The organism is Pseudomonas sp. SYWMCR5 (genome assembly GCF_057197165.1).
Genome location: NZ_JBXUNH010000001.1, coordinates 284,809 through 334,899, shown reverse-complemented (window position 1 = coordinate 334,899; position 50,091 = coordinate 284,809). Strand labels below are relative to the sequence as shown.

General features: G+C 62.8%; 41 protein-coding genes and 2 tRNA genes (1 of these 43 only partly in view). 31 read left to right on the top strand and 12 right to left on the bottom strand.

The features are described 5' to 3' along the window. The first annotated feature begins 149 nt into the window (after window positions 1-149). Together AC2CGW_RS01465 and mgtE are read left to right on the top strand one after the other, a co-directional pair. A tRNA-Arg gene (locus AC2CGW_RS01465) sits at window positions 150-226 on the top strand. Window positions 227-590: 364 nt separating this feature from the next. Further along, window positions 591-2,033 (top strand): magnesium transporter, encoded by a 1,443-nt coding sequence (mgtE, locus tag AC2CGW_RS01460; protein WP_484573408.1) that lies wholly within the window; start codon window positions 591-593, stop codon window positions 2,031-2,033. A gap of 88 nt (window positions 2,034-2,121) precedes the next feature. Here mgtE and AC2CGW_RS01455 read toward each other — a convergent pair whose 3' ends face one another. Then, window positions 2,122-2,448, bottom strand: coding sequence for an Arc family DNA-binding protein (locus AC2CGW_RS01455; protein WP_029613963.1), 327 nt, complete (start codon window positions 2,446-2,448; stop codon window positions 2,122-2,124). A gap of 629 nt (window positions 2,449-3,077) precedes the next feature. Here AC2CGW_RS01455 and AC2CGW_RS01450 point away from each other — a divergent pair. Then, window positions 3,078-3,149, top strand: a tRNA-Arg gene (locus AC2CGW_RS01450). A 119-nt stretch (window positions 3,150-3,268) separates the two neighbouring features. Here AC2CGW_RS01450 and AC2CGW_RS01445 read toward each other — a convergent pair. From AC2CGW_RS01445 to AC2CGW_RS01425, 5 genes are all read right to left on the bottom strand, one after another. Further along, on the bottom strand, window positions 3,269-3,832 hold the full coding sequence (locus tag AC2CGW_RS01445; protein WP_238348422.1) for a hypothetical protein: 564 nt from the start codon (window positions 3,830-3,832) through the stop codon (window positions 3,269-3,271). A gap of 254 nt (window positions 3,833-4,086) precedes the next feature. Beyond that, on the bottom strand, window positions 4,087-5,466 hold the full coding sequence (lpdA, locus tag AC2CGW_RS01440; protein WP_186711687.1) for a dihydrolipoyl dehydrogenase: 1,380 nt from the start codon (window positions 5,464-5,466) through the stop codon (window positions 4,087-4,089). 2 nt (window positions 5,467-5,468) lie between these two features. Beyond that, a complete protein-coding gene (locus AC2CGW_RS01435) occupies window positions 5,469-6,743 on the bottom strand; it encodes a dihydrolipoamide acetyltransferase family protein (RefSeq protein WP_484573407.1) in 1,275 nt (424 codons plus the stop codon). After that, the gene (locus AC2CGW_RS01430; protein ID WP_186666465.1) at window positions 6,744-7,802 is read right to left on the bottom strand and encodes an alpha-ketoacid dehydrogenase subunit beta; all 1,059 of its coding nucleotides are present in this window, start codon (window positions 7,800-7,802) and stop codon (window positions 6,744-6,746) included. A 1-nt stretch (window position 7,803) separates the two neighbouring features. Further along, on the bottom strand, window positions 7,804-9,036 hold the full coding sequence (locus AC2CGW_RS01425; RefSeq protein WP_186666463.1) for a 3-methyl-2-oxobutanoate dehydrogenase (2-methylpropanoyl-transferring) subunit alpha: 1,233 nt from the start codon (window positions 9,034-9,036) through the stop codon (window positions 7,804-7,806). Window positions 9,037-9,233: 197 nt separating this feature from the next. On the opposite strand from AC2CGW_RS01425, the gene bkdR reads away from it, so the two are divergent. The 3 genes from bkdR to AC2CGW_RS01410 all read left to right on the top strand — a co-directional run bounded on the left by bkdR (window position 9,234) and on the right by AC2CGW_RS01410 (window position 12,629). Further along, on the top strand, window positions 9,234-9,719 hold the full coding sequence (gene bkdR / locus AC2CGW_RS01420; protein WP_027593063.1) for a Bkd operon transcriptional regulator BkdR: 486 nt from the start codon (window positions 9,234-9,236) through the stop codon (window positions 9,717-9,719). A 204-nt stretch (window positions 9,720-9,923) separates the two neighbouring features. After that, the gene (locus AC2CGW_RS01415) at window positions 9,924-11,165 is read left to right on the top strand and encodes a glutamine synthetase family protein (RefSeq protein ID WP_484573674.1); all 1,242 of its coding nucleotides are present in this window, start codon (window positions 9,924-9,926) and stop codon (window positions 11,163-11,165) included. A 126-nt stretch (window positions 11,166-11,291) separates the two neighbouring features. Further along, window positions 11,292-12,629, top strand: a complete 1,338-nt coding sequence (locus tag AC2CGW_RS01410) for an MFS transporter (protein WP_186666461.1) — start codon at window positions 11,292-11,294, stop codon at window positions 12,627-12,629. 56 nt (window positions 12,630-12,685) lie between these two features. Here the strand turns inward: AC2CGW_RS01410 and AC2CGW_RS01405 are convergent, their stop codons facing one another. The 5 genes from AC2CGW_RS01405 to flgA all read right to left on the bottom strand — a co-directional run bounded on the left by AC2CGW_RS01405 (window position 12,686) and on the right by flgA (window position 16,024). After that, entirely contained in the window at window positions 12,686-13,252 is a 567-nt protein-coding gene (locus AC2CGW_RS01405) for a hypothetical protein (protein WP_186666460.1), read from the bottom strand. A gap of 159 nt (window positions 13,253-13,411) precedes the next feature. Beyond that, window positions 13,412-14,155, bottom strand: a complete 744-nt coding sequence (locus AC2CGW_RS01400) for a flagellar brake protein (protein ID WP_186711870.1) — start codon at window positions 14,153-14,155, stop codon at window positions 13,412-13,414. A gap of 81 nt (window positions 14,156-14,236) precedes the next feature. Further along, on the bottom strand, window positions 14,237-14,704 hold the full coding sequence (locus AC2CGW_RS01395) for a flagella synthesis protein FlgN (RefSeq protein ID WP_054891911.1): 468 nt from the start codon (window positions 14,702-14,704) through the stop codon (window positions 14,237-14,239). Between the two features lie 46 nt (window positions 14,705-14,750). Beyond that, on the bottom strand, window positions 14,751-15,065 hold the full coding sequence (gene flgM, locus AC2CGW_RS01390) for a flagellar biosynthesis anti-sigma factor FlgM (RefSeq protein WP_186720073.1): 315 nt from the start codon (window positions 15,063-15,065) through the stop codon (window positions 14,751-14,753). Window positions 15,066-15,271: 206 nt separating this feature from the next. After that, entirely contained in the window at window positions 15,272-16,024 is a 753-nt protein-coding gene (gene flgA / locus AC2CGW_RS01385; RefSeq protein WP_186666458.1) for a flagellar basal body P-ring formation chaperone FlgA, read from the bottom strand. A gap of 67 nt (window positions 16,025-16,091) precedes the next feature. Between flgA and AC2CGW_RS01380 the strand changes: the two genes are divergently transcribed. Continuing rightward, window positions 16,092-17,021, top strand: coding sequence for a chemotaxis protein CheV (locus AC2CGW_RS01380; RefSeq protein WP_063545699.1), 930 nt, complete (start codon window positions 16,092-16,094; stop codon window positions 17,019-17,021). A gap of 49 nt (window positions 17,022-17,070) precedes the next feature. Next, the gene (cheR, locus tag AC2CGW_RS01375) at window positions 17,071-17,898 is read left to right on the top strand and encodes a protein-glutamate O-methyltransferase CheR (protein WP_186666457.1); all 828 of its coding nucleotides are present in this window, start codon (window positions 17,071-17,073) and stop codon (window positions 17,896-17,898) included. Window positions 17,899-18,007: 109 nt separating this feature from the next. Here cheR and AC2CGW_RS01370 read toward each other — a convergent pair whose 3' ends face one another. Beyond that, on the bottom strand, window positions 18,008-20,617 hold the full coding sequence (locus AC2CGW_RS01370; protein ID WP_484573406.1) for an autotransporter family protein: 2,610 nt from the start codon (window positions 20,615-20,617) through the stop codon (window positions 18,008-18,010). 341 nt (window positions 20,618-20,958) lie between these two features. Here AC2CGW_RS01370 and flgB point away from each other — a divergent pair, with 341 nt between their 5' ends. From flgB to AC2CGW_RS01255, 23 genes are all read left to right on the top strand, one after another. Further along, window positions 20,959-21,366: a flagellar basal body rod protein FlgB gene (gene flgB, locus AC2CGW_RS01365; protein WP_186666455.1), complete on the top strand. Its 408-nt coding sequence runs from the start codon at window positions 20,959-20,961 to the stop codon at window positions 21,364-21,366. 2 nt (window positions 21,367-21,368) lie between these two features. Continuing rightward, on the top strand, window positions 21,369-21,812 hold the full coding sequence (gene flgC, locus AC2CGW_RS01360; protein WP_054891905.1) for a flagellar basal body rod protein FlgC: 444 nt from the start codon (window positions 21,369-21,371) through the stop codon (window positions 21,810-21,812). A gap of 16 nt (window positions 21,813-21,828) precedes the next feature. Next, window positions 21,829-22,515, top strand: coding sequence for a flagellar hook assembly protein FlgD (gene flgD / locus AC2CGW_RS01355; RefSeq protein ID WP_186666453.1), 687 nt, complete (start codon window positions 21,829-21,831; stop codon window positions 22,513-22,515). A 30-nt stretch (window positions 22,516-22,545) separates the two neighbouring features. After that, complete coding sequence (flgE, locus tag AC2CGW_RS01350) at window positions 22,546-23,904, top strand: flagellar hook protein FlgE (protein WP_186711013.1); 1,359 nt, start codon at window positions 22,546-22,548, stop codon at window positions 23,902-23,904. A 72-nt stretch (window positions 23,905-23,976) separates the two neighbouring features. Next, complete coding sequence (locus AC2CGW_RS01345) at window positions 23,977-24,159, top strand: hypothetical protein (protein ID WP_186666449.1); 183 nt, start codon at window positions 23,977-23,979, stop codon at window positions 24,157-24,159. 209 nt (window positions 24,160-24,368) lie between these two features. Continuing rightward, window positions 24,369-25,109, top strand: a complete 741-nt coding sequence (locus AC2CGW_RS01340) for a flagellar basal body rod protein FlgF (RefSeq protein WP_054891901.1) — start codon at window positions 24,369-24,371, stop codon at window positions 25,107-25,109. Window positions 25,110-25,157: 48 nt separating this feature from the next. Continuing rightward, window positions 25,158-25,943, top strand: coding sequence for a flagellar basal-body rod protein FlgG (flgG, locus tag AC2CGW_RS01335; protein ID WP_063545695.1), 786 nt, complete (start codon window positions 25,158-25,160; stop codon window positions 25,941-25,943). 60 nt (window positions 25,944-26,003) lie between these two features. After that, window positions 26,004-26,699, top strand: a complete 696-nt coding sequence (gene flgH / locus AC2CGW_RS01330; RefSeq protein WP_054891899.1) for a flagellar basal body L-ring protein FlgH — start codon at window positions 26,004-26,006, stop codon at window positions 26,697-26,699. A 12-nt stretch (window positions 26,700-26,711) separates the two neighbouring features. Next, on the top strand, window positions 26,712-27,821 hold the full coding sequence (locus AC2CGW_RS01325; RefSeq protein ID WP_054891996.1) for a flagellar basal body P-ring protein FlgI: 1,110 nt from the start codon (window positions 26,712-26,714) through the stop codon (window positions 27,819-27,821). A gap of 11 nt (window positions 27,822-27,832) precedes the next feature. Continuing rightward, on the top strand, window positions 27,833-29,026 hold the full coding sequence (gene flgJ, locus AC2CGW_RS01320) for a flagellar assembly peptidoglycan hydrolase FlgJ (RefSeq protein WP_186666448.1): 1,194 nt from the start codon (window positions 27,833-27,835) through the stop codon (window positions 29,024-29,026). A 12-nt stretch (window positions 29,027-29,038) separates the two neighbouring features. Beyond that, the gene (gene flgK / locus AC2CGW_RS01315) at window positions 29,039-31,084 is read left to right on the top strand and encodes a flagellar hook-associated protein FlgK (RefSeq protein WP_186711015.1); all 2,046 of its coding nucleotides are present in this window, start codon (window positions 29,039-29,041) and stop codon (window positions 31,082-31,084) included. Window positions 31,085-31,097: 13 nt separating this feature from the next. Then, a complete protein-coding gene (locus AC2CGW_RS01310) occupies window positions 31,098-32,660 on the top strand; it encodes a flagellar hook-associated protein 3 (RefSeq protein ID WP_484573405.1) in 1,563 nt (520 codons plus the stop codon). A 116-nt stretch (window positions 32,661-32,776) separates the two neighbouring features. Then, window positions 32,777-36,352 carry a glycosyltransferase gene (locus tag AC2CGW_RS01305; protein WP_484573404.1) on the top strand — a complete coding sequence of 1,192 codons (3,576 nt, stop codon included), beginning with the start codon at window positions 32,777-32,779 and terminating at the stop codon, window positions 36,350-36,352. 56 nt (window positions 36,353-36,408) lie between these two features. Next, complete coding sequence (locus tag AC2CGW_RS01300) at window positions 36,409-39,129, top strand: glycosyltransferase family protein (protein WP_186711017.1); 2,721 nt, start codon at window positions 36,409-36,411, stop codon at window positions 39,127-39,129. Window positions 39,130-39,251: 122 nt separating this feature from the next. Next, a complete protein-coding gene (locus tag AC2CGW_RS01295) occupies window positions 39,252-42,782 on the top strand; it encodes a glycosyltransferase (RefSeq protein ID WP_484573403.1) in 3,531 nt (1,176 codons plus the stop codon). A 220-nt stretch (window positions 42,783-43,002) separates the two neighbouring features. Further along, window positions 43,003-43,938, top strand: a complete 936-nt coding sequence (locus AC2CGW_RS01290) for a ketoacyl-ACP synthase III (protein WP_484573402.1) — start codon at window positions 43,003-43,005, stop codon at window positions 43,936-43,938. Window positions 43,939-44,218: 280 nt separating this feature from the next. Next, window positions 44,219-45,079: a flagellin domain-containing protein gene (locus AC2CGW_RS01285; RefSeq protein WP_186666440.1), complete on the top strand. Its 861-nt coding sequence runs from the start codon at window positions 44,219-44,221 to the stop codon at window positions 45,077-45,079. A gap of 72 nt (window positions 45,080-45,151) precedes the next feature. After that, window positions 45,152-45,508 (top strand): flagellar protein FlaG, encoded by a 357-nt coding sequence (locus tag AC2CGW_RS01280; RefSeq protein ID WP_186666439.1) that lies wholly within the window; start codon window positions 45,152-45,154, stop codon window positions 45,506-45,508. Between the two features lie 79 nt (window positions 45,509-45,587). Beyond that, on the top strand, window positions 45,588-46,994 hold the full coding sequence (fliD, locus tag AC2CGW_RS01275) for a flagellar filament capping protein FliD (RefSeq protein WP_186666438.1): 1,407 nt from the start codon (window positions 45,588-45,590) through the stop codon (window positions 46,992-46,994). 132 nt (window positions 46,995-47,126) lie between these two features. After that, window positions 47,127-47,522, top strand: coding sequence for a flagellar export chaperone FliS (gene fliS, locus AC2CGW_RS01270; RefSeq protein WP_054891888.1), 396 nt, complete (start codon window positions 47,127-47,129; stop codon window positions 47,520-47,522). Window positions 47,523-47,537: 15 nt separating this feature from the next. Then, the gene (gene fliT / locus AC2CGW_RS01265; protein ID WP_186666437.1) at window positions 47,538-47,834 is read left to right on the top strand and encodes a flagellar protein FliT; all 297 of its coding nucleotides are present in this window, start codon (window positions 47,538-47,540) and stop codon (window positions 47,832-47,834) included. 168 nt (window positions 47,835-48,002) lie between these two features. Continuing rightward, window positions 48,003-49,478, top strand: coding sequence for a transcriptional regulator FleQ (gene fleQ, locus AC2CGW_RS01260; protein WP_484573401.1), 1,476 nt, complete (start codon window positions 48,003-48,005; stop codon window positions 49,476-49,478). Between the two features lie 143 nt (window positions 49,479-49,621). Further along, window positions 49,622-50,091: the 5' end (the start) of a sensor histidine kinase gene (locus tag AC2CGW_RS01255; RefSeq protein WP_186666434.1), read on the top strand. 748 nt of this gene lie beyond the right edge of the window; only the first 470 of its 1,218 coding nucleotides appear in the window; it begins with the start codon at window positions 49,622-49,624; its stop codon lies beyond the right edge, outside the window.

Sequence of the window (50,091 nt, the reverse complement as noted above, 5' to 3'; positions counted from 1 at the left end):
GACTCATAGCTCAGCTGGATAGAGTACTCGGCTACGAACCGAGCGGTCGGAGGTTCGAATCCTCCTGAGTCCGCCACTTTCTGAAGTGGTTTTGCTTGTCAAGGCAGCTTCAAAAACCAGTGGTAATCTGGTCTAAAACTACCAACCACGGACTCATAGCTCAGCTGGATAGAGTACTCGGCTACGAACCGAGCGGTCGGAGGTTCGAATCCTCCTGAGTCCGCCACACCAAAAAGCCCGCTCCTGTAGCGGGCTTTTTCTTTTCTGCCGTTTCACGGATTTGTCAATGCCACACGGCTAGACTCCGTATGAACACCACTGCACATCGATGTGCTTTTTCACTGCTGCCTGCCGTCGCACTGTTGGCTTCGAGCGTTGTCACAGCTTTATCGCGCAAACGATTGTTCCGGCCAAAAATTTAAGCGATCTGACAGCTTGAGCAGTGTATGATTGCGCCCGTCAGCCCCGCCGGGGCTTGTGGAATACCACCATGGACTTACCCAGTAGTTACCCCTTAATACGCGTTATCAAGCCAGATCTGACCGATTGATTCTCCCGGCGTGCTCCGCTGCTGGGAGTGGAGTTCGCCTATGACCGAAGTCGAAGTAAAGAAAGTCCAAGAGAGCCTGCAGGATCGCCTCGCCCAGGTGATCGAACTGCTGCAGCGCCAGCGCGTCGTTGAAGACCTGACTCATCGTCAGGAAGGTCAGCACAACGACCTGGTGGAAAACCTCGTCCACCGCCAGAACCTGGTCGAGCTGCAGCGCAAGCTCGATGATCTGCACCCCGCCGACATCGCCTACATCCTCGAAGCCTTGCCCCTGCAAGATCGCCTGACGGTCTGGCAACTGGTGCGCTCGGATCGCGACGGCGACATCCTCCTCGAAGTCTCCGACGCCGTGCGTCAGACGTTGATCGCCGACATGGACGATCACGAGCTGCTGGCTGCGGCCAAGGAAATGGACGCGGACGAACTGGCTGACCTGGCGCCTGAGCTGCCGCGTGACGTCGTCCACGAGCTGATGGAAAGCCTCGATGCCCAGCAGCGCGAACGCGTGCGTTCTGCCCTGAGCTACGACGAGGAGCAGGTCGGTGCACTGATGGACTTCGAGATGGTCACCATCCGCGAAGACGTCAGCCTGGAAGTGGTACTGCGTTACCTGCGTCGGCTCAAGGAGCTGCCGGGGCACACCGACAAGCTGTTCGTGGTCGATTACGACGGCATTCTGAAGGGTGTGCTGCCGATCAAGCGTCTGCTGGTCAACGACCCGGACAAGAAGGTGGCGGAGGTCATGGCGACCGACCCTGTCAGCTTCAAGCCCGAGGAAGATGCCTACGATGCTGCCCAGGCTTTCGAGCGTTACGACTTGGTTTCCGCACCAGTGGTCGACAAGAGCGATCGTCTCATTGGTCGTCTGACCATTGACGAGATGGTCGACCTGATTCGTGAGGAGAGCGAGAGCGAAGTGCTCAACATGGCCGGTCTGCGCGAAGAAGAAGATATCTTCGCCTCGGTCTGGCGCTCGCTGCGCAACCGTTGGGCTTGGCTGGCGATCAACCTGATCACCGCCTTCGTCGCCTCGCGGGTGATCGGCCTGTTCGAAGGTTCGATCGAGAAGCTGGTGGCGTTGGCGGCATTGATGCCCATCGTGGCCGGTATTGGTGGCAACTCGGGTAACCAGACCATCACCATGATCGTGCGCGCCATGGCGTTGGACCAGGTCTCGCCAGGCAATACGCGTCGCCTGATGCGCAAGGAGCTGGCGGTATCCTTGCTCAATGGCTTGATCTGGGGTGGGGTGATCGGGATGGTCGCGTTCCTGCTCTACGGCAGCTGGTCGTTGGGTGTTGTGATGACCGCAGCCATGACCTTGAACCTGCTGTTGGCGGCGTTGATGGGGGTGTTGATCCCCATGACCCTGGCACGCCTCGGGCGCGACCCTGCGATGGGGTCGAGCGTGATGATTACCGCCGTAACCGACAGCGGCGGCTTCTTCATCTTCCTCGGCCTGGCGACACTGTTCCTGCTCTGATGGGCAGTGTGCAGCGCCAGGAAGGGCTGATTCGGCTCAAACGAAAAAAGCCAGCTTGCGCTGGCTTTTTTCGTGGGCGTTGGAAACCTCAGGAGGCGTCGGCTGCCATTTCCACATCGTGAGCGATGAGGGCGACCAGCGCGTTCTGCTGGCGGTGGGTGAGTTGACGGAAGCGTTGCAGCAACTCGCGTTCGTGCAGGGACAGTTCAGGGCTGTCCAGGCGCATGCTCAACTCGTCGCCCAGTGCACCTTCCTGGATGAGGCTTTGCTCCAAGCGGGCGATGATTTCGGAGTTCATGCTGCGGTGATGGTTGCGCGCTACCTCGGCAATGCGCTCACGCATCCCGTCAGGCAGGCGGACGACGAATTTGTCAGCGGTGCGGCTGGAGTAGATAGCCTGTTTCATTGGGCGCATATAAATTGACCGGTTGTTCTGGTTCAGGGGAAGCGGTTCTCAAATTGGCCGCACGGTAGTCGGTACGACCGTCGCGACGACAAAATGTTCAACCGTGATGTGATTTTGGATGCTCATCTTGCCTCATGGTCGCCGTTTCCTTGGCGTCAATTCTGTGACAAATAGTGATCCGGGTAAAGGCTTTCTGCCAGTACCAATTATCAGAAATGAGTACTGGTTTGAAAAGTTTTACTCTTTCCCATCTCGACCTTCTGTCAGGCCTTTGCTGTCAAAATCTTGTAAAACTTGGCAAAGGCCTGGGGAAAATCATCAAACTCGCAAGATTTCCCTATCCTTGAGCATAGTGGCTATGCAACATGACGCAAGCGTTCCCCATCAGGCCGAAGCGCCCGACGTTCACGTTTTGACCGCGCCTACGCAAAAAATTCCCTGACGATGCCATTAATATGCAATTGAATCGCCGCGCAGCGTGGAGACGGCGAGAAAACGCAGAAATGGACTACATCGAAATGCCAGTCTCGGGCATGACAAACGGTCGAGCGCTGGTTACCATGCTCGCCGCTGACCGCCTGCGCCGTTTCGGATGGCTTCTCCAAGCCACTGAATTTGCGTAGAATGCGCGACGTGATGTCCCCTTAGTTCAACGGATAGAACAAGCCCCTCCTAAGGGCTAGATGCTGGTTCGATTCCAGCAGGGGACACATCCTTCGCAATTCCGCCTACCACTCCCTGTTGCCGTCTTTCCAGCGCTGGACGAATCGCAGAGATTCGCCACGACGCACGACGACCGGTATCGCACCGGCCACCGTGATCATGTCGTTCAGACCGACAGTGCCTTTTCCTTGTCTTCCTGCTGCTTGCTGGTCTCGCTGGCCTGGGTCATGTCGGCCGTGTTGGCGGCTGCACGTTCAGCCTGCTGCTGCAGCTTGGCCTGGGTCTTGAGTTCGACGTCTTCTTTCATGCGCTGGGCAATCTGTTCGTCGATCTTCTGTTTCTTCTCCGCAGGCAGGGCGTTGTAGTCCTCTTCGGTCATGCCAAGCTCCTGCAGGATCTTCTCCTTGATCTTTTCCTCCGGCGACTTGGACATGTAGTCGCGGAACTCCTGCAGGGCGTTGCTGGCCGGCTGCTTAGATGCACTGGCTTGCTGGCGCGCGGCGATATCGGGGTTCTGCAGGGCGACCTTGAGCTTGGCGAAGGCTTCCTGGCGGGCGTCTTCGGCGTTCTGCTGCGAGGTGTTGCCTTGGCTGTTCTGTTGGGCTGTCGTGTTGCTGGTGGCCAGGGCCTGACGCTGCGGCAGGATATCGGCCTGGACAGTGTCATGGTTGACCCGGTGCGGTTGTTGCACCGCAGTCTGCCAGCCCAGCCCATTGAGGCTGATCATCATGTGTTTCCTCCTTGGATGGTAAAACGCGCAGAGCTAGCGGCAAAACCTGTGCCAGACTACCGAAGCCAGAAGCGGCGAGGGCTGTAGCTGGATTGCGCTGAGCGCCAGGGCAGCGGATTGCCCGCAGGAGGAAGTGGCTTGCCGCTATCGGCAAACAGGCTGGTGGCAACACCCGTGCCTTGCTGCCGGCAAAAAAAGACCCACCGCACCCAAGGTGCGACGGGTCAAGTCGGCTTTCGCCGCTTCAGTGCTGTTCAGATATGCAGTGCGTGCCCCAATGCCCGCAATGCAGCCTCCTGCACGGCCTCGCCCAGGGTCGGATGGGCATGGATGGTGCCGGCCACGTCTTCCAGCCGCGCGCCCATTTCCAGGGATTGGGCAAAGGCAGTGGAGAGTTCGGAAACCGCTACCCCGACTGCTTGCCAGCCAAGGATCAGGTGGTTGTCGCGACGCGCGACGACACGCACGAAACCGCTTTTCGACTCAAGGCTCATCGCCCGGCCATTGGCGGCGAAGGGGAACTGCGCAACGATGCAGTCCAGGCCCAGCGCGGCGGCTTGGTCCGGGGTCTTGCCGGCCACCACGACTTCCGGATCGGTGAAGCAGACTGCGGCAATCGCAGTGGGCTCGAAGCGCCGAGTCTTGCCAGCGACAAGTTCGGCGACCATCTCGCCCTGGGCCATGGCCCGGTGTGCGAGCATCGGTTCGCCGGCCACGTCACCGATCGCCCAGACGTTGCGCATGCTGGTCTGGCAGCGCTCGTCGATGGCGATCGCCGCACCGTTCATCTTCAGTGCCAGGCTCTCCAGGCCGAAGCCCTGGGTGCGTGGCCGACGGCCAACGGCGACCAGTACCTGATCGGCCTCCAGGCGCAACTGTTCGCCTGCGCCGTCGCGCGCCAGCAGGCAGCCCTGTTCGTAGCCTTCCACGCTGTGTCCCAGGTGCAGTGCGATGCCGAGCTTTTTCAGCGACTCGGCCACCGGTGCGGTCAGCTCGGCGTCGTAAGTGGGCAGGATGCGATCACGCGCTTCTACCACGCTCACGCGCGCACCGAGCTTGCGGTAGGCGATGCCCAGCTCCAGGCCGATATAGCCGCCGCCGACCACCACCAGGTGTTGTGGCAGGCTTTTCGGTGCCAGGGCCTCGGTAGAGGAGATCACCGGCCCGCCCAGCGGCAGCATCGGCAGCTCGACGCTGCTCGAGCCGGTCGCCAGCAACAGGTGTTCGCACTGGATGCGCTGGCCGTCGACCTCGACGTTCTTGCCGTCGAGGATCTTCGCCCAGCCATGGAGCACCTTCACGCCATGTTTCTTCAGCAGGGCAGCCACACCGCTGGTGAGGCGGTCGACGATGCCGTCCTTCCATTCGACGCTGCGCGTGATGTCCAGGTGCGGTGCCGAGACGCTGATGCCCAGCGCCGAACCTTCGGCGTAGCGGCGGGTCTGGTGGAACTGCTCGGCCACGTGGATCAGCGCCTTGGATGGGATGCAGCCGATGTTCAGGCAGGTGCCACCCAGCGCCTGCCCTTCGACCAGCACGGTGGGAATGCCCAGTTGCCCGGCGCGGATGGCGGCCACGTAGCCGCCGGGGCCACCACCGACAATCAGCAGGGTGGTATCAAGAATCTGTTGCATGCTCACTCCACGAACAGGCAGGCGGGCTGTTCCAGCAGGCCGCGCACGGCCTGAATGAACAGGGCGGCGTCCATTCCGTCGACCACGCGATGGTCGAACGAACTGGACAGGTTCATCATCTTGCGCACCACGATCTGGCCATCGATCACCACCGGGCGCTCGACCATGCGGTTGACGCCGACGATCGCCACCTCCGGGGTGTTGACCACCGGCGTGCTGACGATACCGCCCAGGGCACCGAGGCTGGTCAGGGTGATGGTCGAGCCGGACAGCTCTTCGCGGCTGGCCTTGTTGTTGCGCGCGGCATGGGCCACGCGGGCGATCTCGCTGGCGTTGCTCCACAGGCTGCCGGCTTCGGCATGGCGCAGTACCGGCACCATCAGGCCGTTGTCACCTTGGGTGGCGATGCCCACATGTACGGCGCCGTGGCGGGTGATGACCTGGGCCTCGTCGTCGTAGGTGGCGTTGATCTGCGGGAAATCGCGCAGGGCGACGACTATGGCGCGTACCAGGAACGGCAGTAGCGTGAGCTTGCCACGGCTCTCGCCATGCTTGGCGTTGAGCTGTTGGCGCAGGGCTTCGAGCTGGGTGACGTCGATTTCCTCGACATAGCTGAAGTGCGCGACGCGGCGCTTGGCATCCTGCATGCGCTGGGCGATCTTGCGGCGCAGGCCGATCACCGGCACCTGCTCGCTGTCGGTGCGCTTGCCGTAGCCGGCTGGCGCCTGGCCGAGGGCGGTCTGCGGCTTGCTGATGAAGGCGTCGAGGTCTTCGTGCAGGATGCGCCCGGCCGGGCCGCTGCCATGCACGTAACGCAACTCGATACCGGCATCCAGCGCACGCTTGCGCACGGCGGGTGAGGCCAGTGGTTTGTCATGCGCCTCGCGCGGGACGATGGGCGCGACGGCGTGGCTTGTGGCCGGCTGCGGACGGCTTTCGGGCTGCGGCTCGCTCCTTGTCTGGGCTGGCGCAGGGGCCGGCGCGACGTGCGGCTCGGCCGGCTTGTCCTGCGGCGCGTCGACGTGGTTGCCGCTGCCTTCGACTTCGATACGGATCAGCTCGCTGCCGACCGCCATGACCTCGCCGGGCTGGCCTCCCAGGGCCAAGACCTTGCCGCTGACCGGCGAGGGAATTTCTACCGTGGCCTTGTCGGTCATGACATCGGCCACCACCTGGTCCTCTGCGATCACATCGCCGACCTTGACGAACCATTCCACCAGTTCGACCTGCGCGATGCCTTCACCGATATCCGGCATCTTGATGACGTGCGTGCCCATTCAGACCTCCATGACCCGTTTCAATGCCGCACCTACCCGCGAAGGACCTGGGAAGTAAGCCCATTCCTGTGCGTGGGGGTAGGGGGTGTCCCAGCCGGTGACGCGCTCGATCGGCGCTTCGAGGTGATGGAAGCAATGCTCCTGGACCAGCGACACCAGCTCGGCGCCGAAGCCGCACGTACGAGTGGCCTCGTGGACCACCACGCAGCGCCCGGTCTTCTTCACCGAGGCGACGATGGTTTCCAGATCCAGCGGCCAGAGGCTGCGCAGGTCGATGACCTCGGCGTCGACGCCGCTCTCCTCGGCGGCCACCTGGGCCACGTAGACCGTGGTGCCGTAGGTCAGCACGGTGACATCGTTGCCGGGGCGGGTGATCGCCGCCTTGTCCAGCGGCACCTTGTAGTAGCCGTCGGGCACGGCACTGTGCGGGTGCTTCGACCAGGGTGTTACCGGGCGGTCGTGGTGGCCGTCGAACGGGCCGTTGTACAAGCGCTTGGGCTCGAGGAAGATCACTGGGTCGTCGCATTCGATCGACGCGATCAGCAGGCCCTTGGCGTCATAGGGGTTGGATGGCATCACCGTGCGCAGGCCGCAGACCTGGGTGAACATCGCTTCGGGGCTCTGGCTGTGGGTCTGGCCGCCGTAGATACCGCCGCCGCAGGGCATGCGCAGGGTCAGCGGCGAGATGAATTCGCCGGCCGAACGATACCGCAGGCGAGCCATCTCCGAGACGATCTGGTCGGAGGCGGGGTAGAAGTAGTCGGCGAACTGGATTTCCACCACCGGGCGCAGGCCGTAGGCACCCATGCCCACGGCGGTGCCGACGATGCCGCTCTCGGAGATCGGTGCATCGAACACCCGCGACTTGCCGTACTTGGTCTGCAGGCCTTCGGTGCAGCGGAACACGCCGCCGAAGTAGCCGACGTCCTGGCCGTAGATCACCACGTCGTCGTCGCGCTCGAGCATGACATCCATGGCCGAGCGCAGGGCCTGGATCATGGTCATGGTAGTGGTGGCCATGGCGGTTTCCGGGTTGATGCTGTTGTTGTGATCGTTCATCTCAAACCCCCAGTTCCTGGCGTTGACGGCGCAGGTGATCGGGCATTTCCTTGTACACGTCCTCGAACATCGAGGCGGCGCTGGGGATATGGCCATTGGCGAGGGTGCCGAACTGTTCGGCATCCTTCTGTGCCTTGATCACCTCGGCCTCGAGCTCGGCACTGACGGCCTGGTGCTCTTCTTCGGACCAGTGGCCGGCCTTGATCAGGTGCTGCTTGAGACGAAGGATCGGGTCGCCCAGCGGGAAGTGGCTCCAGTCGTCGGCCGGGCGGTATTTGGACGGATCGTCCGAGGTGGAGTGCGGGCCGGCACGGTAGGTGACCCATTCGATCAGTGTCGGGCCCAGGCCACGGCGGGCACGTTCGGCGGCCCAGCGCGAAGCGGCGTACACGGCGACGAAGTCGTTGCCGTCGACCCGCAGCGAGGCGATGCCGCAGCCCACGCCACGGCCGGCGAAGGTGGTCGACTCACCACCGGCGATGGCCTGGAAGGTGGAAATTGCCCACTGGTTGTTGACCACGTTGAGGATCACCGGGGCGCGGTAGACGTGGGCAAAGGTCAGGGCAGTGTGGAAGTCGGATTCGGCAGTGGCACCGTCACCGATCCAGGCCGAGGCGATCTTGGTATCACCCTTGATCGCCGACGCCATGGCCCAGCCGACCGCCTGCACGAACTGGGTCGCCAGGTTGCCGCTGATGGTGAAGAAGCCCGCCTCGCGCACCGAGTACATGATCGGCAGCTGGCGGCCCTTGAGTGGGTCGCGGGTGTTGGACAGCAGCTGGCAGATCATCTCCACCAGCGACACGTCGCGGGCCATCAGGATGCTCTGCTGGCGGTAGGTGGGGAAGCACATGTCGGTGCGGTTCAGGGCCAATGCCTGACCACTGCCAATGGCTTCCTCGCCCAGGCTCTGCATGTAGAAGGACATCTTCTTCTGGCGCTGGGCGACCACCATGCGGCTGTCGAAGATGCGCGTCTTGAGCATGGCGTGCATGCCTTGGCGCAGCACCTGCGGGTCGATGCCCTCGGCCCAGGGGCCGACAGCATTGCCGTGCTCGTCGAGCACACGCACAAGGCTATAGGAGAGGTCCGCAGTGTCGGCGGGCTCTACGTCGATAGGTGGTTTACGGACTTGACCGGCGTCGTTCAGACGCAGGTAGGAGAAATCGGTCTGGCAGCCTGGCCGGCCTGTGGGCTCGGGCACATGCAAACGCAGGGGGGCGTACTCGTTCATGCTTTTTACGCTCGCTCGAATGTTGTTTTTGTGAGCTCTGAAGCGGCCGCCGCTGACTACCGGCTTGTGACTTGTAGGTCAGCGTCATTTACATCTTAGAGGCTGGGCCGGAGAATTTTTCTCTCAAGTTCATTGCCTTTATCGCGCGGCGCAGATAAACATTCTGAATAAACACAAGAATCAGGTGAATTTGCCTCATGCGTAAACTTGATCGTACGGATATCGGCATTCTCAACAGCCTCCAGGAGAACGCCCGGATCACCAACGCGGAGCTTGCGCGTTCGGTGAACCTCTCGCCGACCCCCTGTTTCAACCGGGTCAAGGCGATGGAGGAACTGGGGGTGATCCGCCAGCAAGTGACCTTGCTGTCGCCCGAAGCGCTGGGCCTGGATGTCAACGTGTTCATCCATGTCAGCCTGGAGAAGCAGGTGGAGCAGTCGTTGCATCGCTTCGAGGAGGAGATCGCCGAGCGGCCCGAGGTGATGGAGTGCTATCTGATGACAGGCGATCCGGATTACCTGCTGCGCGTGCTGTTGCCGAGCATCCAGGCGCTGGAGCGATTTCTCGATTACCTGACGCGGCTGCCGGGGGTGGCGAATATCCGCTCCAGTTTTGCGCTGAAGCAGGTGCGCTACAAGACCGCGTTGCCGTTACCGGCCAATGGCATGACCTTGCGCGAGTAGTTGTCAGTTCAGGCCCTATCGCGTCGCCACCGCCCGACAGGGTGCTTGATATTTTAAACACCCCCGGCCTATGTTGTGGCTGTCGCCCTTTGCGGCATGCCTACAACAACAAGGACCAGTGTCATGACGACCGAGCGCCTGACCGGCATCGACGAAATCGAATGCGTCACCCCTGACCTCAACGGCGTCCCACGCGGCAAGGTGATGACCGCCGAGGGCTTCCTCGAAGGCCGGCGCCTGCAGATGGCGCGTGGGGTGCTGCTGCAATGCATCATGGGCGGCTATCCGCCGGCAAGGTTCTATGGCAGTGATGACGGCGACCTGGCACTGGTCGCTGATCCTGCGCAAACTCATGTCCTGCCGTGGAGCGACAGCCCACGGGCCTTGGCGATCTGCGATGCGGTCGAGCTCGATGGCACGCCCTCGGGGCTCTCCACCCGTGGTCTGCTCAAGGCGGTGATCGCTCGTTATGCGGCGCTGGGGCTTGCGCCGGTGGTGGCCACCGAACTGGAGTTCTTCGTCTTCGCCCCGAACAGTGATCCGGGCCAACCGTTCCAGCCACCGATGGGCAGGGACGGGCGCCGCGAGCTGGGCCACTCGGCCTTCAGCGTCAGTTCCAACAATGGCCTGCGGCCTTTCTTCAGCGAGGTCTACCGGTGCATGGCAGCACTGGGCTTGCCGCGCGACACGTTCATGCACGAGATGGGCGTCAGCCAGTTCGAGATCAACCTGTTGCACGGTGATCCGCTGCTGCTGGCCGACCAGACCTTCCTGTTCAAGCATCTGCTCAAGGAAGTTGCACTCAAACACGGCTTGACCGTGGTGTGCATGGCCAAGCCGCTGGCGCATACCCCCGGCAGCTCGATGCACATCCACCAGAGCCTGGTGGAGATCGGCACCGGTCGTAACGTGTTCAGTGACGAGCAGGGCAGGGCAACCGACACCTTCCATCACTTCATCGGCGGCTTGCAGGCGTGCATGGCCGACTTCACCGCGCTGTTCGCGCCCAACGTCAACTCCTACCAGCGTCTGTGCCACCCTTACGCCTCGCCGAACAATGCTTGCTGGTCAGAGGACAATCGCGCGGCTGGCCTGCGCATCCCGGCCAGTTCACCGGTAGCGCGGCGTGTGGAAAATCGTCTGCCGGGCGCCGACACCAACCCCTACCTGGCGATTGCCGCAAGCCTTGCGGCCGGGCTGCATGGCATCGAGCGCAAGCTGCAGCCCACTGCGGCGATCCAGGGCGAGTTCGTGGTGCCCGAGCACCTGAGCCTGCCGTGCACGCTGCACGCGGGCATCGAGCGCCTGCGTCGCAGCACGTTGGCGCGGGAACTGTTTGGCGAGGAGTTCATCGAAGGATACGTCGCCACCAAGACCCTGGAATTGACGGATTTCTTCGATGAGATCACGCCGTGGGAGCGTAGGGTGCTGGCCGCGCAGGCCTGATCGCGACAGAAGCTTTGCCCGGCGCGCCGCTCCTGGCTTTTTTTCATTGCCAGGGGCCCGCGTCCGGGAAATTGCCCTTATGCTTGCCAGCAGCACCACACCTGCCCAAGGAGCCCGCGGGGACGCATGCGCCAGATCTGGAAGTCATTTCGCTCGTTGTACTTCGCCGCCCTGATGATGCTGATCGGCTCAGGCCTGTTGAGTACCTACCTGGCGTTGCGCCTGGCTGCCGACCATGTCGACAGCCTGTGGGTCGGTGCGCTGATGGCAGCCAACTATTTCGGTCTGGCCGTGGGCGGCAAGGTCGGTCACCGATTGATCGCTCGGGTCGGGCACATTCGTGCGTATGCCACCTGCGCCGGTATCGTCGGTGCGGCGGTGCTGGGGCATGGGCTGACCGATTACGTACCGGCCTGGATCGGCCTGCGCATGATCGTCGGCCTGGGCATGATGTGCCAGTACATGGTCATCGAGAGCTGGCTCAACGAGCAGGCCGACGCCAAGCAGCGCGGTGCGGTATTCAGCGGCTACATGATCGCGTCCTATCTTGGGTTGGTGCTGGGTCAGTTGATCCTGGTGGTGCATCCGGCACTGGGGCCTGAGCTGCTGATGCTGGTCGCCATGTGCTTTGCCCTGTGCCTGGTGCCGGTGGCGATGACTCGGCGCATTCACCCGGCACCGCTGCGGCCGGCGCCGATGGAGCCGAAATTCTTCATCAAGCGGGTGCCGCAGTCGCTGAGTACCGTGCTTGGCGCGGGACTGATCGTCGGTTCCTTCTATGGTCTGGCCCCCCTGTATGCGGCGCGCCAGGGGCTGAGCACCGAGCAGGTCGGTCTGTTCATGGGCTGTTGTATTTTCGCCGGGCTGTTAGTGCAGTGGCCCCTGGGCTGGCTGTCGGATCGCTATGATCGAGCGGTGCTGATCCGCAGCGTGTCGATCGGCCTGGCGGTGGTGTCGCTGCCGTTGGCGCTGCTGCCCAGTGTGCCGCTGGAGTTGCTGTTCGCGGCTGGCTTCATCGTTTCGTTGCTGCAGTTCTGCCTCTATCCATTGGCCGTGGCGTTCTCCAATGACCATGTGGAAAGTGAGCGGCGGGTATCGTTGACGGCGATGCTGCTGGTCACCTATGGCGTGGGTGCGAGCATCGGTCCGCTGGTGGCGGGCGTGCTGATGAAGGCGTTGGGCGCACAGATGCTCTATGCCTTCTTCACCTTCTTTGCCCTGGTGCTGGTGTGGCGTATTCGACCGAAGGCGGTCACCGGGCTGCACCAGGTTCAGGATGCACCGCTGGGCCACGTGGCGATGCCTGCGGCAGGTTCGCCGTTGTCTGCGGCGCTCGATCCACGGGTCGATGAGCAGACCGTGCAGGACGTGATGCAGGCGCCGGTGGCGGCGGAGGATACCGAAGATGAGCCAGGGCAGGTCCAGGGCAGTCAGGTCGAGCCGGAAACCGACAAGGCGAATTGAGTGATGCCCGACCAGGAGCCAGGCTTCCTGGTCGGGATCGTTCATTTTTTGATGGCTCAGGCGTCCTGAATGTTTTGCAGTCGAAACTCGAGAATCTCGCCGTTCAACTCTCCGGCATTGAGGTAGGCGCCATCCCAGATCTTCACTTGGGAAACCCTGTGCCCCAGGGCGTCACGCAGGTAGAACGGAATGTTCGGCGCGCTGTTCGGATTGCCATCCCAATTAGTGAGCGTTTCGATCTTCCACAAGCTTTCGCCAGGGCCGAGCAGGGGCCTGGTGATGCTGTCGATCGCTTTGCCCAACAAGCCGGTGCCATACAGGCCGAGCCATCCCTTATAGTTCTGTTCCATTCTGGCGCCGGCATATTCGAAGCTGCTGACTGTAAAGTTATTCAGGCAACTGATCCGATAATGAGATCGGGTGGCGGTCTGTTTTTCTTTCAGGTACTCGAAATGAAACGTGAGTGGCACGAAGGTACTGAGCGGGTGTTGATAGGCCGCTTCGGTCAGCAGCCATCCCTCCCGTTCTGTTTCACCGTCCGGCTTGGACGGTGACAACCAGCGGGAGGTCCCGACCTGGCCATGCCTGCAATGCAGCTCGGCTGTGAAGTTGCGGTGAATCATGGCGATGCTCCTGTTGAGCGCCCGGGTTGTTGGGGCGATAGCCGTCACCGTAGTGGGTTCAAGGCGTAAGGAGCATGAGGAAAATTTTCAGCGAATGTACCGACCGCCTGAATCGAAAACGCCACCCGAGGGGTGGCGTCGATGTCTTTCAAGGGGCGATCAGTAGTCGTCTTTATCGAACCGCCGCGCTTCACGCTGCAGCTGGTACACGAAACTCTCGATCTTGCGCTGGTTCTGGCCGTTGAGGTTGTGGAAACGCACGCCGGCGAAGGTGGTATTGATGCGCTCTTCGAAGTGCAGGTGACGCAGCTCCACCATCACGTCGCTCAGGCCCAGCGGGTTTGCGGCCTTGAAGCGCTCATACACCTGGCCCAGTTGCAGGCGCTCTTCGACATTGCCATCGAAGCGCAGCTTGCAGCCCGTGGCGGACACGTCCAGCAGCTTGCCGCGCAGCGCGCCGTTGCCCTTGAGGTGGGTGCCGTCGAGGATGATGTCGACCAGTTGCGACAGTTTCAGCGCAGCGCGGAAGGCGTTGCGACGCTGATGGTAGGTCATTTCGGTGGGCAGAGTGCCGCGGTAGCAGCGGTGGCCATCGACTTCGCCGATGGCCAGCGCAGTGTTGCACTCCCAGGCAATGCGTACGCCATCGTGGAAACCTTCGACGCGGAAGGGTTCGCCGTTCTCGATGAACTTCTCGCCGTCACGCGGGATCATTTCGTCCAGTGCCAGAACGTTGGCGTCCCGGTCCACCTGTACCACGTAACTCTGGAAGCGCTGGCTGCGTTCATGGAAGCTGATGATCAGCGGATCGTGGCTTTCCATCAGCTGGCGCAGGTTCGCCGAAATCTCCAGAGGAGTGGTCAGCACTTTTGGTGGCTGAGGAGCATCGGACTCATTGAACACGGGTAATCAATCTCCAGGCAAAAACGACACACGCAAGTAACGGCATTTTGCCAGTATGTTCCGTGCCTTGAATAGGAATAATCACACCTGGCTGATCGCCCGGGGCTTGTCCATGGGGGAGGTGGTACCACGGCTGTCGTACAGCGACGGGGAGTCGCCGCCGTTGAGGATTCTGATCTGGTTGGCCGTGGCGTGCTGCTGCACCTGGATAACCCGGCCATTGGTCTCGTTGACCTTCTGGCAGGTGTCCATCAACTGGGTCAGCACATCGAGTTGCTGCAGGATGATCTCGCCGTTTGGCGATTGCGCAGCAACGGCCTGCACACCTGCCCGGTCGGCGCTGAGGCCGAGCCCGTTGAGCAGGTGATTGCGCCGCATGCCCTGCTGCTCGAGCAAGACGATCAGCGATTGCTTGCGGGCGAGGATGGTCTCCAGCACCTGCATGTCCCGACCGTGCAGGGCGACCGTTTCCTTCTGGAGGAGGTCGAGCAGTTCCTGGGTCGGCGCGATGTCGTCTTCGATCAGTTGCAGCAGTGTGGTGTCGTGCATGGCTGGCTCTTGGCTCTGGCGTCCTGGAAGTCAGCGCACCGTAAGGTTAGCGCTGAGCTTCGAAATCAAGCAGTTTGCTGGCGATCCGGCCGGCATCGACCTGGTAGCTGCCGTCGGCGATCGCCTGCTTCAACTGGGCCACGCGGGCGCTGTCGACTGCCGGTTGATCGCGCAGCTTGTCGCTGATCTTCTGCAACTGCTGGGCCTCTTGACTGAGGTGTACCGCCTCTCCGCTGATGCTGGCAGGCTTGCCTGCATCGCTGGCACCACCGGTTTTTTCGGTGTTGCCCGATGCGGCATTGCCGCGAACGCCGCCCGTGATGGACGGAGAGTTATTCAAACGACTGAAGTCGATGACCATGATCAGAAACCTCTGGGTGAATAGGACGCTTGCCTTTGTTTCGGCCAACCCGAAACAAACTTTAGGCACAAATGTTCTGCCGTCCGTCAGCAAACCCGCATATCCCGATTTCTGACACAGTTTAGGAAAAGCGGTTCCTCGCCGCCAGTCCCGGGGTCCTGCATTATTTCGTCGGCGATGAACCGCCGGTGCCTTTTACATCCTTCTTACATCGCCACTTCGACCTGGCCCGGCCCGACCACCGTGGCCTTGACCACGCGCTGGGAGTTGAGATTGCGCACGCGGATCTGTTCGGTCAGGCCGCCCTTGCTCAGGGCTTCGCCTGGCATGCGTACGCTCAGGCCGCCACTGCGGGCGGTGATCACCACGTGATCGCCCTTGCGAATCACGTCCGCTTGTTCCAGTTGCTGCAACGTCAGGACCTGGTCGAGGATGGTCGGGCGCAGCAGTTTCATGCCCACGGCCTGGTCGAGTTCGCTCAGAAAGCCCTGGCCCAGGGTGCTGACGTCACGCTCGCGCAGAGCCACGTCACCTTCAGTGATCACGCTTTCGCGCTTGAGTGGGCGGGTCATGACCACCACGTCGCGGAACAGCTTCACCTGTGCCGGCACGAATACCGTCCAGGGCGAGGTGCCGTCGCAACGTACCCGCACCGTCACTCGCCCAAGCGGCTGTGCCGGGCTTTCCAGCGAGGCGTCCAGTTGCTGGCTGCACACCGGCATGCGCAGGCGTGGGTCGAGATTGTTGACCTGGATGTCATAACGTCCCACGGTCTGGGTGCGCGTCATGTAGTCTTCGACGGTGAATTCAAGAAACCCTTGGGTGACACCGATAAGCTGTTCAGGCAAGGTAAACGAATCCGCCAGCGTGCGAGCGCCGGATGCGAGCAGGCATGCAATGGCCAGGGGGATGGCCAGCAGGCGCGTCAGTCGTCGGAAAAATGTCGTTTTCGTGTACATACGCTCAAAAAAGCAAAGCCCGTGCCGACTTGTTGGCAAGCGAGCAGAAAAATAGAAGGAGTCTGGCATGGCTGGCGTTATGGATTCGGTCAACCAGCGCACGCAACTGGTTGGACAGAATCGCCTCGAGCTGCTGTTGTTCCGTCTCAATGGCGATCAACTCTATGGCATCAATGTGTTCAAGGTCCGTGAGGTGCTGCAGTGCCCGGAGCTGACCCTGTTGCCCAAGTCCCATCCGGTGGTGCGCGGTGTAGCGAACATTCGTGGGGCAACCATCCCCATCCTCGACCTGTCGATGGCGACGGGGCTACCGGGCCTGAAAGAAGAGACCCGTAACAGTTTCGTGATCATTACCGAGTACAACACCAAGACCCAGGGTTTCCTGGTGCACTCGGTCGAGCGCATCGTCAACATGAACTGGGAAGAGATCCATCCACCACCCAAGGGTACTGGGCGCGATCACTACCTGACGGCGGTCACCCGGGTAGACAACCGCATGGTCGAGATCGTCGACGTCGAGAAGGTGCTCGCGGAAGTGGCACCGTCCTCGGAGTCGGTTTCCGCCGGCGTGGTCGATGCCGAGGTGCAGGACAAGGCCGTGTTGCTGCGGGTGCTGACCGTCGACGATTCGTCGGTGGCGCGCAAGCAGGTCAGCCGTTGCCTGCAGACCGTGGGCGTGGAGGTGGTGGCGCTCAACGACGGCCGCCAGGCGCTGGACTACCTGCGCAAGCTGGTGGATGAGGGCAAGCGGCCGGAAGAAGAGTTCCTGATGATGATCTCCGACATTGAAATGCCGGAAATGGACGGCTATACCCTCACCGCCGAGATTCGTAACGATCCGCGCATGCAAAAATTGCACATCGTCCTGCATACTTCGCTGTCGGGCGTGTTCAACCAGGCGATGGTCAAGAAGGTCGGCGCTGACGACTTCCTGGCCAAGTTCAAGCCGGACGACCTGGCCCAGCGCGTGGTCGATCGGATCAAGGCAACGCATTGAAACGGCCGGGGCGAGCCCCGGCGCAAGTGATTGAAAAGAGGCGGCAGCATTGTCTACGGGTAATTTGGATTTCGAACAGTTCCGGGTCTTCCTGGAGAAAGCCTGTGGCATCCTGCTGGGCGAAAATAAGCAGTATCTGGTGTCCAGCCGTCTCAACAAGCTGATGGAGCAGCAGGGCATCAAGAGCCTGGGTGAGCTGGTCCAGCGCATCCAGACCCAGCCCCGCAGTGGCCTGCGCGAGCAGGTGGTCGACGCCATGACCACCAACGAGACCTTGTGGTTTCGCGACACCTATCCGTTCGAAGTGCTGAAGAACAAGGTGATTCCCGAGTTCATCCGCGCCAACCCTGGCCAGCGCCTGCGCATGTGGTCGGCGGCCTGCTCGTCGGGGCAGGAGCCGTATTCGATCTCGATGGCCATCGATGAGTTCGAGCGCAGCAACCTGGGCCAGTTGAAGATGGGGGCGCAGATCGTCGCTACCGATCTTTCCGGTGCCATGCTCAACAACTGCAAGACGGGTGAGTACGATAGCCTGGCGATTGCCCGTGGCTTGTCGCAGGAGCGCCTGCAGCGCTACTTCGATCCGAAAGGGCCGGGGCGGTGGGCGGTGAAGCCGGCAATTCGCAGTCGGGTGGAGTTCCGCTCGTTCAACCTGCTCGACAGCTATGCGGCGTTGGGCAAGTTCGACATCGTGTTCTGCCGCAATGTGTTGATCTACTTCTCCGCCCAGGTGAAGAAAGACATCCTCATGCGTATCCACGCAACGCTCAAGCCGGGCGGGTATCTGTTCCTGGGGGCTTCGGAGGCGCTCAATGGCTTGCCGGATCATTACCAGATGGTTCAGTGCAGTCCAGGGATCATCTATCAGGCCAAGTGAATGAAAAGGCCGGTATCGAGAGATACCGGCCTTTTCGTTTTCGCGCCTGCGAACACCGGACCTTGCCAGCGTGTTCAGGCGGCAAGGTCAGGATCGATCAAGATCGCGATCAGAAGTCGTACCGCACCTTCGCCGAGAATACGTCGGCATTGAAGCCTGACTTGCCCACGTAGTCATAATTGACCCCGAGGGTCACTGCACCCAGCTTGTAGTCGGCACCGACACCTGCTTCGTAGCTGTTGCGCACCGCACTTGCGCCGCGGGTCACGAATGGCGTGTTGCCGAGCAGGAAGGTCGAGGTGCTGTTGGTCTGGTCGGCGGCGAAGTCGTGGTAGCCCATCAGCTTGAATTGCGGCTCCAGGGTCCCGACACCAACGGGATAGCTGCCCGCCACTCGCACACCTGCACCCAGCTCGAGGGCTTCGTAGCGCTCATCTTCGACCTTGAGTGCGGCGGACGAGCCTTTCTCGCGGTAGCCATCGATGTCGACACGGCTGTAGCGTGCGGCCACGCGTGGTTCGACCAGCAATTGCGGGTTGATGTGCCAGGTGTAGCCACCCACCAGGTTCGCGGCCAACTGGTTGCTATCGTAGTCGGCCTTGGCCCGGGTGTCGGCGATCTCACGCTTGCCTTGGTTGTCGCCCCGGCCATAGGTCAGGCTGGCGTCGACGAAGTAGTTGCCCAGCGTATAGGCGCTGTACAGGGTGAAGGCATGGCTCTCGACCGACGTCTTGTTACCACTGCTGCCATTGACGTCAGTGTCCAGGAAGCTGTACGCCAGGCCCAGGGTGAGCTGGTCGTTGAGCTTGCCATCGGCACCGACGGCAATGCCGCGACTGTAGGCGTTGTAACCTGCCACGCCGTCACGGGTGCTCTGGGTGGCGTCGCTGTACAGCGATTGAACCCATACGCCGGCCTGGCTGAAGCCTTCCCCCGACGAGGCGCCACGCAGGTTGCTGGCGCGGCTGCTGATGGCGTTGCCGATCATGCGCTGGGCTCCGGTGGCTGCCTGGCGCGCGCCGCCGTTGACCTCCGGGGTCAGCTGGCGAGCCAGTCTGGCGACCTGGGCCTGGTCGGCGTTGGCGGCGTAGGCCAGCAGCGGGTCGCCTTTGGGCAACTGAGCCAGCAGGCCGTTACCGATCGCGTTGCCGATGGCACCCTGGGCATTGTCGTTGCCGCCGCTTTCCTTGACGATCTCGGTGACTTCTTCCACCGGTTTGGTCGTAACCTGTGCGTAGACTTTGTTGTCTTCCACCGCGCTGCTCTGCACGCGCAGCAGTGCCGAGGTACTGGTGACCTGGATGCCGTTGGGGTCAAGGTTGTGGCCGGCGGTGTCCACCAGCTGTACCTGGCCGGCCTCGACCAGCAGGTAGCGCGATCCGGACGGCTGGAAGTCCTCTTCGTCGGCGTGCAGGGCGATGCGCGAGCCTTGTTCGAACTTGCTGGTGCCGCTGACCTTGAGTACTGCCACGCTCGGGTCGGTTTCGCTGGACAATTCCAGGCCCAGCGCCGAGTTGCCGGCGATCGACAGGTTGCCGTCGATCGCGGTGCGGGCAGCGGTCAGTGCCAGGGTTGCGCGGGTGTCGTCACCCAGGTTGCCGACTTCGATCCAGCCGCCGGGCTTGAGGCGGATGTCCGGGGTGCTGTGGGGCAGGTAGTGGGCCTGGAACTCGCTGTTACCTTCGACCTCGATGTTGCTCAGCCCGTCGAGCATGCCGGTGATCTGGCTGCCCTCGCGCAGGATGAGCTCGACCGGCCGATTGCTGTGGCTGGCGTCGATGGCGACCTGGGCCATGATGATGCCGCTGTTGAAGATGTTCAGGTCGCCGTGGTCGCGATACCAGGGTTGCTGGCCGGGGCCGTCGAATGCGACATCGCCGATGCGAATGCCGGTGCCGCTCAAGGCGTAGATCGAGCCACGGTTGTCGATGTGCCGCCCCAGGCTACTGGTCAGGGTTGCGCCATCGAGCGCGATGGCCTGGCTGTTCGTGTCGCTGGCGACGATATTGCCGTAGTTTTCGATGCTGTCCAGGCGGGTTGGCATGCCGGTGGCGCCGCCGCGCGACGTGGCGTTGACGCTGATGGCATTGGGGCCGCTGCTTTCGATGGCGCCGCGGTTGACGATCTTGCCCTGCACGGTGGCGCCGGCCAGGTTGAGGGTGATCGCGTTGTAGCCATAGGCGCGGACCTTGGCGTTCTGGGCGTTGACCAGGTCGCCCTTGATCAAGGTCGACTGGCCGTTGGCGCTGGCCAGGTTGATGCCGTAGGCCTCCCGCCGGTTGATGATGCCGATACCGGTGCCGGCCTGGAGCGTGCCTTGGTTGATCAGGTTGCCATCAACCGTGGTATTGCTGATTTTCAGCGCGTTGCCATCGAGGCTGGTGCTCCTGACGAAGGCCTGGTTCATCAGGTCGCCGGTCACATGACTGTTGCGCACGGTGAGGGCGTCGCTGCGATTGACCATGTCCACGGTGGTGCGGTCGTTGTCGTTGATCGGGCTGTTGAAGGTCAGGTCGCCCTGTACGTTGGCGTCGTCGAGCACGATCGCGCTGCGGGAAATATTGGTGAAGCTGCCGCCGAACTCGAGGCCGTTCGCGTAGCTCTGGTGGCTGGAGGTGAAGCCGGCATCGGTCAGTTGGATGGTCTGGCCATGGGCGGGCAGGGCGCTGGTGGCAATTGCCAGGGCAAGTAGGGTCTTGCGGTAGGTCAGCGGGGACACGGTTTCTTCCTTGGAAGGCAATAGGGACAGTGCGCATCCATGCTGTGCCTGAAACCGTAACCAGTGGCCTCATGCCACATCTCTGCGCGGTCGCGAATGCTACTCGCAGTGATGGCAAAATAACACTGTCCTGTTGACGTCAATTTTTTGGATTGCCGCTTTTGCCGCTCGGCAATTGCCGCTCACTCGCCATCAAGCGGAAGCACTTTGCCGCTTTTCTGGCATTGCCGTTGCTCGCGGATGCAGATGATGCCCGGTATTGCTGGGGTTGCGGCTGTTGGCACAGGCCTTGCTATAGCTTGGCCAACGCAACGCTGGTCAACCTTCGAAGGTTCCCCGACATGAGCATCAGCTTCGACAAGGCCCTCGGCATCCATGAAAAGGCACTGGGTTTCCGCGCCCAGCGCGCCGAGGTGCTGGCCAACAACATCGCCAACGCCGACACGCCCAACTACAAGGCGCGTGACATGGACTTCTCCTCGGTGCTTGCCGCCGAGGCAGACAAACAAAGCAATGGGCGTATTTCGCTGACCCGCACCAACGGCCACCACATCGAGGCCGAAGGCCTGGCCATGGGCGACGACAGTCTCAAGTACCGCACGCCGATGCAGCCGTCGATCGACCAGAACACCGTGGATGCACAGATCGAGCAGTCGAACTATGCGCAGAACGCGATCGACTTCCAGGCCAGCTTCACCTTGCTCAACAGTAAATTCAAAGGGCTGGTATCGGCCCTGCGTGGAGAGTGACCATGTCCCTTGCCAGTGTCTTCAACATCGCCGGTAGCGGCATGAGCGCGCAGAACACGCGCCTTAACACCGTCGCCTCGAACATCGCCAACGCCGAGACCGTTTCCTCGAGCATCGACCAGACCTACCGCGCGCGCCACCCGGTGTTCGCCACCACCTTCGAACAGGCCCAGAACGGCGCCGGTCAGTCGCTGTTCGACGACCAGGGCCAGGCCGGCCAGGGTGTGCAGGTCAAGGGGATCATCGAGGACCAGAGCAACCTGGAAGCCCGCTACGAGCCCAATCATCCGGCGGCGAACAAGGACGGCTACGTCTACTACCCGAACGTCAACGTGGTCGAGGAGATGGCTGACATGATCTCCGCCAGCCGTGCGTTCCAGACCAACGCCGAGCTGATGAACACCGCCAAGACCATGATGCAGAAGGTGCTGACCCTGGGTCAGTGATTGAGGAGCGCAAAGCATGGCAGTCAATGTTAATGATGTGCTCGCCAATTCCGGTGTGAGCAACGGCACCAAGAAGCCAGCCAGCGAGCCGACCGACAAGAACGCGCTCGGCAAGGATGCCTTCTTGCAGTTGCTGGTCACCCAGATGCAGCACCAGAACCCGCTCGATCCGCAGGACAACGGTGAGTTCGTTGCCCAGCTTGCGCAGTTCAGCAGCCTGGAGGGTATCCAGACCCTCAACGAGTCGGTCAACGCCATTACCGGTTCGCTGGGTTCGTCCCAGGCGCTGCAGGCGTCGTCGCTGGTCGGCCGCTCGGTGATCGTGCAGAACGACAAGGCGTTGGTCGATCCGACCAAGAGCTTCAATGGTCAGGTCGTGGTGCCGCAGAACATCGAGAGCGGCAAGGTCACGATCAAGGACAAGGATGGCAACGTCGTCAAGACCATCCAGTTGGGCGAACAGAAGAAGGGCACTGCCGACTTCATCTGGGATGGCACCAACGACAAGGGCGAGAAGGTCGCTGCAGGCAACTACACCTTTACCGCGACGACCACCGTCGATGGCAAGGCTCAGGAGATGTACACGCTGCTGCCAGCCACCGTCACCAGTGTCACCGTGGGTGGCACTGGCGGCGAGATGATGCTCAACCTGGCCGGTATCGGCAAGGTCGGCATCTCCAAAGTACAAACCATCGGAATCTAAGGCCGGCCTGTTCGGCAGAAGGAGCAATGCATGTCTTTCAATATCGGCCTTAGCGGTCTCTACGCAGCCAACAAGCAACTCGACGTTACCGGCAACAACATCGCCAACGTCAATACCACCGGTTTCAAGTCGTCGCGTGCCGAGTTCGCCGACGTCTACGCCGGCGCCAACCGCCTGGGCGTGGGCCAGAACCAGGTCGGTAACGGTGTGCGCCTGGCGGCCGTGTCGCAGCAGTTCACCCAGGGTGACGTGAACAACACTGGCAACGTGCTGGACATGGGGATCCAGGGCCAGGGCTACTTCGTCCTGTCCGACAACGGCTCGCTGACCTACACCCGTGCCGGTGCCTTCCGCACCGACAAGGACAACAACGTGGTGACCTCCGACGGCCTGAACCTGCAAGGCTATGCTGCCGACAGCACCGGCAAGATCCAGAAGGGCATCCTCACCAACCTGAAGATCGATACCTCGGCGCTGGCCCCCAAGGCCACTACCCTGATCGACCAGGGCATCAACCTGAACTCCTCCGCCGACACCATCCCGCTGGAGGTGTCCGACGGCGCGACCCCACCGGTGATGGTGCCGAACAAGCCGTTCGACCCGGCCGACCAGTCGACCTACACCAAGTCCTTCCCGACCAAGGTGTACGACAGCCAGGGTAACGAGCACACCATGGAGCAGTTCTACCGCAAGACCGGCACCAACGAGTGGACCATGTACACCCTGGTCGATGGTCGCAACCCGCTCAACCCGAGTAGCACCACGCCGCTGACCGGCACCATGACTTTCAACTCCGACGGCAGCATCAAGGCCATGACCACCGACAACACCACGGTGCCGGCGGCCAACTGGAGCGTGACCAACAACACCTTCAGCCTCAAGGGCTGGATCCCGGCCGCGAAGGATGCCGCAGGCAACTGGGCGGCCAACGGTTCGGATGGCAATGCCGACGGCATGCGCCTGGCCATGAACAGCACCACCTCGTACAACACCGAGACCGCGCGCATGTCGCAGAATCAGGACGGCTATGCCACCGGCATCCTGTCGAGCCTGTCGATCGACTCGACCGGGGTGATGTTCGCAAGCTTCAGCAACCAGCAGTCTCGCGCCATCGGCCAGGTTGCGATTGCCAGCTTCGCCAACGACCAGGGCCTGCAGCAGATCGGCGGTACGCGTTGGAAAGAGACCTTCTCCTCGGGTATTCCAGGCATCGACGCGCCGAAGACCGGCACCCTGGGCTCGGTCGAGTCCAACTCGCTGGAAGCGTCCAACGTCAACCTGACCCAGGAGCTGGTCGAGCTGATCAAGGCGCAGAGCAACTACCAGGCCAACGCCAAGACCATCTCCACCGAAAGCACCATCATGCAGACCATCATCCAGATGACCTGATGGTCGCTGGCTGAGCGTGTCTGGACGAACCCCTTTCCCGTGAAGGGGTTCGTCGTTTTTGCAGGAGGGATCATGAGGAAACTGACTGTCGCGCTGTTGGCGGCGGCATGCCTGCTCCAGGCTCAGGCCGGTACTGCGCCGTGGTGGCGCTGGGAAAGCCAGGTGGATGGGCGACTGGTGTGTTCGCAGTGGTCGCCGGGGGAGGGCTGGAAGCGGTTTGCCGGGCCGTACAACAATGGTGGGTGTCGCGATTAGCAATACCGCCACTGCTGAACTTTGGCACCCCCTTGCCGCCAGCGGCAAAGCAGCGCCGGATAACCGACGTTGCACCCTCGACGAAAACCACCAAAGGCCCGTATCCACGGGCTTTTTCTTGCCTCGGGAAAAGTTGGTTCGGAACTTGCTTTACAGCCTGCATAGCAACGGTGAGCGGCAATCGATCGCCAGTGCAGTGGAGGATGACTGTGGACAAGATGCTTTACGTGGCCATGACCGGCGCCGCCCAGAACGCGGTGGCACAGAAGGCCCACGCCAACAACCTGGCGAACGTTTCCACCACCGGTTTTCAGCGTGACCTGGAGCAGGCGCGCTCGATGCCGGTGTTCGGCGACAGCTTTCCGGCGCGTGCCTTCGCCATGAGCGAGCGGCCTGCCACCGACTTTACCGCAGGCCCGATGATCGAGACTGGTCGCGAGCTGGACGTGGCGGTCAGCGGCAACGGTTTCATCGCCGTGCAGGCCCCGGATGGCAGCGAAGCCTATGTGCGCACCGGCAGCCTGAACATCGACGCCCTCGGCGTGTTGCGTGCCGGCAATGGCATGCCGGTGATCGGCAACGGTGGCCCGATCGCCATTCCGCCAGAGCAGAAGGTCGAGGTCGGTGACGATGGCACCATCAGCATCCGCGCCATGGGTGAAGACCCGCGCGTCATGGCCGAGGTCGATCGGATCAAGCTGGTCAACCCCGATATCAAGAGCATCAGCAAAGGCCTCGATGGCCTGATCCATACCAACAGCGGCCAGCCGGCCGATGCGGACGTCAATGTCCGCGTGGTGTCGGGCTTCCTCGAGGGCAGCAACGTCAATGCCGTCGAAGAGATGACTTCGGTGCTGGCCCTGTCCCGCCAGTTCGAGCTGCACGTCAAGATGATGAAGACCGCCGAGCAGGGCGACGAAGCCATGGCTCGGGTTTTGCAAATCAGCTAATCACTTTTGAACGGGTGCCGTAAAACAGGCGCACGAGGAGAACACTAAATGCTTCCGGCTCTCTGGGTCGCTAAAACCGGCCTGTCCGCACAGGACACCAACCTGACGGTCATCTCCAACAACCTGGCCAACGTCTCGACCACCGGCTTCAAGCGCGACCGTGCCGAGTTCCAGGACCTGCTGTACCAGACCAAGCGTCAGCCTGGTGCCCAGTCGACCCAGGACAGCGAGCTGCCTTCGGGCCTGCAGGTCGGTACCGGTGTGCGCATCGTCGGCACCCAGAAGAACTTCCAGACTGGCAGCCTGCAGACCACCGAAAACCCGCTGGATCTCGCGGTCAACGGTCGTGGTTTCTTCCAGGTCCTGCAGCCAGACGGCACTGTCTCCTACACCCGTGACGGCACCTTTCACCTGAACTCCGATGGCCAGGTCGTGACCGCCAATGGTTTCGCCCTCGAGCCTGCCATCGTCGTGCCGCCGGAGGCCCAGACCTTCACCGTCGGCCAGGACGGCACCGTGTCGATCACCACCACCGGCAACCCTGCTGCGCAGATCATCGGCAACATCCAGACCGCAGACTTCATCAACCCGGCCGGCCTGCAGGCGATCGGCAACAACCTGTTCTTCGAGACCGCCGCCAGCGGTGCGCCGCAGGTCGGCACCCCGGGCCTGAACGGTTTCGGCACCACTCTGCAGCAGACCCTGGAAAACTCCAACGTCAGCACCGTTGAAGAGCTGGTGAACATGATCACCACCCAGCGCGCCTACGAGATGAACTCCAAGGTCATCTCCACCGCCGACCAGATGTTGTCGTTCGTCACCCAGCAACTGTAAGTCCTGGCTCTAGCTACCCGGCCGCTGTTGCAGCGCCTGTTACACCGTGAGGTAAGCGTCATGAATCGTCTGTTGTCCGTCGTCGCCCTGGGAGGGGCTGTGTTGCTGGCCGGTTGCGTTGCGCCGACGGCAAAGCCCAACGACCCGTACTACGCGCCTGTACTGCCGCGTACACCTTTGCCGTCGGCGGCCAACAACGGTTCGATCTACCAGGCCGGTTTCGAGCAGAACATGTATGGCGATCGCAAGGCGTTTCGTGTTGGTGACATCATCACCATCACCCTCAACGAGCGTACCTCGGCGAGCAAGAACGCCGGTTCCCAGATCCAGAAGGACAGCAACGCCAATATCGGCCTGACCTCGCTGTTCGGGACGACGCCCAACACCAACAACCCGTTCGGCGGTGGCGACCTGTCGCTCAACGCCGGGTACAAGGGTGAGCGCGCCACCAAAGGTGCCAGCCAGGCCAGCCAGGGCAATACCTTGACCGGCTCCATCACCGTTACCGTGGCCGATGTGCTGCCCAACGGCATCATCGCCGTGCGCGGCGAGAAGTGGATGACCCTCAACACCGGCGAAGAGCTGGTACGCATCGCCGGCCTGATCCGCGCCGACGACATCGCCACCGACAACACCGTGCCGTCCACGCGTGTGGCCGACGCGCGCATCACCTATTCGGGCACCGGCTCCTTCGCCGATGCCAGCCAGCCCGGGTGGCTGGACCGCTTCTTCATGAGCCCGCTTTGGCCCTTCTGAGTACGGATGACCATGTTCAACGCCAGGCAGTTGATTGCCGCGACCTTGCTCCTGTCCTTCGCGTTCGGCGCCCACGCCGAGCGCCTGAAGGATATCGCCAGCATTTCCGGCGTGCGCGCCAACCAGTTGATCGGCTACGGCCTGGTGGTGGGGCTCAACGGGACGGGTGACCAGACCACCCAGACCCCGTTCACCCTGCAGACCTTCAACAACATGCTGTCGCAGTTCGGCATCAAGGTGCCGCCAGGTTCGGGCAACGTGCAGTTGAAGAACGTCGCTGCGGTGTCGGTGCACGCCGACCTGCCGGCCTTCGCCAAGCCGGGGCAGGTGATCGACATCACCGTGTCCTCGATCGGCAACTCCAAGAGCCTGCGCGGCGGTAGCCTGCTGATGACCCCGCTCAAGGGTATCGACGGCAACGTCTACGCCATTGCCCAGGGCAACCTGGTGGTCGGTGGTTTCGATGCCGAAGGTCGCGATGGCTCGAAGATCACCGTCAACGTGCCGTCGGCCGGTCGCATCCCTGGCGGTGCTTCGGTCGAGCGCGCGGTGCCGAGCGGCTTCAACCAGGGCAACAGCCTGACCCTGAACCTCAATCGCCCGGACTTCACCACCGCCAAGCGCATCGTCGACAAGGTCAACGAACTGCTCGGCCCGGGTGTTGCCCAGGCGCTGGACGGCGGTTCGGTGCGCGTCACCGCGCCCATGGACCCGAGTCAGCGGGTCGACTACCTGTCGATCCTCGAGAACCTGGAGATCGATCCTGGCCAGGCCGTGGCCAAGGTCATCATCAACTCGCGTACCGGCACCATCGTCATTGGCCAGAACGTCAAGGTATCGCCGGCCGCCGTCACCCACGGCAGCCTGACCGTGACCATCACCGAAGACCCGATCGTCAGCCAGCCGGGGCCGTTCTCCAATGGCCAGACCGCCGTGGTGCCGCGTTCGCGGATCAATGCGCAACAGGAAGCCAAGCCGATGTTCAAGTTCGGCCCAGGCACCACGCTGGATGAAATCGTCCGTGCGGTGAACCAGGTCGGCGCGGCACCGGGCGACCTGATGGCGATCCTCGAAGCCCTGAAACAGGCCGGCGCCTTGCAGGCCGACCTGATCGTGATCTGAGGACGCTGGCGATGAATCCGAAGAGCCTGGTTTCAAGTGCCGCCGACAGCGGCGCCTACACCGACCTCAACCGTCTGAGCTCGCTCAAGCACGGGGACCGTGACAGCGATGCCAACATCCGCAAGGTGGCCCAGGAGTTCGAGTCGCTGTTCATCGGCGAAATGCTCAAGGCCTCGCGCAAGGCCGGCGATGTGCTGGCTGCCGACGATCCGATGAACACCGAGACGGTCAAGCAGTACCGCGACATGTACGACCAGCAGTTGGCCGTGAGCATGTCCCGCGAAGGCGGCGGTATCGGCCTGCAGGACGTGCTGGTGCGCCAGTTGTCCAAGAACAAGGCCGTGCGCCCGAACACCAGCCCGTTCCCGCGTATCGACGGCAATGCGCCGGCGTTGTGGGGCACGAAAGTGGTCGCACCGGCCCAGGCCGCCGAATCGGCGTCCACCCGCAACGACGTTGCAGCGCTCAATTCGCGGCGTCTGGCGCTGCCGGGCAAGCTCACCGACCGCCTGCTCGCCGGCATCGTGCCGTCGGCCGGCAATCCGGCTGCGACCAACACCTCGGCATTGCCGGGTCGTGGCGATATTCCCCCCGGTGGCGTGGCCACCGGCGACTGGGAGCCGGCCCAGGCCTTCGCCGCACCGGGGCATGGTATGCAGATTCTCGGGCGCGCCGTGGCCCAGCCGCCGCTGGCGCCGAAGAAAGCCTTCGCCGACAGCGACGAGTTCGTCGCCACCATGCTGCCGATGGCCGAGCAGGCCGCCAAGCGCATCGGTATCGACCCGCGTTACCTGGTCGCCCAGGCTGCCCTCGAAACCGGCTGGGGCAAATCGGTCATGCGTAACACCGATGGCAGCAGCAGCCACAACCTGTTCGGCATCAAGGCCACCGGCAATTGGCAGGGCGGCGAGGCGAGGGCGATCACCAGCGAGTTCCGCAACGGTCAGTTCGTCAAGGAAACGGCAGCGTTCCGTTCCTACGACTCCTACCAGGACAGCTTCCACGACTTGGTCAGCCTGCTGCAGAACAATGCGCGCTATCAAGATGCAGTGAAGTCTGCCGATAACCCAGAGCAGTTTGTGCGAGAGCTGCAGAAGGCCGGGTATGCCACCGACCCGAACTACGCCAGCAAGATCTCGCAGATCGCAAGACAGATGAAGTCGGACACGAGCTACGCAATGCTCGGGACCACCACGCAACTTTAAGGGCAGCGAATCATGGCGAGCTTGATCAATATTGGCATGTCGGGGCTGGGCGCCGCGCAGTCGGGGATGTACACCCTGGGTAACAACATCGCCAACGCCGATGTGGACAGTTACTCGCGCCAGCAGAACGTGCAGAAGACCAAGGGCTCGCAGCAGAACGGCAACGTCTTCATCGGCAGCGGCACCACGCTGGCCGACGTGCGTCGAGTGTACAACTCGTTCCTCGAGAACCAACTGCGCACCACCACCTCGCTGTCCAGCGATGCCAACTCGTACCTGAACCAGATCAATCCGCTCGACACTGCCCTGTCGAGCGCTGACACCGGTATCACGGCTGCCCTGAAAGGCTTCTTCACCGCCATGCAGGACGCGGCGGCCAAGCCCAACGAAGATGCCTCTCGCCAGTTGCTGCTGACCAGCGCGCAATCGCTGGCCAAGCGTTTCAACAGCCTGTCGACGCAGCTCAACCAGCAGAACAGCAACATCAACGCCAACATGGCGTCGATCGCCGACCAGGTGAACCAGCTCACCTCGACCATCGCCCAGTACAACGACCAGATCGCGCGCGTGTCGGCGATCCAGGGCCAGCCGAACGATCTGCTCGACCAGCGCGACGGCGCCGTGCGCGAACTGAACAAGCTGATCGGCAGCCAGGTGGTGGAGCGCGAAGGCAACTACGACATCTACCTGCCCAACGGCCAGGCACTGGTACTGGGCAAGACCACCCAGACCCTCGAGGTCGCGCCAAACCGCAACGATCCGACGCGCATGAGCCTGATGATCAACCGCGGCAGCACCAAGATGGACATCACCGACACCACCACCGGTGGCGAGCTCGGTGGCCTGCTGCGCTACCGCAAGGACACCCTGGATCCTGCGCTCAACGAGCTGGGCCGGGTGGCACTGGTGGTGTCCGATGCGATCAACAGCCAGCTCGGCCAGGGCGTCGACAAGAATGGTGAATTCGGCGCGCTGCTGTTCGGCGACATCAACAGCGCCAAGGCCATCAGCGAGCGCAGCATCGCCCGCCAGGGCAACAGTGCAGGCTCCGGCAACCTCGATGTGACCATCAAGGACACCGGTAAGCTCGGCACCAGCGACTACCAGGTGACCTTCACCAGTGCCACCGGCTACAACGTGCGCAAGCTGCCCGAAGGCACCGACATGGGCAACTTCGACCTCAACGACAACCCACCGAAAGTGATCGATGGCTTCAGCCTCTCGCTCAATGGTGGCGCCGTTGCCGCTGGCGACAGCTTCAAGATCACCCCGACCCGCAACGCCGCTGCCGGTATCGAGTCGGTACTCACCGATCCCAAGCGCCTGGCGCTATCCGCGCCGTTGGGTGCAGTGAGCGGCTCGGGCAACAAGGGTACCGGGCAGATCACCCAGCCGAACCTGACCTCCAAGCTGGACATCTACAACGCCACCGATCGCACTCAGTTGCAGACCGGCCTGAAATATTCGACCCCGGTCAAGCTGGTGTTCGGCGACGACAGCGCGTCTCCGCAGGGCTACACCCTGTACGACGCCAAGGGCAACTCCATCGGCACCGGCACCATCGTGCCCGGCCAGAGCAACAAGCTGCAGCTCTCGGTGCCGATGGTCGATGGCGCCGGCAACCCGATCATGGATGGCGCCACCCAGCGTTCGTTCACCTTCGAGATGGAAGTGGCCGGTGCACCGAAGAACGGTGACAGCTTCACCGTCTCGCTGACCGGTGCAGGCTCTTCCGACAACCGCAACGCCAAGTCGGTGATCGACCTGCAGACCAAGTCCACCGTGGAAGTCGGCGCCGACGGCAAGGGCATCAGCCTGACCGATGCCTACGCCAAGCTTGTGTCCAACGTCGGCGGCAAGGCTGGCCAGGCGAGCATGGACTCCGACGCCACCAATGCCCTGCAGAAGTCGGCGCTCGATGGCCGCAACGCCGTCTCCGGGGTGTCGATCGACGAAGAGACCGGCAACCTCATCAAGTTCCAGCAGTACTACACCGCGTCGTCGCAGATCATCAAGGCGGCCCAGGAAACCTTCGCCACCTTGATCAACAGCCTTTAAGGAGCCGTAGACCGTGCGCATTTCCACTTCGCAGTTCTACAACACCAGCAGCGCCAACTATCAGCGCGGCTTCAGCAACGTGGTGAAAACCCAGCAGGAATCCAGCGATGGCATCCGCGTGCGTACTGCAGCCGACGATCCGGTGGGCGCCTCGCGCCTGCTGCAGCTCGAGCAGCAACAGAACATGCTCGACCAGTACAAGAGCAACATCACCAATGTGCGCAACTCGCTGAGCACCTCCGAAAGCACCCTCGATGCCATCGGCAAGGTGCTGCAGCGGGTCAACGAGCTGGCGATCAGCTCGGGCAACGCCGGTTTTACCGACGCCGACCGCAAGGCCAACGCCGACGAGCTGGGCTCGCTGGAAGAGCAGTTGTTCTCGCTGATGAACAGCAAGGACGAGAACGGCAAGTACCTGTTCTCCGGTTCCAAGGGCGACACCCCGCCCTACGTGCGCAACGCCGACGGCACCTACAGCTATCAGGGCGACCAGGGCCAGTTGAAACTGCAGGTGGGCGACATGCTCAGCCTGGCGGCCAACGAGACCGGTTTCGATGCCTTCGAGCAGGCGCTCAACACCAGCCGCAGCCAGACCACCCTGACCGCTCCGGCGGTGGACGATGGTCGGGTCAGCCTGTCCAATGGCCAGGTATCCGGCAGCGCGACGTTCAACGACCGCTTCCGCAGTGGCGAGCCGTACCGTATCGAGTTCCTCAGCAGCACCCAGTACCGCATCCTCGATTCGGGCAACAACGACGTGACCCTGGAAGCCTCGCAGGGCGGGACCTATAACCCGAATGCCGAGAATGGCACGATCTCCTTCCGCGGTGTCGACCTGCGCCTGAAGATCACCCTGCAGCCGGGTGACAACCCGGACACCGCGATTGCCGGCCACACCTTCAACCTGAGCTCCAAGCCCGATGCCATCGCTGGCTCGCGTAGCCCAGGCAACACCTCCGGCACCCAGGTCAACAACGCCACCATCAGCAACCAGGCGCAGTACAACGCCTCGTTCCCAGGTGGCGGCGCGGTGCTCAAGTTCAACAGCTCTACCGACTTCGAGCTGTATGCAGCGCCGCTCACCGACAACAGCCGGCCGATCTCCACCGGCACCCTGGCGGGCAACACTGCCACGGCCTCGGGCGTGAGCTTCCAGTTGTCCGGTGCACCCAATGCTGGTGACTCGTTCGCGATCAAGGTCGACACCCACCAGAATCAGAACATGCTCAACACCATTGGCCAACTGCGCACCGCGTTGAGCGTGCCGATGGACAATGATCCCAAGGCGCGCCAGAACTTCCTCGCCTCGCTGGACTCGGCAATCGGCAACATCGCCAGCGCCACCAACCAGGTGAGCTCCTCGATCAGCGCCATCGGTGGTCGCGGCGCGGCGCTGGATGTCCAGGCCGAAACCAACGAAGCACTGGGCAATGAAAACAGCAAGACCCAGAGCTCGATCCGCGAAAGCGACCCGGCCACGGTGATGCTGCGCCTGCAAATGCAGACCAACATGCTCCAGGCCTCGCTGCAGTCCTATGCCAAGATCGCCGGCCTGTCGCTGGTCAACTACATCTGAACCCAGGTGCGGGTGATCGCGGGGTGATCGTCCCACGAGCCTGCCTCGCCACCCGCCGGTCAGCGCCGGACTGGGTGGCAGCCGGTCCCGCGGTTCAATCGCTTGAGTGAGTCCTAGTGAACGCACATCCCCTCGTCAGCATCGCCATCCCCGCGTTCAATCCCGAGTTCTTTCGCGCCACGCTGGCCAGCGCCATCGGCCAGGATTACCCGAACCTGGAGATCGTGGTCTGCGACGACAGTCGCGGTGACCAGATCGCAGCGATCTGCGACGAGCTGCGTGCCGGTTGCGCAGTGCCCTTGCGTCATGTGCGCAACCCCGAGCGCCTGGGGTTTGCCCGCAACCTGCAGCGTTGCCTGGAGCAGTCTTCGGGCGAGCTGATCAAGTTTCTCTGCGACGACGACGTGCTGTTCGGCACCTGCATCAGCCAGCAGGCCAGAGTACTCAGCGATCACTCCCAGGTCAGCATGGTCATCTGCCAGCGCCTGCTGTGCGCTGCCGACGATGTGCTGCTGCCGGCGCGTTCGCTGAACTTCGTCATTTCCCTGAACAGTGCCGTGATCAATGGCACCGACCTGCTCGAAAGCGTCGCCGACGGCGTGCCCAATCTGTTCGGTGGGATCAGCCATGCGCTGCTGCGCCGTGACGAGGTGCAGGCCTACCTGCCGGCGCTAGTCGGGGAAGGGCAGGGCTTTGCCGCACGCCTGGACCTGGCCTTGTACGCCTGCCTGCTGCGCCGTGGCCACCTGTGCAGCCTGGATCAGGTGCTGAGCCTCGAGCGCGTGCATGCCGGACGCCTGAGCCACCAGGGCAGCATGGTCGAAGCTGCCAAGACTGAATCCGAATGGCTGCTGCAGATGCTCGCCGAGTCCACCGGCGAGCCAGCGCCGGCCGATGGTTGGGTGCGTACGCTGCCGCTGGCCGAATACACCGGGGCAGCCGATCAGGTCTGGGAGGAAATGGACCTGCGCCGTTTCTACTCCGGGCAGATGGCCAACCTCGGCCAGCAGATCGGTACCGACAGCATCAGCTTCGACGAGCTGTATGCCGAATGGCTGGAGTCGCGCCAATTGTCGGCGGGCCAGGTCAGCCTGCTGCCCAAGCGCATCGAGCAGTGGCCGCGCCAGCCGCGTATCGCGGTGGCGGTGCTGGCCGAGGCGGGCGATGAGAAGGTCTTGCGCACCACCTTGCAGAGCCTGCAGGGGCAGTCCTATCCAGCCCGCCATACCTTGGTGCTGGGCCCGGCGGCGCTGGCTGCCCAGGTACAGGGCGAGGCCCGTCACCTGCACAGCCAGGGTGATCACTTTGTCGAGCTTGGCCAGTGGCTGGCCACCGCGCAGGACATCGACTGGCTGTTGCTGCTGCGCGCCGGTGATCGCGCGCACCCTCATGCGCTGGTGATCATGGCCGAGCGCGTGGCCCTGCGCGGCGATAGCCTGTGCCTGTACATCGACGAAGGCGCCAACGACAACCTGGCGCCGTCGTGTCCGATCTTCAAACCCGACTTCAACCTCGATCTGATGCGCAGCCTGCCTTATGTCGGTCGGCTGCTCGCCTTCGATGCCAAGGCGCTGCGCGAACTGGGCGGCTTCGACGCCAGCTTCGCCACGCTCGCCCCCCACGACCTGCTCTGGCGCATGGTCGAGGTCCACGGCCTGCAGGTGGTCGAGCATATCGCCGAAGTGCTGGTGCAGTGTCACCACCGCTATGCCGACTGGCTCAACGATGCGCAGGCGCATGTGCAGGCCCCTCGCGTGCTGCAAGCGCACTTCGAGCGTCTGGGCGTACAGGCGCAGGTCACGGGTATCGAAGGCAGCATGATGACGCGAGTCACCTACCTGCACCCGCAAGCCGCCAGTGTCTCGATCCTCATCCACGCCGCAGGCGAGCTGGCGGTGCTGATGCGCTGCGTCGAATCGCTGTTCGCCCATACCGCCTACGCCGATTTCGAAGTACTGCTGGTGGCCAGCGGCGAGACATCCCCCGAGGTGCGCGATTGGCTGGGCGGCCTGCAGGGGCTGGGCAGTGACCAGTTACGCGTGTGCCAGGCGGATGCCACCGGGCGGGCGCAGAGCTTCAACGAAGCCAGCCGTCAGGCGCGTGGCGACTACCTGCTGCTGCTCGATGCTGCCTGTGTGCTGTTCGACGGCCGATGGCTGCAGGAATTGATGCAACTGGGGCAGCGCCCGGAAGTCGGCCTGGTTGGCCCCAAGCTGTTCGACAACAATGGCTCGGTGCTCTCGGCCGGCCTGGTGATGGGCATGAATGGCACTGCCGGCACGCCGTTCCTGAGCTGCGCGGTGAATGCCGACGGCTACATGAACCGCCTGAGCCTGGTACAGAACTGGAGCGCGCTGAGCCTTGACTGCCTGCTGGTGCGCGCCGCGCTGTTCGCCGAGCTGGGTGGGCTGGATACTGCGGCATTCGAGGTGTCGCTGTTCGATGCCGATTTCTGCCTGCGGGCGCGCGAAGCAGGCTACCTGTCGGTGTGGACGCCGTTCTCGCGGGTCGCCCAGGTGCCGGTGCCCGCTCAGGAACAGCCCGCACCGCAAAGCCTGCTGGCCGATCAGGAGCGGCTGTATGAGCGCTGGCTGGCATGGGTTGCTTTCGATCCCGCCTACAATCGCAACCTCAGCCTGAAGCTGCCGAACTTCAACTTCGAGCCGGGCCTGCGCGGTGGCTGGGATCCGTTCATCGCACGCGCCATGCCGTCGGTGATGGGGCTGCCCAGCAGCACCTCGGCCATCGGTCACTACCGTGTATCGCAGCCGTTCGCCGAGCTGGAAAAGGCCGGCTGGATCCAGGGGCGCATCGACTACAGCGCACCGAGCCTGATCGAGCTGGAGCGGGAAAAACCTGATGTGGTGATCCTGCAGTGCCGCTACACCCCGGCCAGCCTGCGCGATATCGCCCGCTTCAAGCGCTTCTCCAACACCCGGCGCATCTACGAGCTGGACGACTACATCATCGATCCGCCGAAGAAGAACGATCACGCTCGCAACCTGCCGCGCAACATGCGCGAGCTGGTCAGCGAAGCCATCGGCTTGTGCGATCGCGTGGTGGTCTCTACCGAACCGCTGGCCGATGCCCTGTCGAGCATGCACAGCGACATCCGCGTGGTCCCCAACATGCTCGCCGCCTCCTTGTGGACGGGCCTTCGCAGTGAGCGTCAGACGAGCGCGCGGCCACGTGTAGGCTGGGCGGGCGGCACCAGTCACCGAGGCGACCTGGAGTTGCTGCTGGAGGTGGTGCGCACACTGGCCGACGAAGTCGACTGGGTGTTCTTCGGCATGTGCCCCGAGATGCTGCTGCCTTACGTGAAGGAGTTTCACCCGGCCATTTCGTTCGGTGACTACCCGCGCAAGCTGGCCAGCCTCAACCTTGATCTGGCCCTGGCACCGTTGGAGCAGAACCTGTTCAACGACTGCAAGAGCAACCTGCGGCTACTCGAGTATGGCGCCTGCGGCTTCCCGGTCATCTGCACCGACACCAAGGCCTATGCCGGCTACCTGCCGTGCACCCGGGTGGCCGACAACACCACGGCGCAGTGGCTGGAAGCGATTCGCATGCACCTCGACGACCCGGCCGCCAGCTACCGCCAGGGCGATGCGTTGCGCGAGGCGGTACTGAGCGACTATGTCCTTACCGAACACCATCTGCAGCACTGGGCCAACGCCTGGCTGGCTGACTGAAATCCAGGCGCAGGGCCCAGGCCCTGCGCAGAACCGAACTCTTGAACAGGTGCCTTATGATCGATACCGCAACTGGCTCGCACACTGAAGTGACCGTTGTCCTGCTTGGGCATGACCAGGCGGATCACCGCGCCCGCGCACTCCACTACTACGCCAGCCAGGGCGTTCCATGCCTGGCGCTGGAGCCGGCAGGCCAACTCGGTGCACTGCTCGAGCAGGTGAACACGCCTTTCGTCTGCCTGGCGCTGGATGCCGACTTCGTGCTCGCCGATGCGCTGGGCAAGGCTGCCGCCCATCTGCTTGCACAGCCGCAGGTGAAGGGGGTGCAGGGGCATGCCCTGGCCTATGCGGCGGGCAACTGCAAGCTGAGCTACCACAAGCTCGGTGCATTCGTCGCGCCCCAGGCCGCAGAAGACGCTCTGGCGCGCCTGCGTCGTTATGGCCACAGCGGCCAGCAGGCTTGGCGTGCCGTACTGCGTGTGGCTACCCTGCAGACTGCGCTGGCAGGCCTGCCGCAAGAGCTGGATGCCGCGGGCTGGCGTGTGGCGCTGGGCTACGCGATCCTGCTGCAAGGCGAGATCGGCAGCCTCGAGCAGACCGATGTGGTCTGCGAACTGCTGGACAACGACCTGGGCGCAGCCGCCCGCGAGGAGCGCCTGACCCAGACCGTACGCAGCCTGCGCCAGTGGGATGAGGCGGCGGGTGTGTGTGCCGGCGAAGAAGGTTTCGTGGTGCTCAACCGCTTCGTGCGCAGCAGCTACGATCAGGGCGAGACGCCGCTGCTGTTCAGCTCCGACTGGGCCAGCGTGATTGACGACCCTGAGCAGACCTTCGAGCCGCGCCAGTATGTCGAGCTGCCGTACTACAACGGCAAGCTGTTCCAGCGCCTGAGCGAAATCGAGTTCCTCTGCCATGCCTGGCCGACCGGCGAGCGTCACCTGCATGCGCTCGAAGGCGCCTGGGTGCGCCAGCACGACTTGCTGCAAGTACATCCGAACGACACCAACGACAGCCTGCAGCAGCGCTACCTGCACGCGCTGGGCCTGGGCCTGTTCAACCGGGACGTATGCCAGCGCCTGATGCCGCTGTTGGCCGGTGCCAAGGACGTCCACCATGTTCGCGAAATGCAGGACTGGCTGACCCGCCTGGGCAGCGTTCCGGCACCCGATGCCCGCGCATTGCTCGAGACGACGCCGTCCGGCAAGTTGCTGGCCGCGATTGCCGCCGCGACCCCGGCCGAGGCCGACCGCGCCCGCGCGCAGGCCTACCTGGCGCGCCACCCGGCTGCGCAGATCGCCTTCGTGGTGCTGGACCTGGAGAATGACGACCAGGCACTGCAGGCCACCTTCGACAGCCTGCTGGCCAGCGGCCTGCGCAACTTCAAGCTGGTGGTGCTCAAGGGCGGCAAGCCTCCGGCGATTACCACTGCGCGCGACACCCTGCACTTCATCCAGGTCAACGACGGCAACTGGGCGACCCACCTGAACCAGGTGGTGAAACAGCTTTCCAGCGAGTGGCTGCTGCTGCTCGATGCCGGCGACGTGCTGCTGGCCGGTGGCCTGCTGCGTCTGGCGGTGGAGTTGACCCAGGCGCCGGGGTGCCAGGCGATCGCTGCTGACGAAGTGCAGCGTGACAGCGACGGCCGCCTGCTCGACGTGATCCGTCCGGGCAGCGACCTGGACCTGCTGCGTAGCCAGCCGGGGCTGATGTCGCGGCACTGGCTGGTACGTCGCCAGGCCGTGCTCGATCTGGGTGGCTACAGCGAGTCCTACCGTCATGCGCAGGAATACGACCTGTTGCTGCGCCTGGTCCAGCAGCAGGGTGTTGGCTGCCTGGCGCACATGGATGACTACCTGGTCATCGGCCAGCAGCCCGAGCAGTCTCTGACAGACGAAGCGGCCAAGGTCCTCAACCGTCACCTGACCGAACTGGGCTACCGCGCCCAGATCAGTGACCAAGGCAGCGCAGGCCTGACCGTCGATTTCCGTCATACCGCCACGCCGCTGGTCAGCATCCTGCTGGCAGGCGAGGGCGATACCGCGCAGTTGCAGGTATCGCTGACCGGGATCTTCCAGCGCACCCGTTACCCGCGCTTCGAAGTGGTGGTGGCCTTGCCGGGGCACGACAGCGCAGGACAGGCGGCGATTGCCCAGGCCTTCGGCACGCGCGTGCGGCTGATTGCCGGTGAGGCCCATGCCTCGCGCGAGCAACTGCTGGCGCTGGCCGCCGGGCAGGCGCGCGGCGATTACCTGGTGCTGCTCTCCGAGCGCTGCCATGTGATTACGCCGGCCTGGATCGAATCGCTGCTCAACGAGGCCCAGCGCCCCGAGGTGGGGATTGTCGGGGCCAGCTTGTGGGGTCGTGGCGAAATCCTGCTGCATGCAGGCTACGAGCTGCTCGACGGCGGACAGGTCAATGCACCCTGGGCCGGCACCTCGGCGGCACGCAGCGCTGCGGCGCGCTGGCCGCTGTCGGTACGCGACTGCCCGGCGGTGTCCGGCGACTGCCTGATGATCAGCCGCGAAACCTTCGAGCAGTGCGGTGGCCTGCCGGCAACAGGTGCGGCAGACCTGGCCCTGTGCCTGGCGGTACGCAGCAACGGCCTGATGGTGGTGTGGACGCCGCGTGCCAGGCTGATGGGCAACGAACTGGTGGTGCCCGCGGGGCAGGCTGTGCAGGCGCTGGCCGAGCAATGGCCTGGCGCGTTCCAGGGGCGTGCGCGGCTCGACGCCCAGGGCGCCGCGGGTGCACCGCAGTGGCTAGCACAGCTGGGATGACTGGCGCGCTAATTGCAAAAAAGCCGGGTTAAGCCCGGCTTTTTCATGCCCGCTGGCAAATTATTGACAGGCTGCCGCCGCGATGGTTAGCGGCCTGCCCTGATCCTGGAGTTCGCCCCCCAATGTCGACCGCTGCGCAGCTGGATGCTCTTTCGCTCGAACAGGCGCTGACGCGCCTGCGCCTGATGTTCACCAAGCCGGGGCATCCCTACTACCTGCTGGCACCTGCCTACCGTGATACCTCGTCCGGTATCGTTTCGATGCACTACCTCTGCCACATGCTCAACCTCAACGGGCGCGAGGCTTACATCTACGGCACCGACGTGGTCAATCCCGATCTCAAGACGCCGTTGTTCGACCCGGCCATCGCCCGCCGCCACCTGGCTGAGGGCAAGGTGCCGATCGCGGTCTATCCCGAAGTGGTCAGCGGCAACCCGCTGGAGTGCCCGGTGGTGGCGCGCTACATGCTCAACTTCGAGAGTTTCATCAGCGGCAAGAGCATGAACGCGGCGGCGACCGACCTGATCTTCTACTACGCCGAGCGCCTTGCCGAGGCCCGTGGCGATGTCAACGTCGACCTGCTGTGCCTGCCCACCATCGACATCGAGCTGTTCGCTGCGGGCGCTGCCGATTGCGTGCGCGAAGGTGCCTGCCTCTACCAGAACCGTCACCCGCTGGAGCAGATCGACTACGACCAGTTGCCTGCCGGCATTCGCCTGCTCAGCGTGGCCAATGCCCTGAGCCTGGCGGAGTTGGCCGAAGTGTTGCGCCATGCCGAGGTGCTGTACACCTACGAATGGTCGATGACCTGTGTGATCGCAGTGCTGTGTGGTTGCCCTGTGCTGTTCATGCCGGGACATGGCGTGGACCAGCAGGTGCTCGACAACAGCTTCTTCGGCTGCGTCGGCTTTGCCATGGCCGACCAGCCCCGCGCCCTCGAACAGGCCCGGGCTACCGTTGGCGATGGTCTGCAGCGCTATGTGCAGCGCACCGCATCGTTCTGGCAGCAACTGGACACCTTCATCACCAAGACCCAGGACGCAGCCGTGGCTGAAGCCTCGGGCAACCGGCACGGCATGCTCGACTGGTTGCGTCAGCGCTATCCATTGCCCAAGCAAGTGCAACGTCTGCAGCAGGAGCTGTCCGGGCCGCAGGCGCCGAAGCTTGCCGTGCTGGTGCGCGATCACGGCGACCGTCAGGCGCTGTTGCGGACCCTGGAGAGTGTTGACCGTGGCCTGTATCGACAGGTGCAGGTGCATGTGCTGGGCGAGTGCGACCCGCAGCGCGTCGGTGTGCAATGGCAGGCGTGCGACCCACGTGAGCCGGTGGCGACGATCAATGCGCTGCTGAGCGATTGCGCAAGTGACTGGTACTTGCTGGTCGAGGCTGGCGAGACTTTCGTCGCCAGTGGGTTGCTGGCGCTGGCGGTGCGTTTGCTCGATGCCCCCGAGGAATGCCTGGCGGTCTACGCCGACGAAGGCCTGCGCCGCGAGGGAGGGGATGTCGAGCTGGCGCTGCGCCCGGACCTTAACCTGGACCTGCTGCTGGCACTGCCGGGCAGCCTGTCGCGACACTGGGTCTATCGGCGCGAGGCGCTGGCAGCAGGGTTCGCCGGCGACTGTGGGCGAGCCTTCGAGCTCGGCCTTCAGTTGGGCTTGCTGCTCGAACGCGGGCTGGGCAGTGTCATGCATGTCGCCGAGCCGCTATTGATCGGCAAGGGTGGGCCGCTGGCGGCCTGTCCCGACGAGCAGGCGGTCATCGCGCATCATCTGCGCCTGCGCGGCTATGAGCAGGCGCAGGTCTTTGCCCTTGATGACGTGCCGGGCGGTTATCGCATCGACTACGGTCATGCGCATGTCGCTTCGGTCAGCATCATGGTGCCGTTGCGCGGGCAACTGGTCGATTTCCAGCGCTGCCTGGAAACCCTGTTGACGCACACCGCCCATGAGCAGTTCGAGGTGTTGCTGATCGAGGCGGGCAGCGAAGACCCTGCGTTGCTCGAATGGCTGGACATGGTCGGGCAGATCGGTGAGGGGCGTTTCCAGGTGCTGCGCTATATGCCTGGCCAGCCATGGGCTGCGTTGTGCAACGCGGCTGCGCAGGAGGCGCGGGGTGATTATCTGCTCTGGCTCGACGGCCGCGCCGCGGTACTCGATTGCCACTGGTTGCCGGCGCTGCTCAATCACGCCCAGCGCCCTGAAGTCGGTGCAGTCGGCGGCAAGTTGCTGGCCGGTGACGGCACGGTACGCCAGGCTGGCCTGCTGCTGGGGATCGACGGTTCGGTGGGCGCGGCGTTCGCCGGTCTGCCTGCGCAGTCGACAGGCTACATGGCGCGCCTGGCGCTGGAGCAGAACTTCGCTGCGGTCGGTGGCGAGTGCCTGATGCTGCGGCGCGCGCTGTTCCTCGAGGCCGGCGGCTTCGATGCCAGCGAGTTGCTGGCGCCCTGGGCCGATGTCGACCTGTGCCTGAAGCTGCATCAGGCCGGCTATCTGAATGTCTGGACGCCGCATGCGCGCCTGCTGCTGGATGCGCCACGCGATGTGCTGGCCAGCGAAGAGCAGCACGATGCGTTGTATGCGCGCTGGTTGCCGCGTCTGGCGCACGACCCGGCCTACAACGGCAATTTCTCGCTGCGTGACGGGCAAGGCTTCATGCTGCAAAGCAATGACCTGAGCTGGCGACCCTTGCTGGGCAAGGTGCCGCGGGTATTGGCTTGCATTGCCGAGCAGGATGACCGGGCATTGTCGCGTCTGGTCCATCCGTTGGGGGCGCTGTGCGAAAACGCGTTGCTCGACGGCGCGGCAACCGTGGGGCTGCTGTCGCCGGTGGAGCTGGAGCGTTTTGCCCCGACCAGCGTGATCCTGCAGCGACCGTTGGATGATGCAGGGCTGCTGGCCTTGCGGCGGCTGAGTGCATTCTCCCAAGCGCTGAAGGTAGTGACGCTTGACGGTTATCCCGAACCTGCGCAGTTCGAGTCCGGCGAGGATCTGCTGCAACGCCTGCAGGCCGCGTTGATGCAGGCTGACCGCGTGCTGGTGCCGACGCCTGCGTTGGCCGAGTGGCTGCAGGGGCTGCACCAGGATATCCGGGTGCTGGAGAACGCCTTGCCGGTCGGCTGGGGCCGCCTTAAGGGCGAGCGGCAGGCAGGGGCCTTGCCACGTCTTGGCTGGATCGCCGGCAAGGACGACGAGTTGCTCGAGCAGGTAGTACCGGCCTTGTCGGGTGAAGTCGAGTGGGTGGTGCTGGGTGAGTGTGCCGGTAGCTTGAGGCCGTTCGTCAGCGAGTCGCACCCAGCGGTCGAGCCTGGGCATCTGGGCGAGGCCCTGGCGGCGTTGAACCTCGATCTGGCGCTGGTGCCCATGGCCGATTCCCTGGAAAACGCCTGTTCCGGTGACCTGCGCGTGTTGCAGCACGCGGCCTGTGCTCATCCGGTGATCTGCAGCCGAGTGCCGGGCTTTGCCGCAGGCGATGCCTTGCCGCTGTCGCGCGCGGGTAACCAGCCCGACGAATGGCTGCAGGCGATCCGTCTGCACCTGTCGGACCGTGACGCTTCGGCGGCACTGGGCGATGCGCTGCAGGCGGCTGTGCGTGGGCAGTGGCTGCTCGAAGGTGCGCGGCTGGAGAGCTGGTGCCGGGCCTGGTTACCCGATTGAAGGGGTGGTCTGCAGTGAGGATGTGACGCTGTCGTGTCCATTCGACAAAAAACGCGTGACTTGAGAGTCACTTCGCGCATCTTCACTGTATATTGTCCGAACTAGGAGCCGCCGTAGCGCAGCCATAAACGTGGTCAGGAACAGGGGCGTCCCGTGTTTCCTGGCGTTTCGTCGTTGCGTACGCCGTGGGCTACTTCGCTGTTATTGAACGGGAAGCCACATGATTGGCATTAAAAGCATCGCCAGTTACCTGCCGACTCAAGGGGTAGACAACTACGCCCAGGGCGCAAAATTCGGCAAGGACCAGGATTTCATCTTCGGCAAGATCGGTTCCACCTTCTTGCCGCGCAAGGACAGCGAGCAGGAAACCTCCGACCTGTGCGTCGAGGCTGCACGCAATCTGTTAGCCGCCAATCCTTCGCTCGACCCTGCCAGCATCGATGCAGTGATCGTCGTCACCCAGAATGGCGACGCCGAGGGGCTGCCGCACACCGCAGCGATCGTCCAGCACAAGCTGGGGCTTTCGACCCATGTCGCGGCGTTCGACGTTTCGCTGGGGTGCTCGGGCTATGTCTACGGCCTGTACGCGATGAAAGGCTTCATGGAAGCTGCGGGCTTGAAGAATGGCCTGCTGATCACCGCCGATCCGTACTCGAAGATCGTCGACCCAGAAGACCGCAACACCACCATGCTGTTCGGCGATGCCGCCACCGCGACCTGGATGGGCGAGAACGCCGCCTGGCAACTGGGCAAGTCGCTGTTTGGCAGTGACGGTGGCGGGGCTGAGCACCTGCGCACCACCGATGGCAAGTTCTTCATGAACGGTCGTCAGGTCTACAACTTCGCCCTGGTCAAGGTGCCAGCGCACCTGAACCAGTTGCTCGAAGCCAGCCAGCTGAAGGCTGACGACATCGACCTGTATTGCCTGCATCAAGGCAGCGCAGCTATCGTCGATGCGGTGTCGGCGCGCTTCGATGAGGGCGAGCACAAGGGCAAGTTCGTCAAGGACATGGTCGAGACCGGCAACACCGTTTCTTCCAGCATTCCGTTGCTGCTGGAGAAGCATGTGCTGGGTTCGACTCACAAGCGCGTTGCCCTCAGTGGTTTTGGCGTCGGCCTGTCGTGGGGCTCGGCGATCATCGAACGCACTGATTGAGCGTTGTCGCGGTATCTGCAAAAGCGCCGAACGGGTGACCGTTCGGCGCTTTTGCATTTCTGCTGTCTATCAGCCGTTCTGCGCACGCCGCCGGACGCTGTATTTCTGGCGTCAAACCCTTGATTTCATTGGGGTGGCAGCGTGCCACTAAAAAAATTCGCAAAACCCCCTAAAGCAAACCGCCACGACGACGATAACCATTACGAAGGTTCTCTAGGCCACACACCCGGCAAACGCCAGGGCCGGAAGCCGCAGTACCCAATCCAACGAGGAATTCGTCATGGCTTTGACCGTTAACACCAACACCACCTCTCTGGGCGTTCAGAAAAACCTGAGCCGTGCTTCCGACGCTCTGAGCACCTCGATGACCCGTCTGTCGTCCGGCCTGAAAATCAACAGCGCCAAAGACGACGCCGCCGGCCTGCAGATCGCTACCCGCATGACCTCGCAGATCCGCGGTCAGACCATGGCTATCAAGAACGCCAACGACGGTATCTCCATCGCCCAGACCGCTGAAGGCGCGATGCAAGAGCAGACCAACATCCTGCAGCGTATGCGTGAACTGGCCGTCCAGTCCCGAAACGACTCCAACAGCGAGCAAGACCGTGACGCGCTGGACAAAGAGTTCCAGTCGATGCTGTCGGAAATCGACCGTATCGCCGACTCCACCCAGCTGAACGGCAAGAACCTGCTGGACGGTACCGCTGGCGTCATGACCTTCCAGGTCGGCTCCAACACCGGCACCGCCAACCAGATCACCGTGACTCTCAGTGCCGCGATGAAAACCACCGGTACTGGCGCTGCGCTGACCGCCCTGGCTGGCAAGAGCATCACCGGTGCCAACAGCACCGCCGCCGAAGCCACCTTCACCGCCGCCATCAGCGCCATCGACGAGGCCCTGCAGGCAATCAACACCAACCGTGCTGACCTGGGTGCCGCCCAGAACCGTCTGACCAGCACCATCAACAACCTGCAGAACATCAACGAGAACGCCGAAGCTGCTCGTGGCCGTGTACAGGACACCGACTTCGCTGCCGAAACTGCCCAGCTGACCAAGCAGCAGACCCTGCAGCAAGCTTCGACCTCGGTTCTGGCCCAGGCCAACCAGCTGCCGTCGGCAGTTCTGAAGCTGCTGGGCTAATCTGCCTGATAGCTGCTGGCGGGGGAGTGCACTTGCGGCGCTCCCCCGCCTTTTCATTACGAGGTGGTGGACATGGACATGAGCGTCAAGCTGAACCTGTCTTATCCGGCCGCACGCTCGGCCGAGCAGGTTACCGACAAGCCGGTCTCGCGGCCGTTGGAAACATCCGCTGAGGGCGACAAGCAGGGCGCAGTCAAGGTGCACGACACCGACAACGTCAAGAACGCCGTGTCGCAGATCGAGCAATTCCTGAAAGAAACCCGACGTAATCTTGAGTTTTCCACGGATGAAGAATCCGGCAAGATTGTCGTCAAGGTCATCGCCAGCGAAACCGGCGAGCTGATCCGTCAGATTCCCTCCGAGGAGGCCCTGCGGATCGCCGAAAGCCTGCGCGATGTCAAAAGTGTACTGTTCAACGCCAAGGTCTGACCGGCGGCGAGCACTACGCGACACGAATCATGCCGGCCTTGCAGGAGCAGGGCGGGCGCGTTGAAGAGAGGGGCAGGACATGGCGACAATTACTCCTAGCACAGGCGTGGGCTACGGCCTCGAGATCAGCAAGATCGTCGATGCGTTGGTGAAGTCCGATACTTCGGCCAAGTCCAACCAGATTGCTCGGCAGTCGAGCAATAACTCGGCGATCCTCTCGGGCATCGGCTCTCTGCGCAGCGCCCTGACGGCGTTCCAGGACGCCATGAAGAAGCTCAACGACAAGGATGCGCCTTCCTTCAACGCCTTTGCCGGTACTTCCGCCAACGAAAGCGTGGTCAAGGTCAAGACCACCAACAGTGCAGTTGCCGGTACCTACGATATCCGTGTAAGCCAACTGGCCACTGGTTCCAAGGTCGCCAGCCAGCAGTTCGCCGGGGGGGGGAGCTCGGCGATTAGCGAAGGTGAGCTGACCATCAGCCAGAACGGCAAGACCTACAAGGTCAATGTTGCTGCCGGTTCCACGCTGCAAAGCGTGCGCGACCAGATCAACAAGGAGCTGGGCAAGGAAGGTATCACCGCCAACGTCGTCAACGAGGCGGGCGGTTCGCGGCTGGTATTCGGCTCTACCACGACTGGCAAGGGCAGTGACATTTCCGTCGGCGGTATCCCTGAGCTCACCATCGATGGCACGCAGAAGATGGTGGGTACGGGGGGCGGCTTTATCGACGCCTTGGCACAGGATGCCGAGTTCTCCGTCGACGGTTTGAAACTGACCAGCTCCAAGAACGTCGTCGACAACGCGGTCAGTGGCCTGAGCCTCGAGCTTACCGGCACCACTTCGCCCACTGCCACGACCGGGGTCAAGGTGAGTGTGACGCTCGATAACGATGGCCTGAAGAAATCGGTTCAGTCGTTTGTCGATGCTTACAACACCCTGCGCAAGGCTGTTACCGCCCTGACGACACCGACCAAGGACTCTTCCGGTAACGTGACCAGCCTGGGCCCGTTGACCAACGATCCGACCACGCGCTCGTTGCTGAGCGACATCGGCAAGGTGATCGCCGAAGCCGGTTCGGGCACCCAGCTCAATACCCTCAGCCAGCTGGGTATCAACACCCAGAAAGACGGCACGCTTGAGTTCAACAGCACCAAGTTCACCGCTGCACTGAACGACAAGAAGCTTGGCTCGGAGATTCAGGGGCTGTTCACTGCCGACGGTGGCGTTTTCGACCGGATGACCAAGGCCCTCGATCCCTACGTCAAGACCGGCGGTTCGCTGGATTCGCGCAAGACGGCGCTCGACAAGGTGACCAAGAACCTGCAGGATCAGCAGGCTGCGCTGGACCGCCGTACCGAGCTGCTGACCATCTCGCTGACCAAGAAGTACGCAGCGCTCGACACCGTCCTGGGCCTGATGAAGAAGCAGGGCGAGCAGATCGTCTCGATCTTCGATGCGATGAATGCCCAGGCCAAGAAAGGCTGATCGCTAAGCGGCGACAAAAGCCCGGTGACACCTTGCAGGTGTCCCGGGCTTTGTGTTTCATGGCTAAAGTTTTTTGACGAGCTGGCGATACAGCAGGTATACGCAACCTTTTCGCTGCAATGAGGTAGTTCCATGAACCCGATGTTGGCCCTTCGGCAGTACCAGAAAGTCAACGGTGCTGCACAGACTTCCGAAGCCAGTCCGCACCGTCTGGTGCAGATGCTGATGCAGGGCGGTCTTGACCGGATGGCCCAGGCCAAGGGCGCCATCGCGCGCAAGGACGTCGCCCAGAAGGGCATTCTGATCGGCAAGGCCATCGACATCATTGGTGGCCTGCGCGAAGGGCTGGATCTGGAGAATCACGCCGACAGCCTGACCGACCTCGACAACCTGTACCAGTACATGAGCCGTCGCCTGATCGAAGCCAACGTCCACAGCGACCCGGCGATCATCGACGAAGTGGCGCGCCTGCTGATCACGGTCAAGGAAGGCTGGGACGCCATCGGCGAACAAGTGCCGGCAGAGTAATTCCAGGAGGCGCACATGAGCGAAGTGATTGCACGTATCGAAGAGACCCGCGATGCCTTGCTGGCAGCGTTCGCTGAGCGCGACTGGGATGCGGTGGGCAAGCTCGACCTGGCATGTCGCGTGTGCGTCGAGGATATCCTGGCCGAAGCGCGGGAAAACGATGCGCAGGTCAGGAGCAGCCTGGATGAATTGCTGACGGTCTATCGCCAATTGATTGAAGTTGCAAGTGGTGAACGTCAATCAATAGTCGACGAGATGGCGCAGATCCGTCAGGCAAAAAACGCGACAAAGGTATACCATCTGTTCAGCTGATCGCTGGGCAATGCAAGAAGCTGCGCGCCATAAATTTGACTGTGTGCTGTTTTTTGACTTAACTAGTGGCTGTTTTCGAAATTTCAGACGTCCGAACACTGACCATTCAGTCGGAATGATGTCGAGCACGCCCTCGGGCGCCGATATGACTAGGGAAGTTAGTATTGAATGTGGCGTGAAACCAAGATCCTCCTGATCGATGACGACAGCGAACGCCGCCGCGATCTGGCGGTGGTCCTGAATTTTCTCGGCGAAGAGAACCTTTCCTGCTCCAGTGCGGACTGGCAGCAGTCGGTAGAGGCGTTGTCTTCGAGCAGGGAAGTCCTGTGTGTGCTGATCGGGGCGGTAAATGCTCCGGCAAGTGTCCTGGGCCTGCTTAAGACAGTGGCTGCGTGGGATGAGTTCCTTCCGGTTCTGCTTCTGGGCGAAATTTCTTCCGCCGAGTTCCCTGAAGACTTGCGCCGGCGCGTGCTGTCCAACCTGGAGATGCCGCCGAGCTACAGCCAGTTGCTCGACTCGCTGCACCGCGCCCAGGTCTATCGTGAAATGTACGACCAGGCCCGCGAGCGCGGTCGTCAGCGCGAACCCAACCTTTTCCGCAGCCTGGTTGGAACCAGTCGTGCGATCCAGCATGTGCGGCAGATGATGCAGCAGGTGGCCGACACCGATGCCAGCGTGCTGATCCTCGGTGAGTCCGGCACGGGCAAGGAAGTGGTGGCGCGCAACCTGCACTACCACTCCAAGCGCCGTGAAGCGCCGTTCGTGCCGGTCAATTGCGGGGCGATTCCGGCCGAGTTGCTCGAAAGCGAGCTGTTCGGGCATGAGAAGGGCGCCTTCACCGGGGCGATCACCAGCCGTGCGGGGCGTTTCGAGCTGGCCAACGGCGGCACCCTGTTCCTCGACGAGATCGGCGACATGCCGTTGCCGATGCAGGTCAAGCTGTTGCGCGTACTGCAGGAGCGCACTTTCGAGCGGGTTGGCAGCAACAAGACCCAAAGCATCGATGTGCGCATTATCGCGGCGACCCACAAGAACCTCGAGGGCATGATCGAGGAGGGGACCTTCCGCGAAGACCTGTACTATCGCCTGAACGTCTTCCCTATCGAAATGGCACCGCTGCGCGAGCGTGTCGAGGACATCCCGCTGCTGATGAACGAGCTGATCTCGCGCATGGAGCACGAGAAGCGCGGCTCTATCCGTTTCAACTCGGCCTCGATCATGTCGCTGTGCCGGCATGGCTGGCCGGGCAACGTCCGTGAGCTGGCCAACCTGGTCGAGCGCATGGCGATCATGCACCCGTACGGGGTGATCGGTGTTGCCGAGCTGCCGAAGAAATTCCGCTACGTCGATGACGAAGACGAGCAGTTGGTCGACAGCCTGCGCAGCGATCTCGAAGAGCGCGTGGCGATCAACGGTCATGCGCCGAACTTCTCCAGCCACGCCATGCTGCCGCCGGAAGGCCTGGACCTGAAGGACTACCTCGGCAGCCTTGAGCAGGGGCTGATCCAGCAAGCCCTGGACGATGCCAACGGTATCGTTGCTCGTGCCGCCGAACGCCTGCGCATCCGTCGAACCACGCTTGTGGAGAAGATGCGCAAGTACGGCATGAGCCGCCAGGGCGGCGAAGACCAGGCCGAAGACTGAAGGCCCGGCCCCTTGCAGGTGCAACCTCGTGTCGCGCCTGCAAGGGGTCGGCGTTCGTTCAGAAACCCCATCCCCGGCACGGCTATTGCTACACCGCAGGCAAAGTACCGTTTTTATGACGGTCAGCCATGCGAGAGAGCACGATGCCCCAGGCCGCCCATATCTCCCGAGCCCCTGAGCAGCAGGGACGCACCCCGGTCGAACAGGAAAGTCGACAAGGGCTCGAGCAGGCGTTCGCCCTGTTCAACCAGGTTTCCTCCCAGCTCAGCGAGTCGTACAACATGCTCGAGGCGCGCGTCAGCGAGCTCAAGGGCGAGTTGGAAGTGGTCAGCGCGCAGCGTATGGCCGAGCTTGGTGAAAAGGAACGTCTGGCCAACCGTTTGCAGCATTTGCTGGATTTGCTGCCTGGCGGGGTGATCGTCATCGATGGCCAGGGCCATGTGCGCGAAGCCAACCCTGCCGCCTGTGAGTTGCTCGGTGCGCCGTTGGTCGGTGAGCTGTGGCGCCAGGTCATCGCCCGCAGTTTCGCGCCGCGAGAAGATGACGGCCATGAGGTGTCGCTGCGTGACGGTCGACGCCTGTCCATTGCCACCCGTTCGCTGGATGCCGAGCC

Excerpts from the sequence above, each read along its gene's own strand:
- mgtE (WP_484573408.1), top strand. The coding sequence starts at position 591 with ATGACCGAAGTCGAAGTAAAGAAAGTCCAAGAGAGCCTGCAGGATCGC.
- AC2CGW_RS01455 (WP_029613963.1), bottom strand. The coding sequence starts at position 2,448 with ATGCGCCCAATGAAACAGGCTATCTACTCCAGCCGCACCGCTGACAAA.
- AC2CGW_RS01445 (WP_238348422.1), bottom strand. The coding sequence starts at position 3,832 with ATGATGATCAGCCTCAATGGGCTGGGCTGGCAGACTGCGGTGCAACAA.
- lpdA (WP_186711687.1), bottom strand. The coding sequence starts at position 5,466 with ATGCAACAGATTCTTGATACCACCCTGCTGATTGTCGGTGGTGGCCCC.
- AC2CGW_RS01435 (WP_484573407.1), bottom strand. The coding sequence starts at position 6,743 with ATGGGCACGCACGTCATCAAGATGCCGGATATCGGTGAAGGCATCGCG.
- AC2CGW_RS01430 (WP_186666465.1), bottom strand. The coding sequence starts at position 7,802 with ATGAACGATCACAACAACAGCATCAACCCGGAAACCGCCATGGCCACC.
- AC2CGW_RS01425 (WP_186666463.1), bottom strand. The coding sequence starts at position 9,036 with ATGAACGAGTACGCCCCCCTGCGTTTGCATGTGCCCGAGCCCACAGGC.
- bkdR (WP_027593063.1), top strand. The coding sequence starts at position 9,234 with ATGCGTAAACTTGATCGTACGGATATCGGCATTCTCAACAGCCTCCAG.
- AC2CGW_RS01415 (WP_484573674.1), top strand. The coding sequence starts at position 9,924 with ATGACCGCCGAGGGCTTCCTCGAAGGCCGGCGCCTGCAGATGGCGCGT.
- AC2CGW_RS01410 (WP_186666461.1), top strand. The coding sequence starts at position 11,292 with ATGCGCCAGATCTGGAAGTCATTTCGCTCGTTGTACTTCGCCGCCCTG.
- AC2CGW_RS01405 (WP_186666460.1), bottom strand. The coding sequence starts at position 13,252 with ATGATTCACCGCAACTTCACAGCCGAGCTGCATTGCAGGCATGGCCAG.
- AC2CGW_RS01395 (WP_054891911.1), bottom strand. The coding sequence starts at position 14,704 with ATGCACGACACCACACTGCTGCAACTGATCGAAGACGACATCGCGCCG.
- flgM (WP_186720073.1), bottom strand. The coding sequence starts at position 15,065 with ATGGTCATCGACTTCAGTCGTTTGAATAACTCTCCGTCCATCACGGGC.
- flgA (WP_186666458.1), bottom strand. The coding sequence starts at position 16,024 with ATGTACACGAAAACGACATTTTTCCGACGACTGACGCGCCTGCTGGCC.
- AC2CGW_RS01380 (WP_063545699.1), top strand. The coding sequence starts at position 16,092 with ATGGCTGGCGTTATGGATTCGGTCAACCAGCGCACGCAACTGGTTGGA.
- flgB (WP_186666455.1), top strand. The coding sequence starts at position 20,959 with ATGAGCATCAGCTTCGACAAGGCCCTCGGCATCCATGAAAAGGCACTG.
- flgC (WP_054891905.1), top strand. The coding sequence starts at position 21,369 with ATGTCCCTTGCCAGTGTCTTCAACATCGCCGGTAGCGGCATGAGCGCG.
- flgD (WP_186666453.1), top strand. The coding sequence starts at position 21,829 with ATGGCAGTCAATGTTAATGATGTGCTCGCCAATTCCGGTGTGAGCAAC.
- flgE (WP_186711013.1), top strand. The coding sequence starts at position 22,546 with ATGTCTTTCAATATCGGCCTTAGCGGTCTCTACGCAGCCAACAAGCAA.
- AC2CGW_RS01345 (WP_186666449.1), top strand. The coding sequence starts at position 23,977 with ATGAGGAAACTGACTGTCGCGCTGTTGGCGGCGGCATGCCTGCTCCAG.
- flgG (WP_063545695.1), top strand. The coding sequence starts at position 25,158 with ATGCTTCCGGCTCTCTGGGTCGCTAAAACCGGCCTGTCCGCACAGGAC.
- flgH (WP_054891899.1), top strand. The coding sequence starts at position 26,004 with ATGAATCGTCTGTTGTCCGTCGTCGCCCTGGGAGGGGCTGTGTTGCTG.
- AC2CGW_RS01325 (WP_054891996.1), top strand. The coding sequence starts at position 26,712 with ATGTTCAACGCCAGGCAGTTGATTGCCGCGACCTTGCTCCTGTCCTTC.
- flgJ (WP_186666448.1), top strand. The coding sequence starts at position 27,833 with ATGAATCCGAAGAGCCTGGTTTCAAGTGCCGCCGACAGCGGCGCCTAC.
- flgK (WP_186711015.1), top strand. The coding sequence starts at position 29,039 with ATGGCGAGCTTGATCAATATTGGCATGTCGGGGCTGGGCGCCGCGCAG.
- AC2CGW_RS01300 (WP_186711017.1), top strand. The coding sequence starts at position 36,409 with ATGATCGATACCGCAACTGGCTCGCACACTGAAGTGACCGTTGTCCTG.
- AC2CGW_RS01295 (WP_484573403.1), top strand. The coding sequence starts at position 39,252 with ATGTCGACCGCTGCGCAGCTGGATGCTCTTTCGCTCGAACAGGCGCTG.
- AC2CGW_RS01290 (WP_484573402.1), top strand. The coding sequence starts at position 43,003 with ATGATTGGCATTAAAAGCATCGCCAGTTACCTGCCGACTCAAGGGGTA.
- AC2CGW_RS01285 (WP_186666440.1), top strand. The coding sequence starts at position 44,219 with ATGGCTTTGACCGTTAACACCAACACCACCTCTCTGGGCGTTCAGAAA.
- AC2CGW_RS01280 (WP_186666439.1), top strand. The coding sequence starts at position 45,152 with ATGGACATGAGCGTCAAGCTGAACCTGTCTTATCCGGCCGCACGCTCG.
- fliD (WP_186666438.1), top strand. The coding sequence starts at position 45,588 with ATGGCGACAATTACTCCTAGCACAGGCGTGGGCTACGGCCTCGAGATC.
- fliS (WP_054891888.1), top strand. The coding sequence starts at position 47,127 with ATGAACCCGATGTTGGCCCTTCGGCAGTACCAGAAAGTCAACGGTGCT.
- fliT (WP_186666437.1), top strand. The coding sequence starts at position 47,538 with ATGAGCGAAGTGATTGCACGTATCGAAGAGACCCGCGATGCCTTGCTG.
- fleQ (WP_484573401.1), top strand. The coding sequence starts at position 48,003 with ATGTGGCGTGAAACCAAGATCCTCCTGATCGATGACGACAGCGAACGC.